The 42,801-nt window shown below is 63.4% G+C and carries 41 protein-coding genes; 31 read left to right on the top strand and 10 right to left on the bottom strand.

Going from position 1 to position 42,801, the window contains the following annotated elements; all coding sequences use genetic code 11:
• The 12 genes from P0D70_RS28530 to pyrF form a co-directional block, all read left to right on the top strand.
• On the top strand, positions 1-325 hold a 325-nt coding region (locus P0D70_RS28530; protein ID WP_408186916.1), incomplete at its 5' end, for a hypothetical protein.
• A gap of 31 nt (positions 326-356) precedes the next feature.
• Positions 357-1,337: an IclR family transcriptional regulator gene (locus P0D70_RS28525; RefSeq protein WP_408186915.1), complete on the top strand. Its 981-nt coding sequence runs from the start codon at positions 357-359 to the stop codon at positions 1,335-1,337.
• A complete protein-coding gene (locus P0D70_RS28520) occupies positions 1,334-2,422 on the top strand; it encodes a 2-dehydro-3-deoxygalactonokinase (RefSeq protein WP_408186914.1) in 1,089 nt (362 codons plus the stop codon). The genes P0D70_RS28525 and P0D70_RS28520 overlap by 4 nt, the downstream gene beginning before the upstream one ends.
• 36 nt (positions 2,423-2,458) lie before the next feature.
• A complete protein-coding gene (locus tag P0D70_RS28515) occupies positions 2,459-3,139 on the top strand; it encodes a 2-dehydro-3-deoxy-6-phosphogalactonate aldolase (protein WP_095418212.1) in 681 nt (226 codons plus the stop codon).
• Positions 3,136-3,912 (top strand): SDR family oxidoreductase, encoded by a 777-nt coding sequence (locus P0D70_RS28510; RefSeq protein WP_408186913.1) that lies wholly within the window; start codon positions 3,136-3,138, stop codon positions 3,910-3,912. The genes P0D70_RS28515 and P0D70_RS28510 overlap by 4 nt, the downstream gene beginning before the upstream one ends.
• Before the next feature lie 132 nt (positions 3,913-4,044).
• The gene (locus tag P0D70_RS28505) at positions 4,045-5,043 is read left to right on the top strand and encodes an arabinose ABC transporter substrate-binding protein (RefSeq protein ID WP_091799055.1); all 999 of its coding nucleotides are present in this window, start codon (positions 4,045-4,047) and stop codon (positions 5,041-5,043) included.
• A gap of 139 nt (positions 5,044-5,182) precedes the next feature.
• Positions 5,183-6,715 carry an L-arabinose ABC transporter ATP-binding protein AraG gene (araG, locus tag P0D70_RS28500; RefSeq protein WP_091799058.1) on the top strand — a complete coding sequence of 511 codons (1,533 nt, stop codon included), beginning with the start codon at positions 5,183-5,185 and terminating at the stop codon, positions 6,713-6,715.
• 54 nt (positions 6,716-6,769) lie between these two features.
• The gene (gene araH / locus P0D70_RS28495) at positions 6,770-7,786 is read left to right on the top strand and encodes an L-arabinose ABC transporter permease AraH (protein ID WP_408186912.1); all 1,017 of its coding nucleotides are present in this window, start codon (positions 6,770-6,772) and stop codon (positions 7,784-7,786) included.
• Positions 7,787-7,825: 39 nt separating this feature from the next.
• Positions 7,826-8,626 (top strand): SDR family NAD(P)-dependent oxidoreductase, encoded by an 801-nt coding sequence (locus tag P0D70_RS28490; protein ID WP_091799064.1) that lies wholly within the window; start codon positions 7,826-7,828, stop codon positions 8,624-8,626.
• Entirely contained in the window at positions 8,623-9,537 is a 915-nt protein-coding gene (locus P0D70_RS28485) for an SMP-30/gluconolactonase/LRE family protein (protein ID WP_091799068.1), read from the top strand. The genes P0D70_RS28490 and P0D70_RS28485 overlap by 4 nt, the downstream gene beginning before the upstream one ends.
• A 226-nt stretch (positions 9,538-9,763) precedes the next feature.
• Positions 9,764-10,825, top strand: a complete 1,062-nt coding sequence (locus P0D70_RS28480; protein WP_091799071.1) for an aldose 1-epimerase — start codon at positions 9,764-9,766, stop codon at positions 10,823-10,825.
• 242 nt (positions 10,826-11,067) lie between these two features.
• Positions 11,068-11,883, top strand: a complete 816-nt coding sequence (gene pyrF / locus P0D70_RS28475; protein ID WP_408186911.1) for an orotidine-5'-phosphate decarboxylase — start codon at positions 11,068-11,070, stop codon at positions 11,881-11,883.
• Between the two features lie 44 nt (positions 11,884-11,927).
• On the opposite strand, the gene P0D70_RS28470 is transcribed toward pyrF, so the two are convergent.
• The 4 genes from P0D70_RS28470 to thiL all read right to left on the bottom strand — a co-directional run bounded on the left by P0D70_RS28470 (position 11,928) and on the right by thiL (position 14,607).
• The gene (locus P0D70_RS28470; protein WP_408186910.1) at positions 11,928-12,446 is read right to left on the bottom strand and encodes a cupin domain-containing protein; all 519 of its coding nucleotides are present in this window, start codon (positions 12,444-12,446) and stop codon (positions 11,928-11,930) included.
• A gap of 23 nt (positions 12,447-12,469) precedes the next feature.
• A complete protein-coding gene (locus P0D70_RS28465) occupies positions 12,470-12,970 on the bottom strand; it encodes a CinA family protein (RefSeq protein WP_091799080.1) in 501 nt (166 codons plus the stop codon).
• A 67-nt stretch (positions 12,971-13,037) separates the two neighbouring features.
• The gene (locus P0D70_RS28460; protein ID WP_177205066.1) at positions 13,038-13,619 is read right to left on the bottom strand and encodes a phosphatidylglycerophosphatase A family protein; all 582 of its coding nucleotides are present in this window, start codon (positions 13,617-13,619) and stop codon (positions 13,038-13,040) included.
• A complete protein-coding gene (thiL, locus tag P0D70_RS28455; protein WP_408186909.1) occupies positions 13,609-14,607 on the bottom strand; it encodes a thiamine-phosphate kinase in 999 nt (332 codons plus the stop codon). The genes P0D70_RS28460 and thiL overlap by 11 nt, the downstream gene beginning before the upstream one ends.
• A 207-nt stretch (positions 14,608-14,814) precedes the next feature.
• On the opposite strand from thiL, the gene P0D70_RS28450 reads away from it, so the two are divergent.
• The 3 genes from P0D70_RS28450 (at position 14,815) to P0D70_RS28440 (ending at position 18,590) form a co-directional block, all read left to right on the top strand.
• Positions 14,815-17,154, top strand: a complete 2,340-nt coding sequence (locus P0D70_RS28450; protein WP_091799086.1) for an NADP-dependent malic enzyme — start codon at positions 14,815-14,817, stop codon at positions 17,152-17,154.
• A gap of 442 nt (positions 17,155-17,596) precedes the next feature.
• The gene (locus P0D70_RS28445; RefSeq protein ID WP_091799089.1) at positions 17,597-18,013 is read left to right on the top strand and encodes a ribonuclease; all 417 of its coding nucleotides are present in this window, start codon (positions 17,597-17,599) and stop codon (positions 18,011-18,013) included.
• 16 nt (positions 18,014-18,029) lie between these two features.
• The gene (locus P0D70_RS28440) at positions 18,030-18,590 is read left to right on the top strand and encodes a barstar family protein (protein ID WP_091801013.1); all 561 of its coding nucleotides are present in this window, start codon (positions 18,030-18,032) and stop codon (positions 18,588-18,590) included.
• A gap of 148 nt (positions 18,591-18,738) precedes the next feature.
• On the opposite strand, the gene P0D70_RS28435 is transcribed toward P0D70_RS28440, so the two are convergent.
• The 3 genes from P0D70_RS28435 to speE all read right to left on the bottom strand — a co-directional run bounded on the left by P0D70_RS28435 (position 18,739) and on the right by speE (position 20,899).
• The gene (locus P0D70_RS28435; RefSeq protein WP_408186917.1) at positions 18,739-19,479 is read right to left on the bottom strand and encodes a 16S rRNA (uracil(1498)-N(3))-methyltransferase; all 741 of its coding nucleotides are present in this window, start codon (positions 19,477-19,479) and stop codon (positions 18,739-18,741) included.
• A 19-nt stretch (positions 19,480-19,498) separates the two neighbouring features.
• Positions 19,499-19,912 carry a VOC family protein gene (locus tag P0D70_RS28430; protein WP_011489849.1) on the bottom strand — a complete coding sequence of 138 codons (414 nt, stop codon included), beginning with the start codon at positions 19,910-19,912 and terminating at the stop codon, positions 19,499-19,501.
• 114 nt (positions 19,913-20,026) lie between these two features.
• Positions 20,027-20,899 (bottom strand): polyamine aminopropyltransferase, encoded by an 873-nt coding sequence (gene speE / locus P0D70_RS28425; protein WP_408186908.1) that lies wholly within the window; start codon positions 20,897-20,899, stop codon positions 20,027-20,029.
• Positions 20,900-21,178: 279 nt separating this feature from the next.
• Here speE and tkt point away from each other — a divergent pair, with 279 nt between their 5' ends.
• Complete coding sequence (gene tkt, locus P0D70_RS28420; protein ID WP_091799099.1) at positions 21,179-23,200, top strand: transketolase; 2,022 nt, start codon at positions 21,179-21,181, stop codon at positions 23,198-23,200.
• Positions 23,201-23,295: 95 nt separating this feature from the next.
• Entirely contained in the window at positions 23,296-24,306 is a 1,011-nt protein-coding gene (gene gap, locus P0D70_RS28415) for a type I glyceraldehyde-3-phosphate dehydrogenase (RefSeq protein ID WP_408182856.1), read from the top strand.
• Between the two features lie 90 nt (positions 24,307-24,396).
• On the opposite strand, the gene P0D70_RS28410 is transcribed toward gap, so the two are convergent.
• Positions 24,397-25,092: a FadR/GntR family transcriptional regulator gene (locus P0D70_RS28410; RefSeq protein ID WP_091799105.1), complete on the bottom strand. Its 696-nt coding sequence runs from the start codon at positions 25,090-25,092 to the stop codon at positions 24,397-24,399.
• A gap of 229 nt (positions 25,093-25,321) precedes the next feature.
• Between P0D70_RS28410 and P0D70_RS28405 the strand changes: the two genes are divergently transcribed.
• The 3 genes from P0D70_RS28405 to P0D70_RS28395 all read left to right on the top strand — a co-directional run bounded on the left by P0D70_RS28405 (position 25,322) and on the right by P0D70_RS28395 (position 28,305).
• Complete coding sequence (locus tag P0D70_RS28405) at positions 25,322-26,644, top strand: C4-dicarboxylate transporter DctA (protein ID WP_408186907.1); 1,323 nt, start codon at positions 25,322-25,324, stop codon at positions 26,642-26,644.
• A gap of 121 nt (positions 26,645-26,765) precedes the next feature.
• Entirely contained in the window at positions 26,766-27,776 is a 1,011-nt protein-coding gene (alc, locus tag P0D70_RS28400; RefSeq protein ID WP_408186906.1) for an allantoicase, read from the top strand.
• Positions 27,777-27,792: 16 nt separating this feature from the next.
• The gene (locus P0D70_RS28395; protein ID WP_408186905.1) at positions 27,793-28,305 is read left to right on the top strand and encodes an ureidoglycolate lyase; all 513 of its coding nucleotides are present in this window, start codon (positions 27,793-27,795) and stop codon (positions 28,303-28,305) included.
• A 119-nt stretch (positions 28,306-28,424) separates the two neighbouring features.
• Here P0D70_RS28395 and fur read toward each other — a convergent pair whose 3' ends face one another.
• The gene (gene fur / locus P0D70_RS28390) at positions 28,425-28,853 is read right to left on the bottom strand and encodes a ferric iron uptake transcriptional regulator (protein WP_012434340.1); all 429 of its coding nucleotides are present in this window, start codon (positions 28,851-28,853) and stop codon (positions 28,425-28,427) included.
• A gap of 158 nt (positions 28,854-29,011) precedes the next feature.
• On the opposite strand from fur, the gene P0D70_RS28385 reads away from it, so the two are divergent.
• The 10 genes from P0D70_RS28385 (at position 29,012) to P0D70_RS28340 (ending at position 39,564) form a co-directional block, all read left to right on the top strand.
• Complete coding sequence (locus P0D70_RS28385; RefSeq protein ID WP_408186904.1) at positions 29,012-29,836, top strand: outer membrane protein assembly factor BamE; 825 nt, start codon at positions 29,012-29,014, stop codon at positions 29,834-29,836.
• Between the two features lie 188 nt (positions 29,837-30,024).
• The gene (dapB, locus tag P0D70_RS28380) at positions 30,025-30,822 is read left to right on the top strand and encodes a 4-hydroxy-tetrahydrodipicolinate reductase (RefSeq protein WP_091799121.1); all 798 of its coding nucleotides are present in this window, start codon (positions 30,025-30,027) and stop codon (positions 30,820-30,822) included.
• A gap of 100 nt (positions 30,823-30,922) precedes the next feature.
• Positions 30,923-31,633, top strand: coding sequence for a MotA/TolQ/ExbB proton channel family protein (locus P0D70_RS28375; protein ID WP_408186903.1), 711 nt, complete (start codon positions 30,923-30,925; stop codon positions 31,631-31,633).
• A gap of 28 nt (positions 31,634-31,661) precedes the next feature.
• A complete protein-coding gene (locus P0D70_RS28370; RefSeq protein WP_091799129.1) occupies positions 31,662-32,093 on the top strand; it encodes an ExbD/TolR family protein in 432 nt (143 codons plus the stop codon).
• Between the two features lie 128 nt (positions 32,094-32,221).
• Positions 32,222-34,813, top strand: a complete 2,592-nt coding sequence (gene leuS, locus P0D70_RS28365; protein WP_408186902.1) for a leucine--tRNA ligase — start codon at positions 32,222-32,224, stop codon at positions 34,811-34,813.
• 91 nt (positions 34,814-34,904) lie between these two features.
• Complete coding sequence (locus P0D70_RS28360) at positions 34,905-35,456, top strand: LPS-assembly lipoprotein LptE (RefSeq protein ID WP_091799135.1); 552 nt, start codon at positions 34,905-34,907, stop codon at positions 35,454-35,456.
• A 66-nt stretch (positions 35,457-35,522) separates the two neighbouring features.
• Entirely contained in the window at positions 35,523-36,641 is a 1,119-nt protein-coding gene (gene holA / locus P0D70_RS28355; protein WP_408186901.1) for a DNA polymerase III subunit delta, read from the top strand.
• 275 nt (positions 36,642-36,916) lie between these two features.
• On the top strand, positions 36,917-38,188 hold the full coding sequence (locus tag P0D70_RS28350) for a glutamate-5-semialdehyde dehydrogenase (protein ID WP_091799142.1): 1,272 nt from the start codon (positions 36,917-36,919) through the stop codon (positions 38,186-38,188).
• 85 nt (positions 38,189-38,273) lie between these two features.
• Positions 38,274-38,690: a CopD family protein gene (locus tag P0D70_RS28345; protein ID WP_007180398.1), complete on the top strand. Its 417-nt coding sequence runs from the start codon at positions 38,274-38,276 to the stop codon at positions 38,688-38,690.
• 436 nt (positions 38,691-39,126) lie between these two features.
• Positions 39,127-39,564, top strand: a complete 438-nt coding sequence (locus tag P0D70_RS28340) for a hypothetical protein (RefSeq protein ID WP_408186900.1) — start codon at positions 39,127-39,129, stop codon at positions 39,562-39,564.
• Between the two features lie 549 nt (positions 39,565-40,113).
• Here the strand turns inward: P0D70_RS28340 and P0D70_RS28335 are convergent.
• Entirely contained in the window at positions 40,114-40,539 is a 426-nt protein-coding gene (locus P0D70_RS28335) for a nuclear transport factor 2 family protein (protein ID WP_408186899.1), read from the bottom strand.
• A 531-nt stretch (positions 40,540-41,070) separates the two neighbouring features.
• On the opposite strand from P0D70_RS28335, the gene P0D70_RS28330 reads away from it, so the two are divergent.
• On the top strand, positions 41,071-42,801 hold a 1,731-nt coding region (locus tag P0D70_RS28330), incomplete at its 3' end, for an ESPR-type extended signal peptide-containing protein (protein WP_408186898.1).

The following is a 42,801-nucleotide window of genomic DNA, read 5'->3' as shown; positions in this document are numbered from 1 at the left end:
TAACAAAGCAAGGAAAGGCCAAAAAACCCAAAGCGGCCACAAAAAACCCAACGCGCCAACCTTCCCATTATATGGATCAACCACTCACATATTGGAGGTTTCCCAAAAACCGCCCTACAATCCGAACCAACACGCAAAGCGCAACAAAGCAACGGCAAAAAAAAGCCCACGCAGCGCCAAAGCGACAGCAAAAAAACCGGAGACAAAGCCAACCATGCCCAAGGCAAAAAGGCAGCATCACGACGCCCAAAGCATCGCCCAAAGCATCGCCAGAACGGCGCGCACGGCGAGCACCCAAGGCCCCCTCTCCGGCCCCGCGCTGTAAGCGCAAAAAAACCACCGAAAAGCGAATCGCCATGAACAAAGCGATGCCCACTCACGCCGCGTCCGCGCCCGAAGCCGATCTGGCGTCATCCGCCGATCAAGCGCCCCGCGCCGCGCCGCGCCCGACGCCGGCCACGAAAGCGCCCCGCGCCAGCGCCGCTGTCCAACCGGTCCCGGTCGACGGAATCGCCTTACCCAGCACGCTGCTCGACATCACACCGCAGCAAGCGGGCACGCAAACGCTCCTGCGCGGCCTGGCGATCCTGGAAGCAGCCGCAGCCGGCGTGCGCGACCTGCGCACCTTCGGCGCCGCGCTCGGCACGACCCGCAGCACGACGCATCGGCTGGTGAGCAGCCTCGTGCAGGCCCGCTATCTCCGCCAGGTGCAAGGCGGCTACCTGCTCGGCCCGAAGCTGATCGAACTCGGCACGATCGCCCTCGAACAGATGCCGCTCACCGCGGTCGCGCGTCAGCATCTCGAATCGCTCGCGGAACAGACGCTCGACACGATCCACCTCGGCGTGCGCGATGGCGACGACGTGCTGTACATCGACAAGATCCCCGGCACGCGTGGCCTCGAAATGCGCTCGCGCGTCGGGCACCGCATGCCGCTGGCGTCGACGGGAATCGGCAAGGCCATGATGCTCGATCTCACGCCGGACGTCTGGCAGTCGCTTTTCGATGCATCGCGTCGCGCGCTCGCCGGCGTCAGCTTCAAGCCGGATAACCGTCCCGACGCGCAGACCTTCATGCAGCGCATGACCAACTACGCCGCCGGCGGCTACACCTTCGACCTCGAAGAAAACGAGGCGTCGATCCGCTGCGTCGCGGCCCCGGTGCGCGATGCGTCGGGCGCGGTGGTGGCGGCGCTCTCGGTGGCGAGCACGATTCCGTATATGTCGCTCGAACGCATGGACGAACTGATTCCGGTCGTGCAGCGCGAAGCGCGCGCGATCTCGGAAGAACTCGGCTGGCGCGCCCCGCAACCGGCAACCCGCAGGATCAAGCGATGAAGCAAGCGGGTTCTCCCACCCCGGCAGTCAGCCACGCCGCAGCAGGCGCAGTCGACACCACGCACGCGCACGCCGCGCTGATCGCGCTCGATTGGGGCACGACCTCGCTGCGCGCGTATCTGTATGACGCGTCCGGCAATGTGCTGGCCACGCGCGCATCGACGGCGGGCATCATGAATCTGCCGCGCAGCGCGGAGCAGGGCGGCTTCGACGCGGCTTTCGAGGACGTCTGCGGCGCCTGGCTCGCAGACGCGCCCGGCGTGCCGGTGATCGCGGCAGGGATGGTCGGCAGCGCGCAAGGCTGGCTGGAAGCGCCTTATGTGGATACGCCGGCGAGCGCCGATGCGCTGGTGGCCGGCATCGTCCGCGTCGAGGCAGCCTGCGGTGTGACGCTGCATATCGTGCCGGGCGTCCTGCAGCGCGGCGAACTGCCCAACGTCATGCGCGGCGAAGAAACGCAGATTTTTGGCGCGCTCGGCGAAGAAGCGAACGTGACGAACGCCACGAACGCCACGAACGCCACCCATCCCGCCGACAGCAAGCGCGCACTGATCGGTCTGCCCGGCACTCACGCGAAATGGGCGGTGGTGCAGGCGGGCCGGATCGAACGTTTTCACACCTTCATGACCGGCGAAGTGTTCGCGGCATTGCGCGAGCACACGATCCTCGGCCGCACGATGCTCACGCCGGATCTGCCGGACACCGGCGCATTCCTGCACGGCGTGAACATCGCGCGGGAAAAGGGTCAGGCGGGTGTGCTCGCGACCATATTCAGTTCGCGCACGCTCGGCCTCACCGGACAACTGTCGCGCGAACAACAGCCCGACTATCTGTCGGGATTGCTGATCGGGCACGAACTGGCCGGCCTCGACGCGGTGCTCACGCAACAGCAAAGCACGCTCGCCGGGCAGAGCCTGCGCCTGATCGGCAACGAAGCGCTGTGCGAGCGCTACCGCCTCGCGCTGGCGCAGTTCGGCTGCACTCAGGCGGAATTGGTCAAGCACGCCACCGAGCGCGGCCTGTGGCGCGTCGCCTCACAGGCAGGGCTGGTCAATCCGGCCGCTCACGCGGCACGCGCCGGCTAACCGGCAACGCCGCCGCTTACGAAACAAGGAACCGACATGCAACCTCACATCAATCTGCCCGCTCCGTACATGCCGCACGCGGGTTTGATCGCGGCGTTCGAGGCCTGTCCGCTGATCGCGATCATGCGCGGCGTGACGCCCGCCGATGCCGCCGAGCACGGCCAGGCGCTTTACGAAGCCGGCTTCCGGATCGTCGAAGTGCCGCTGAATTCGCCGCAGCCGTTCGACAGCATCGCTGCGATCCGCAAGGTGTTGCCGGCGGATGCGATCGTCGGCGCGGGCACGGTGCTGCATCCGAGTTTCGTCAACGACGTGAAGTCGGCGGGCGGCGAACTGATCGTCATGCCGCATAGCGATCCGGAAGTGGTCAGCGCCGCGAAAGCGCAAGGCATGGCCTGCGCGCCGGGCGTCGCGACGCCGACGGAAGCGTTCATCGCGCTGAAGAACGGCGCCGACGTGCTGAAGATGTTCCCCGCCGAACAACTCGGCTGCCAGGTCGTGAAGGCATGGCGCGCGGTGATCGCGGCGGAAGTGCCGCTGGTGCCGGTCGGCGGCATCACGCCCGACAACATGGGGCCGTTTCTCAGCGCGGGCGCGAACGGCTTCGGCCTCGGCTCGGCGCTGTACAAGCCGGGTCAGAGCGCGGCCGTGACCGCATCGCACGCGAAGGCGTTCATCAACGGTTTGCGCATTGCCCGCGCGGGTGCGAAGAAATGAAGCGACTCGCCGGCAAAGTTGCTCTCGTCACCGGAGCCGGTCGCGGCATCGGCGCGGCGATCGCGCATGCGTTCGCGCGCGAGGGCGCGGCAGTCGTGCTGGCCGAACTGGACATCGAAACCGCGCAGCAGACGGCGGAGCATATCAAGTCGCAAACCGGCGCGCGCGTGCTCGCGGTGCCTACGGACGTGACGCAGGCGGCTTCGGTTCAGCACGCGGTGAGCGAAGCCGAACGCGCATTCGGCTCGGTCGACGTGCTGGTGAACAACGCCGGCATCAACGTGTTCTGCGATCCGTTGACCATGACCGACGACGACTGGCGCCGTTGCTTCGCCGTCGATCTCGACGGCGTGTGGAACGGTTGCCGCGCGGTGCTGCCGGGCATGGTCGAACGCGGCGCGGGGAGCATCGTGAATATCGCTTCGACGCACTCGTTCAAGATCATTCCGGGCTGCTTTCCGTATCCGGTGGCCAAGCACGGTGTGATTGGCCTGACCCGCGCGCTCGGCATCGAATACGCGCCGCGCAACGTGCGGGTCAACGCGATCGCGCCGGGTTACATCGAAACGCAATTGACGCACGACTGGTGGAACGAACAGGCCGATCCGGCCGCCGCGCAGCAGGCGACGCTGGATCTGCAACCGATGAAGCGCATCGGCCGCCCGGAAGAGGTGGCGATGACGGCGGTGTTTCTCGCCTCGGACGAAGCGCCGTTCATCAACGCCACCTGCATCACCGTGGATGGTGGGCGCTCGGCGCTGTATCACGACTGATTTTTGCAAGACCCGGATTGCGCAGGGGCGCAAGGAGTACACCGGACGACGCGCTGGCCGCGTGTGTCACAACCGGTACAAGAAGACGCGGCCGATACCTTCTCGTTACCAATTAGTCAGGAGACACGCATCATGAAACGTAGAATTTTCCTCACGCTTGCAGCAGCGGCGACGGGTGTGCTCTTCAACGCACCGGTCGCGCAAGCCGCTGATCCGGTGAAGATCGGCTTCCTCGTGAAGCAGCCGGAAGAGCCGTGGTTCCAGGACGAGTGGAAGTTCGCCGAAATCGCCGCCAAGGAGAAGGGCTTCACGCTGGTGAAGATCGGCGCGCCGTCGGGCGAGAAGGTGATGAGCGCAATCGACAATCTGTCGGCGCAGAAGGCGCAAGGCTTCGTGATCTGCACGCCGGACGTCAAGCTCGGACCGGGCATCGTCGCGAAGGCGAAGGCCGACGGCCTGAAGATGATGACGGTGGACGACCGTCTGGTCGACGGCGCGGGCAAGCCGATCGCGTCGGTGCCGCATATGGGCATCTCGGCATACAACATCGGCAAGCAGGTCGGCGACGGCCTGGCGGCGGAAATCAAGAAGCGCGGCTGGGACATGAAGGACGTGGGCGCGATCGACGTGACCTACGAACAGCTGCCGACCGCGCATGACCGCACGAGCGGCGCGACTGACGCCCTGATTGCCGCCGGCTTCCCGAAGGCGAACATCATCGCCGCGCCGCAAGCGAAGACCGACACGGAAAACGCGTTCAACGCCGCCAACATCGCGTTGACGAAAAATCCGAACTTCAAGCACTGGGTGGCCTACGCGCTGAACGACGAAGGTGTGCTCGGCGCGGTGCGCGCAGCGGAAGGCCGCGGCTTCAAGGCGGACAACATGATCGGTATCGGCATCGGCGGATCGGAATCGGCGCTGAACGAGTTCAAGAAGCCGTCGCCGACGGGCTTCTACGGCACGGTCATCATCAGCCCGAAGCGCCATGGCGAAGAAACCTCGACGCTGATGTACGACTGGATCACGCAAGGCAAGGCACCGCCGGCACTGACGCTGACCAGCGGCATGCTGGCCACGCGTGACAACGTTGCCGATGTGCGCCAGAAGATGGGCCTCGCGGCCAACTAAGCGGTTTGGTTGGGACGCGGTGACATGAAGTGAACTGCCGGTGCGTGTTTCCCTTTCGCGGAAGAGAGCGCGCGCCGGCAGCAGCCATAAAAGATCGGCAGTAGAGACAGACGGTTCACACGAAGCATTAGGAGGCGAAGTGTCAGCGACGCTACGTTTTGACAATATCGGCAAAGTCTTTCCAGGCGTGCGCGCGCTCGACGGTGTGTCCTTCGACGTCAACGTCGGCCAGGTGCACGGCCTGATGGGCGAAAACGGCGCAGGGAAATCGACCCTGCTGAAAATTCTCGGCGGTGAATATCAGCCCGACTCGGGCCGCGTGATGATCGACGGCAACGAGGTGCGCTTCTCGAGCGCGGCGTCGTCGATCGCGGCGGGGATCGCGGTGATTCACCAGGAACTGCAATACGTGCCCGATCTGACGGTCGCGGAAAACCTGCTGCTTGGCCAGTTGCCGAACTCGCTCGGCTGGGTCAACAAGCGCGAAGCCAAACGCTTCGTGCGCGAACGCCTCGAAGCGATGGGCGTGGCGCTCGATCCGAACGCGAAGCTGCGCAAGCTCTCGATCGCGCAACGCCAGATGGTGGAAATCTGCAAGGCGCTGCTGCGCAACGCGCGCGTGATCGCCCTGGACGAGCCGACCAGCTCGCTGTCGCACCGCGAGACCGAGGTGCTGTTCAAGCTCGTGCGCGACCTGCGCGCCGACAATCGCGCGATGATCTACATCTCGCACCGCATGGACGAGATCTACGAACTGTGCGACGCCTGCACGATCTTCCGCGACGGCCGCAAGATTGCGTCGCACCCGACGCTCGAAGGCGTGTCGCGCGACACCATCGTCAGCGAGATGGTGGGGCGGGAAATTTCGGACATCTATAACTATTCGGCGCGGCCGCTAGGCGAAGTGCGCTTCGCGGCGAAAGCAATCGAAGGCCACGCGCTTGCGCAACCGGCCAGCTTCGAAGTGCGGCGCGGCGAGATCGTCGGCTTTTTTGGTCTGGTGGGCGCGGGTCGCAGCGAGCTGATGCATCTGGTGTACGGCGCAGATCACAAGAAGGGCGGCGAGCTGGTGCTCGACGGCAAGCCGATCAAGGTGCGCAGCGCGGGCGAAGCGATCCGGCACGGCATCGTGCTATGTCCGGAAGACCGCAAGGAAGAAGGCATCGTCGCGATGGCGACCGTGTCGGAGAACATCAACATCAGTTGCCGCCGTCACTATCTGCGCGCGGGGATATTCCTCGATCGCAAGAAGGAAGCGGAAACCGCGGACCGTTTCATCAAGCTCTTGAAGATCAAGACGCCGAGCCGCCGCCAGAAGATTCGCTTCCTCTCGGGCGGTAATCAACAGAAGGCGATTCTGTCGCGCTGGCTGGCCGAGCCGGATCTGAAAGTGGTGATTCTCGACGAGCCGACCCGCGGTATCGACGTCGGCGCGAAGCACGAAATTTACAACGTGATCTATCAGCTTGCCGAACGCGGCTGCGCGATCGTGATGATTTCGTCGGAGTTGCCGGAAGTGCTCGGCGTGTCCGACCGGATCGTCGTGATGCGCCAGGGCCGGATTTCCGGCGAACTGGCGCGCAAGGATGCAACGGAACAATCGGTGTTGAGCCTCGCGCTGCCGCAAAGCTCGACCGCGCTGCCCGAAACCGCTGCCCAACAGGCGGCCTGAACATCATTCGGACGAAAGTCCGGCAACCCGTGGGGAACGGGAGGAGTCTTCAACATGCAAGCCAGAGAAAACCTCGCGCAACAGGCCGCCAAGAGCGCCGCTGATGCGCTGATTCCGCAGTCCAACGACAAGGCGAAATGGTGGCAGCAGATCACCGAGTACAGCCTGATCGTGATCTTCGTCGTGATGTTCATCACGATGTCGCTGACCGTCGATCACTTCTTCTCGATCGAGAACATGCTCGGCCTCGCGCTGTCGATTTCGCAGATCGGCATGGTCGCGTGCACGATGATGTTCTGTCTGGCCTCGCGCGACTTCGACCTCTCGGTCGGTTCGACGGTCGCGTTCGCCGGCGTGCTGTGCGCGATGGTGCTCAACGCCACCGGCAACACCTTCATTGCGATCATCGCCGCGGTGGCGGCGGGCGCCGTGATCGGCTTCGTCAACGGCGCGGTGATCGCGTATCTGCGCATCAACGCGCTGATCACCACGCTCGCCACGATGGAAATCGTCCGCGGTCTCGGCTTTATCGTCTCGCACGGTCAGGCGGTTGGCGTGTCGTCGGACACGTTCATCGCGCTGGGCGGCTTGAGCTTCTTCGGCGTGTCGCTGCCGATCTGGGTCACGCTGCTGTGCTTCATCGTGTTCGGCGTGATGCTCAACCAGACCGTGTACGGCCGTAATACGCTCGCCATCGGCGGCAATCCGGAAGCGTCGCGTCTGGCCGGTATCAACGTGGAACGCACGCGCGTCTACATCTTCCTGATTCAGGGCGCGGTGACCGCGCTGGCCGGTGTGATTCTGGCCTCGCGTATCACGTCGGGTCAGCCGAATGCCGCGGAAGGTTTCGAGCTGAACGTGATCTCGGCGTGCGTCCTGGGCGGCGTCTCGCTGCTCGGCGGCCGCGCGACGATTTCCGGCGTCGTGATCGGCGTGCTGATCATGGGTACGGTCGAGAACGTGATGAACCTGATGAACATCGACGCGTTCTATCAGTACCTCGTGCGCGGCGCGATCCTGCTCGCCGCCGTGATGCTCGACCAGTTGAAGAACCGCGGCTCGCGGGATTAAACGCGCGACCCACTCACTTGCTCTAAAAGGAATCGAACGATGTCGTCTCCGGCCAATGCAAACGCCCGTCTCGCGGACAGCACCTTCGCACGCTATCCGAGTCTTGTGGATCGCACGGTATTGATCACGGGCGGCGCGACCGGCATCGGCGCATCGTTCGTCGAGCATTTCGCGGCGCAAGGCGCACGCGTCGCGTTCTTCGATATCGATGCCAGCGCCGGTGAAGCGCTCGCCGACGAACTCGGCGATTCGAAGCACAAGCCGCTGTTTTTGCCGTGCGATCTCACCGATATCGACGCGCTGCAAAAAGCGATCGCCGACGTGAAGGCCACGCTTGGGCCCATTCAGGTGCTGGTGAACAACGCCGCGAATGACAAACGCCACACGATCGGCGAAGTCACGCGCGAGTCGTTCGACGCTGGCATTGCGGTGAATATCCGTCACCAGTTCTTCGCGGCGCAAGCGGTGATGGAAGACATGAAGGCGGCCAACGGCGGCTCGATCATCAACCTCGGTTCGATCAGCTGGATGTTGAAGAACGGCGGCTATCCGGTGTATGTCATGTCGAAGTCGGCGGTGCAGGGTTTGACGCGCGGTCTCGCGCGCGACCTCGGTCACTTCAATATCCGCGTCAATACGCTCGTGCCGGGCTGGGTGATGACCGAGAAGCAGAAGCGCCTGTGGCTCGACGACGCGGGCCGTCGCTCGATCAAGGAAGGGCAGTGTATCGACGCCGAGCTGGAACCGGCCGACCTCGCCCGCATGGCGCTCTTCCTCGCCGCCGACGACAGCAAGATGATCACCGCGCAGGACATCATCGTCGACGGAGGCTGGGCGTGAGTGCGAACGCTTCGTCAGGCGCGGCTGCACAGCGCGCGGCGCTGCTGCTCGACACGAAGTGCACGCTCGGCGAAGGCGCGACATGGTGCGCGCAAACCGGCCGCTTCTACTGGACGGATATCGAAGGCGCGCGCCTGTGGCGCTATGACCCGAGCGACGGCCGCAGCACGTTCTGGCGCATGCCCGAGCGGCTTGCCACGTTTGCGCTGTGCGCCGATCCGCATCACCTGTTGCTTGGTCTCGCCACGCATCTCGCGTTCTTCGATCTCGCTACCGGCGAGACACGGCGCATCGTCGACGTCGAACCCGGTTTGAACACGCGCGTGAACGACGGCCGCTGCGACCGTCAGGGCCGCTTCGTCTTCGGGACCAAAGATGAGAGCGCGCCGGTGCAGCCCGTCGGCGGGTTCTACCGTCTCAATCACGATTTGTCGCTGGAGCGTTTGCCGCTGCCCGCGCCGGCGATCTCGAACAGCATCGCGTTCAGTCCCGACGGCGCGACGATGTACTACTGCGATTCGCCCACGCGCGAAATCCGCGTCTGCGACTATCGCGCGGATGGCAGCGTCGCCAACGATCGCCTCTTCACGCGCCTGACCGACGCCACCGGCGAACCCGACGGCTCGACTGTCGATCGCGACGGCGGGCTGTGGAACGCGCAGTGGGGCGGCCGGCGGGTGGTGCGTTATGGCCCGGACGGCGTGGAAACGGAGCGCGTCGACGTGCCGACCGCGCAGCCCAGTTGCGTCGCGCTGGGCGGGGCGCAACTCGGCACGCTGTACATTACGAGCGCGCGTTGCGACCTCGATGCTGCCGCGCTCGCCGACGATACGCGGGCGGGCGGCGTGTTCATCGCGACGCCCGGACGGCGTGGTTTGCCGGAACCGGTGTTCCAAGGCGCGCCTGCTTAGCGCAGAATGACGCTGCCTCGGTCTCGAGGCAGCAACGAAGCAACGCAGCAACGAAGCGCAATGAGGCATTGAATCTGAAAGTGTGTCGCAAGTTGATGTTGCAATACCAGTGGCAGCAAATCGGCAGCATGCAGTTCGGACCCAGAGGCGACCCGGTCAAGAAAATCGCCCTACAGCATCCGTCAGCAATGACGGCAACGTCCCAAGCCTCTCGATGGAGCCAGATATGACTGTTGCGAATCTCGTTTCCTCCTCCCCACAGACCTCTCAGAGCCGACGCTCGCGACTCGCCGCGGCGGCCAATCCGGTGCTTCCGGGTCCCAGCACGTCGGCGGTGGCCGTCGGCGAAACCAGCGGCGGCGATGTCGCGTGCATTACGCTCGCCAATGCGCATTTGCGTCTCGATGTCGCGCCGACGCTCGGTGGCGGCGTCACCCGTTTCGACTGGCGCAACGACGGCGCGCTCACGCCGATCTTTCGGCGCTGCCGACATGTCGGGGTCGATACGCAGCCGAACGAACTCGCGTGCTATCCGCTGCTGCCGTATTCGAACCGGATCGGCGGCGGCCATTTCAACGTGGCGGGCCGTCGCGTCGAGGTGCCGCGCAATCGCGCCGACGAACCCCTGCCGATTCACGGCGACGGTTGGCAATCGGCCTGGCAGGTCGCCGAGTCGGACCGTGAAAACGTGCGGCTCACGCTCGATCGCCGCGATGGCAAGCCCTACGCATACAGTGCGACGCAAACCTATACGCTGGACGGCCCGACGCTCGTCGTGACGCTCGAAATCGAAAACGCCGGGCGTGAAGCGCTGCCTTTTGGGCTGGGCGTACATCCCTTCTTCGTGCGTGACGCGGACACCGAGTTGTCGGCGGCGGCCGGCGGCCTGTGGCTCTCCGGCGACGACTGGCTGCCCGTGCGGCACGTGCCGGCGCCGCCCGCCTGGCAATTCGGCGTGGCGTATCCGCTGCCGGAAACGATCGTCAATCACGCTTTCACCGGCTGGAGCGGCCAGGCGGCGGTGGTGTGGCCCAAGCGCCGCCTGTCGCTGAACATTGCCGCCGATACCGATTACTACGTGCTGTACACGCCGCCGGGCGAAGACTTCTTCTGCTTCGAACCCGTCGATCATCCGATCAACGCGATGAATCTGGCCGGCGGCGCGAGTGAAAACGGCATGACCTTGCTGGGACGCGGCGAGCGTCTCACGCGCACGTTCCGCTTCACCGTCGAGCGCACCGGTTTGCGCTCGATGCCGGGAGCGCGCGGCTCGAAGCGCAAGCAGTAGCGGGCGAGGGTGGCGCGACAGGGCGGACGTGTGCATGCCCTGATGCGCTGCGGGCAATCGGCTCGCACGCTTCGCGAGCGCCGGGCCGATGCCGTGCGCACCTAGGGCGCGTTGCGGACGCTAGCCTCGCCTGTCCGCATCTCGCTCCGGACCAACGCTGCGCACGCTCGCAGCGCGGACCGCCCCGCAGGACGGGTAAAATACGCGCCTCTTCCGTTTTCCTGCTCGCCGCGAGACCCACCATGTCCAATTTCATCCAGACACTCAACGACGCCTGGCAGCGCACCAACTCGCTGCTGTGCGTCGGCCTCGATCCCGAGCCCACTAAATTCCCGGGCGCGCTCGCGGGCCGGCCCGAAGCGATTTTCGACTTCTGCCGCACGATCGTCGACGCAACGGCGCCGTATGCGTCGTCGTTCAAACCGCAGATTGCCTACTTCGCGGCACATCGTGCGGAAGACCAGCTCGAGCAGTTGATCGCCCACATTCACGCGAACCATCCGGGCCTGCCGGTGATTCTGGATGCGAAGCGCGGCGACATCGGCAGCACCGCCGAGCAATATGCGCGCGAGGCGTTCGAGCGCTATCAGGCCGACGCGGTCACGGTGAATCCGTACATGGGTTTCGATTCGATCCAGCCGTATCTGGAGCACGAAGGCAAAGGCGTCATCGTGCTGTGCCGCACGTCGAACGCGGGTGGCTCCGATCTGCAATTCCTGGAAACGGGCGGCCGTCCGCTGTATCAGGTCGTCGCGCAACTGGCGGCTGACAAATGGAATGCAAGCGGCCAACTGGGTCTGGTGGTCGGCGCGACGTTCCCGAAGGAAATCGAAATGGTGCGGGGGATTGTCGGCGATATGCCGCTGCTGATTCCGGGCATCGGCGCGCAAGGCGGCGACGTGCAAGCCACGGTCAACGCCGGCCGTACCGCGAATGGCACGGGCATGCTGATCAACTCGTCGCGGGCGATTATCTACGCGGGCAAGGGTGACGATTTCGCCGAAGCCGCAGCGAAGGCCGCGATGGAAACGCGCGACCGGATCAACGCGTTCCGGTAATCGCAGGCTGTTTTTTCGAAGACAGCTTCATGAGCGGGTGGGGTTCAAACGGGCCCTAGCCGCTCGATCAACGCCGCATGCTGCGGATGCCGCGCTTTCAGCGCATCGACATCCGCCAGCTCGAATTCGCTGAATTCAAAACCCGGCGCGACGGTGCAGCCCACCAGCGCGAAGGTCGCCGGATCCGCGCACTCCGCCGCGAACCACAAACCTGCGGGCACCACGGCCTGAAACACAGCGTCGGCATGCGTCAGCGCGTTGCCGAGTCTGTGCGTCACCAGCGCGCCGGTCTCGTCGAGCACGTGAACGTGCAACGGCTCGCCCGCATAGAAATGCCAGACCTCGTCGGATTTGATCCGATGCCACGCCGAATGTGCGCCGTCACTGAGCAGGTAGTAGATCGCTGTCGACGCCGAGCGGGTTTCCGTGGAACCGCCGCCGTTTTTGTTGCGCATCACGCGCTCCGCCGACCGATATGTTTCGCTAAAAAATCCGCCTTCGGGATGCGGCTTGAGATCGAGGCGGCGGACCAGTTCGTCCTTGACTGCGTGCGAATCAGGCATGGGCTTTCCGCGTTGAAGAAGGGTTAATGCTCGCGCTCGTCGAGCAAGGCGAGTACCCCGCGCAAGGCATGTGCGGCGGCCTGCACGCGAATCTTTTCGCGGTCGCCCTTGAAAATCTTCGTTTCCACCGACGTATGCAGCCGGTTGCTCCAGCCGAACGACACCATGCCGACCGGCTTGGTCTCGGTGCCGCCACCCGGACCGGCGACGCCGGTAATCGACAGCGAAACCTGCGCGCGGCTATTGCGCAGCGCGCCTTCGGCCATGGCGCGCGCCACCTGCTCGCTCACCGCGCCGTGCTTCTCGATCAACTCGGCGGGCACGCCGATCATCTCGCTTTTCGCCTGATTCGAATACGTGACGAAGCCGCGCTCGAACCAGCCGCTGCTGCCGGAAATGTCGGTGATCGCGGTCGCCACCATGCCGCCCGTGCAGGACTCGGCGGTGACGAGCATCAGGCGCTCGTCGCGCAGACGGTTGCTCACGCGAATGGCGAGCTGATGAACGACGGAATCGGTAGGCATGGCGTCAATCCGGAGAGCAGGGGACCGGCGGTGGCTGCCCGGCGGCGCGCGGGCCGCCGGGCAACGGTTATACGGACATGCGCCAGAGCGCAATCACGAGCAGCGTGAAAAACGCGGCGACCAGGTCATCGAACATGATGCCAAAGCCACCTTTCAGGCGTCGATCGAAATAACCGATGGGCGGCGGTTTCACCATGTCGAAGAAGCGGAACACGATGAACGCCCACAGCTGGCCGGTCAGCGTGACCGGCGTGACCATCAGCAGCACCAGCCAGAATGCGATGATTTCGTCCCACACCACGGGCGACGGATCGTCGATGCCGAGCTTCTTCGCGGTAAACCCGCAAATCGCAATCCCGCCGAAGAAGCCGGCGACGATCAGCGCGCCCCATTCGACCACCGTCAGGTAGCGGCTCAGGACGGCGAACGAGGCCCACGCGAAGAGCGTGCCGATCGTGCCCGGCGCGACTGGCGACAAGCCGCTGCCAAACCCCAGCGACAGGATGTGCAGCGGATGCGACAGCATGAAGCGCGCGGTGGCACGGCGCGGCTGACGGCCCGGCGGACGCGGATCGGGCGCGCGCGGCGCGCGCGGCGGTTCGCCGCCGATGAGTTTGTCGGCAGCGCCGAGCGGGGGATCAGTCTGCATGAAAGTGGTCGAAGCCTTGCAACGTCAGTGTGAGCGGCGCGCCAGCGGTGTCGTGCCAGCTGATCGCCGGGCGCTCGGTCGCCGCCTGGAGAGCGCTTATTGTACCGATGCGGGTGACCGGCACACCCACCTCGCGACCTGCCGCTTCGACCGAGGCGCGCGCCGAGGCCGGCGCGGTGAAACACAGCTCGTAGTCGTCGCCGCCGGCGAGCGTGCAGCGGCGCTGGATCTCGGGCGAGAGGCGGCGCAGCGCGTCCGAGCGCGGCACGGCGTCGACGTCGACGGCGGCTCGAAGATTCGATCGTTCGAGGATGTGCAGCAGGTCGCCGGCGAGGCCGTCCGAGAGGTCGAGCGCCGCGTGGGCGATGCCTCGCAGTGCCAGCCCGAGGGCGACACGTGGCTCCGGGCGTTCGAGGGCGCGACGAAACGTCGCAGCGTCGCTGGCATCCGCGGACCACTCACCGCGTTGCACGCCGAGGCCGGCGCGCGCGTCGCCGAGCGTGCCGGAAATCCAGATATCGTCACCCGGCTGCGCGGCGTCGCGGCGCAGCGCCGCGCGCGGCGGCACGCTGCCGAACACGGTAATGCACAGATTCAGCGGGCCCCCCGTCGTATCGCCGCCGACCAATTCGCAGCCGTAGCGTTCGGCCAGCGCGAACAGTCCTTCGCTGAACGCGGCGAGCCACGCTTCATCCGCTTTCGGCAGGGCGAACGCCAGCGTGAACGCCAGCGGTTTGGCGCCCATGGCGGCGAGGTCCGACAGATTGACCGCCAGCGCTTTGTGACCCAGCGCCTCGGGATCGACGTCAGGAAAGAAGTGGCGGCCTTCGACGAGCATGTCCGTCGAAATCGCCAGCATTTCGCCTGCGGGCGGCGCGAGCAGCGCACAGTCGTCGCCGATGCCGAGCGTGCCGCCCGCGGCGTCGGAGGGCCGCGCCGCAGCGCGGCGGGCGAAGAAGCGATCGATCAGCGAAAACTCGGAGAGCATGGTGGCGATGGATGAATGGATAAGTGCCGCGAAGTTCGGCTAACGGCGCGCATTGTACGAAGTGGGCAAAGGGTCGAGACTCGATCCGCCGGCAACTCCGAGACGGGTGACGTTCGGGCGCCAGTAGGTTACGCCAGCCTTTCGCTCTGTTTCAGTCGCGGCAGTTGTACCCGTATTGAAGGAATTGGGCCGGCAATTGGGGCTACAATGCCGTCGAACGTCTATTCTAATCTGCCCTTCGAAGCCCGCCTTATGTCGACTCCCGTCAATAGCAAACTCCGCGAAGCCGCCCTCGATTACCACGAGTTCCCCACCCCCGGGAAGATCGCGATCGCCCCGACCAAGCAGATGATCAACCAACGCGACCTCGCGCTGGCGTACTCGCCGGGCGTGGCATTCGCGTGTGAGGAAATCGTCGAGAACCCGCTGAACGCCGCGCGCTTCACCGCGCGCAGCAACCTGGTCGGCGTGGTCACGAACGGCACCGCGGTGCTCGGTCTGGGCAACATCGGGCCGCTCGCCTCAAAGCCGGTTATGGAAGGCAAGGCCGTCCTGTTCAAGAAATTCGCCGGCATCGACGTGTTCGATATCGAGCTGAACGAGTCCGACCCGCACAAGCTGGTCGACGTGATCGCGGCGCTGGAGCCGACCTTCGGCGGCATCAACCTCGAAGACATCAAGGCGCCGGACTGCTTCATCGTCGAACGCGAATGCCGCAAGCGCATGAAGATTCCGGTTTTCCACGACGACCAGCACGGCACGGCGATCGTCGTCGCGGCGGCCATCACCAACGGCTTGAAGGTGGTCGGCAAGGACATCAAGGAAGTCAAGCTGGTGTCCTCGGGCGCGGGCGCGGCGGCGCTGGCCTGTCTGGACCTGCTGGTCGATATCGGCTTGCCGCTCGAAAACATCACCGTCACCGATCTGGCCGGCGTGGTCTACAAGGGCCGCGTCGAACTGATGGACCCGGACAAGGAGCGCTTTGCGCGTGAAACCGACGCCCGCACGCTTGCCGAAGCGATCGGCGGCGCGGACGTTTTCCTCGGCCTCTCGGCCGGCGGCGTGCTCAAGCAGGACATGGTCAAGCAGATGGCGGACAAGCCGCTGATTCTGGCGCTGGCCAACCCCACGCCGGAAATCCTGCCGGAACTCGCACTGGAAGTGCGTCCGGACGCCGTGCTGTGCACGGGCCGCACGGACTACCCGAACCAGGTGAACAACGTGCTGGTGTTCCCGTTCCTGTTCCGCGGCGCGCTGGATGCGGGCGCGACCACGGTGACGCGGGAAATGGAAATCGCGGCGGTCAATGCGATCGCCGAACTGGCGCGCCAGGAGCAGAGCGATATCGTCGCGACGGCGTATGGCATTCAGGACCTGTCGTTCGGCCCTGAGTATCTGATTCCGAAGCCGTTCGATCCGCGCCTGATCGTCAAGGTCGCGCCGGCCGTGGCAAAGGCCGCGATGGATTCGGGCGTCGCCGAGCGTCCGATCGAGGACATGGACGCTTACGAACAGCATCTGCAGCAGTTCGTGTATCACAGCGGCACGACCATGAAGCCGATTTTCCAGCTGGCGCGCGGCGTCGAGCCGGAGAAGAAGCGCATTGTGTTCGCGGAAGGCGAAGAAGAGCGCGTGCTGCGCGCCATGCAGATCATCGTCGACGAAAAGCTGGCCAAGCCGATTCTGATCGGCCGCCCGGCTGTGATCGAGCAGCGTATTGCGCGCTACGGTCTGCGTCTGGTCGCGGGTCAGGACTACACGGTCGTGAACACCGACCACGACGAGCGTTACCGCGACTTCTGGCAGGAATATCACAAGATGATGTCGCGCAAGGGTATCAGCGCGCAGATGGCCAAGCTCGAAATGCGCCGCCGCACCACGCTGATCGGCGCGATGCTGGTGGAAAAGGGCGAAGCCGACGGCATGATCTGCGGCACCGTGTCGACCACGCATCGGCACCTGCACTTCATCGATCAGGTGATCGGCAAGAAGGAAGGCGCGAAGGTCTACGCGGCGATGAACGCGCTGGTCCTGCCGAATCGTCAGATCTTCCTCGTGGATACGCACGTGAACGTCGATCCGACGCCGGAGCAACTCGCCGAAATCACGATCATGGCGGCGGAAGAAGTGCGCCGTTTCGGTATCGAGCCGAAGATCGCGCTGCTGTCGCATTCGAACTTCGGCACCAGCAACGCGCCGACCGCGCAGAAGATGCGCGACACGCTGGCCATCCTGCGCGAACGCGCGCCGGACCTGCAGGTGGACGGCGAAATGCACGGCGACATCGCACTCGACGCAAATCTGCGCCGCGAAGTGATGCCCGACTCAACGCTCGAAGGCGACGCGAACCTGCTGGTGCTGCCGAACATCGACGCGGCCAACATCTCGTACAACCTGCTGAAGACCGCCGCGGGCAACAACATCGCGATTGGTCCGATGCTGCTGGGCGCGGCCAAGCCGGTGCACGTGCTGACGGCTTCGGCGACGGTGCGCCGGATCGTCAACATGACGGCGCTGCTGGTGGCGGATGTGATCGCGGCGCGTTAATTCGCGATCCAGACAAAGCATGGCGCGGGAACGTCCGCGCTGTGAAAAAAAAAGGCGTGCCCGCAACGGGCACGCCTCAGGGTGAACAGGGGATACCTCACCCTAAAAACGGCAAGTCAGACAAAATTCCGCCTTCAAAGAGCGCTCAACGGCTATAAGCCATTGCAACGGCGCATTCAGATGCTTGCAGACGCAGACGCAGCGGCCTGCCGACCACCCCTCACACGCCCGCCTTCACTCCATTTGCGCCGTTAGAATAAATTTTAGCTTGACTAAGCTATTTATTCTGTCAAAAGTCGTCAAAGTCCCTCCGGTGGGCCATTCCCGCCTGATTGCAAGTTTGGGGTCGGCTGGCGAGCGTTGATTCCGGGGGCCATTAGCGATACCCTTACGTCTTTCATGGTCGTCAAACTCGTGATCTAACAGCGGGGAACCTTGATACATGGCACGCAAGTGGCAACGCATGAAAGGCGTGCTGATCGGTGCTGTTACGCTGTGCGCTCTATCTGGCCCCGTGCCTGGCGCGTATGCACGCGACTCCACGGCGCCCGCCGACTCGAACGCGCAGTTTCAGGGCACGATCGCGCTGGCGCAGTTGCCACGCGAAGCGGTCAATACATTGAACTTGATTGCCGCAGGCGGGCCTTACCCGTATGAGAAGGACGGCATCGTATTCGGCAATCGCGAACGGTTGCTGCCGGCCCATCGGCGCGGCTATTACCACGAATACACCGTTTCCACGCCTCGCTCACGTAATCGCGGGGCGCGTCGCATCGTCTGCGGAGGTCCGCTGAAGCGAACCGACAATTGTTACTACTCGGACGACCACTACACCAGTTTTAATCGTATTGTTGAATGACATCGGGATGAACGGCATGAGCGACAACGTCTACGCGCACGACTCCGGAGTCGCGACGGATCTTTTCGCGGCCGGCGACGGCAATCTGTTCCAGCGCGTCATGCAGATGCGAGCCGCCGATCAGGGCCGCGAGAACCAGAGCGAAGCAGGCACTGTGGTTTCATCGAACGAGGAGCCCATGAGTCTTTTCAAGACCGTACGACCGAACATCGTACAGTCGATCCGCGCGTTCCGCGTGCAGGATCTGGCCGACGAGGCCAACCAGCTCGGCCAGCATTTTCTGTATGCGTATTGCGCCAATGCGCAGTCCAAACAGGAAGTGCTGGAGACTATCGCGACGTCGTTCCTGTTTCCGAAACACTTCGGCAAGAATTACGACGCGCTTTACGACTGTTTGACCGATCTGGTTCATAAGGCGGGTGCGCAGCCGGGCTTCGTGATCGTCCTCGAGCAGTTGCCGGTGGCGCAGAAGTTCGACAAGGAAGGGCGCGAAACGCTGCTGGACGTGTTCCGCGAAGCCTCCGAATTCTGGGCCGAGCGCAAGGTGGCATTCCGCGTGTTTTACTCGTTCGCCTGAGATTTTCGTTTGTATTTTTGCCCGAGCGTTTCCTGCTTGGGCTAAGTGACAAGGCCCGCCAATGGCGGGCCTTTGTTTTTGCTGCTGTAGATGCCGACGTGACCTGCGCCGCCGCCGGTCCAGACGGCAAACCCTGCACGCAGACGGCTTACCAGCCGCCCCAGCCGGCCGCCAGCGCCGAGAGCACGGCGATGCCGGCAGTTTCAGTGCGCATCACGCGCGGGCCGAGGCCGACGGCGGTGAATCCGTGGTCGGTCGCGGCTGCTTCCTCTGCGGCGGAAAAGCCGCCTTCCGGGCCGACCAGCACTGTCACGCGGCCTTTTGGCGGCTCGGCGGGCAACGCGGAAAAGCTGATACTGGCCCGCGGCGACAGCAGAATGCGCAAGTCGCCTTCGTCAGGCGTGCGAGGCATGGCGCCCAGCCAGGTGGCGATCTCGCGCACCGGCATGACTTCCGGCAGGCGATTGCGCCCGCACTGCTCGCACGACGCCCGCACGATCCCTTGCCAATGCGCATGGCGCCGCTGCGCGCGCTCGCCCGACAGACGCACGACGCTGCGGGTGGTGGTCAGCGGCACAAAGGCTGCCGCGCCGAGTTCGACGGCCTTTTCGATCAGCCAGTCCATCTTGTCGCCGCCGGCGATACCTTGCGCGAGCGTGAGGCGATACGGCGCCTCGACTTCGATATTGCGGAATTCGCGGATTCTTACCTTGGCCGAGCGGCGCTCGACCTCGACGAGTTCGGCGCTATATTCGCCGCCTTCGCCATTGAACAGCACGATCGAATCGCCGGGCTGCAAACGCAGCACGAGCACATGCCGAACGACGTCATCGGGAAGCTGCATGATGTCGTCGGGTTGGAGGGGCGTTCCGACGAAGAAGCGTGGCATCAGAAAAATACTCATTGGTTCACGAAAGGTGGCGAGCGAGCGCCCAGCGGTAGCCGTCCAGATCTTCGACCTGGGCGAAGCGGTCGCCCCAGAACTGATCCTGTGGCTCGCTCAGCGATTTTGCGCCGGCGGCCAGCGCCCGCGCGTAAATCGCGTCGACATCGTCGACATAGACATAGAACGATTGCGGTGCGATCGCGCCCGCGCTTTTCGGTGTTTTCGCAGCCGAGCCGAACGCGCCTTCCGGTGCGAACATCACGATCAACTGGCCCTGGTAGGTCATCTCGACATGCATGACGACACCGTCGTCCTGGACACTGTCGCGCACTTCGAAGCCGAACGCCGCTGTGAAGAACGCGGACGCGGCACGTGCATCGCGCACCGTCAGATAGGGGGTCAACCAAGGCACACCGGCGGGGCGGGAGGCGGTCATGGAGTTCTCCGGATCCAAAGGGTTGGCGGGGCATAGGCGGCAAGTCCAGGCGGACGGTCGCGCATCGAGATGCCGATAGCGCAGTCCGACGGAACCGAGCATTTTGCCCACGCGTTAGCTTGCTGGCTTTAAGAATTGACTTAGTTTATCGCGCACGGCGCGGGATGCCGAGAAGAGTCCCGCGTGCATCGCTGCGTCGTAGTGCTTCAGGCCGTCGATTTGGCGCGCGGCGAGGCGCTCGGCGAGCGTCGCGGCGGTGAGGGCGGCGGGGTCGAGTGTGTCGCTGGCGGTGGCCATCATCCAGAGCGAGCCGTAAAGCGGAACAAAGGTGCTCATGGTGCGGACGATGCCAAACGCCGCGCGCAGGTCGCCGAGCAGGCGCGCGATGCGCTCGGCGTGAAAATACGGCGAGCCGAGGTGTACGGAGACGGCGGCCGTCGGGCTCATGATCCGCTTGAGTTGCTGATAGAAGGCCCGCGTGTAAAGGCCGGCAGCGGGCGAGTCGGGCGGCGTCAGGTCGAACACGACCAGATCGAATTGCGCCGGCGCTGCTGCTTCGACGTAATGCGCCGCGTCGCCGATCACCAGTTCGACGCGAGGGTTGTCGAAGGCGCCACCGTGCACTTCCGGCAGATGCTCGCGCGTCAGACGGACCACTTCGGCGTCCAACTCCGCCACCACGATCCGTTCGATGCCCGCATGCCTCAGCAATTGCCGCGCGGCGCCGCCGTCGCCGCCGCCCAGCACGAGCGCCGCTTGCGGCGATGGATGCGCCAGCGCGGCCGGATGCACCATGCATTCGTGATAGATGAACTCGTCGCCGGTGGACGCCATCGGACGGCCGTCGAGCGTGAAGAGCCGGCCGAGCTGCGGCGTGTCCCAGACTTCGATCCGCTGAAAAGGCGAATCGACGTGCGCCACCCGCTTCGCATGCGGAAATCCGTAGACGGCGTCGGGACTCGGTCGGAACAGCAGCGGAGCGCTCACGGCTGGCGGGCTCCGTGCGGAGCGCGGTGGGTTGAGGTTGTGCAATTGTAAAGGGCGAAGCACGGCGCGGCCTCGGCGCGCGCACCGAGCCGCACGACCCGTCGGCTTTCGGGGCGGGGGGCGGGCAACGTTCTGTTAGAATGTCACGCTTTCAGCCTTGTCCGTTTGCTCTGCCCGTTTCGCGTCTCCTGGCGCCGCACCGTGCGCCCGAGTGAGCTGGCATTCGAGCATCCGGGCCTCAAGCGCGTACCGCCTTCTGACTCTGTCTCCGGACTCGACATGACGACCCCGTCTCCCGCACCCACTTCCTTGATGGCCAACGCAATCCGCGCGTTGTCCATGGACGCCGTTCAAAAAGCGAACTCCGGCCACCCCGGCATGCCGATGGGCATGGCCGAAATCGGCGTGGCTTTGTGGTCGCGCCATCTGCGCCACAACCCGAAGAACCCGCAATGGGCCGATCGCGACCGTTTCGTGCTGTCGAACGGCCACGGCTCGATGCTGCTGTATTCGCTGCTGCACCTCACCGGCTACGATCTACCGATCGAAGAGCTGAAGAACTTCCGCCAGATGCATTCGAAGACGCCGGGCCACCCGGAATACGGCATCACGCCGGGCGTCGAAACGACCACGGGCCCGCTCGGCCAGGGTCTGGCGAACGCGGTCGGCATGGCGCTCGCCGAGTCGCTGCTCGCGACCGAGTTCAACAAGCCTGACGCAACCATCGTCGACCACCACACGTACGTGTTCGTCGGCGACGGCTGCCTGATGGAAGGCATCTCGCACGAAGCGTGCTCGCTCGCGGGCGTGCTGAAGCTGAACAAGCTGATCGCGTTCTACGACGACAACGGCATCTCGATCGACGGCGAAGTGGTGCACTGGTTCCACGACGACACGCCGAAGCGCTTCGAGGCGTATGGCTGGAACGTGATCCCCAACGTGGTCGGCCACGACGTCGAGGCAGTCGACGCAGCCATCAAGCAGGCCAAGCAATCCGACAAGCCCACGCTGATCTGCTGCAAGACGGTGATCGGCGAAGGCTCGCCGAACAAGGCGGGCAGCCACGATTCGCACGGCTCGGCGCTCGGCGACAAGGAAGTCGCGGCCACGCGCGAGAAGATCGGCTGGAAGTGGGAACCGTTCGTGATCCCGCAAGAGGTCTACTCCGCATGGGACGCAAAGGAAGCCGGCGCACGCAACGAAGCCGAGTGGGACAAGGCGTTCGCCGCGTACGCAGCCAAATATCCGCAGGAAGCCGCTGAATTCAAGCGCCGCGACGCGAAGCAGTTGCCGGCCGACTGGAAGGAAAAGGCCAAGGCGATCATTGCCGGCGCGAACGAGCGCGCGGAAACCGTCGCAACGCGCAAGGCATCGCAACAGGCTATCGAAGCGTTGTCGGCCGTGCTGCCGGAACTGCTCGGCGGCTCCGCCGACCTGACCGGTTCGAACCTGACCAACTGGAAGGCCGCCAAGCCGGTGCGCGTGAACGCCGAAGGCAAGGCTGCCGGCAACTACGTCAATTACGGCGTGCGCGAATTCGGCATGAGCGCCGCGATCAACGGCGTCGCGCTGCATGGCGGCTTCAAGGCCTTCGGCGGCACGTTCCTGACGTTCTCGGACTACAGCCGCAACGCGCTGCGCGTCGCCGCGCTGATGAAAGCGCCGTCGATCTTCGTGTTCACGCACGACTCGATCGGTCTGGGCGAAGACGGCCCGACCCACCAGTCGATCGAACATGTTGCGAGCCTGCGTCTGATTCCGCACCTGCAAGTGTGGCGTCCGGCTGATACCGTGGAGACGGCGGTGGCCTGGACCCACGCGGTCGAACATCACGGCCCGTCGGCCCTGATCTTCAGCCGTCAGAACCTGCCGTTCTCGGAACGCACGGACGCGCAGATCGCCAACATCGAGAAGGGCGGTTACGTGCTGCGCGACTGGAACGACGAAATCGTCGCGCGCAAGATCATCCTGATCGCCACCGGTTCGGAAGTCGAACTGGCGCTGAACGCGGTCGAGCCGCTGGCGCGCGAAGGCATCGCGGCGCGCGTCGTGTCCATGCCGTCGACCACTGTGTTCGACAAGCAGGACGCCGAATACCGCGAGCGCGTGCTGCCGCAAGGCGTGCGCCGCGTCGCGATCGAAGCGGGCGTTTCGGATTTCTGGCGCAAGTACGTGGGTCTGGAAGGCGGCGTGGTCGGTATCGACACGTTCGGCGAATCGGCCCCGGCTGGCGTGCTGTTCAAGCATTTCGGCTTCACCGTCGAACACGTGGTGGAGACGGCAAAAGCCGCACTCGGCTGATCCTGGACAAGCGTTGCCGTTTGCGTGCGAACGCGCGGCAACGCTGTCAGTCAGACGGACCTGGAAGAATTTTTTTAGCCATCAGGAGATAGACCATGACGATTCGCGTCGCAATCAACGGCTACGGCCGGATCGGCCGCAACACGCTGCGCGCCTTCTATGAAAACGGCAAGAAGCACGATATCGAAATCGTCGCCATCAACGATCTCGGCGATGCCAAGACCAACGCTCACCTGACGCAGTACGACACGGCGCACGGCAAGTTCCCGGGCGAAGTGTCGGTGGACGGCGACTACCTGGTCGTCAACGGCGACAAGATCCGCGTGCTGGCCAACCGCAACCCGGCTGAACTGCCGTGGGGCGAGCTGAACGTCGACGTCGTGCTGGAATGCACGGGCTTTTTCACGACCAAGGAAAAGGCGAGCGCGCACATCAAGGGCGGCGCGAAGAAGGTGATCATTTCGGCGCCGGGCGGTAAAGACGTCGACGCCACGATCGTCTACGGCGTGAACCACAACGTGCTGAAGGCATCGGACACGGTCATTTCGAACGCCTCGTGCACGACGAACTGCCTCGCACCGCTCGTCAAGCCGCTGAACGACAAGATCGGCCTGGTGAACGGTCTGATGACCACGATCCACGCATACACGAACGACCAGGTTCTGACGGACGTGTACCACGAAGACCTGCGCCGTGCGCGCTCGGCCACGCATAGCCAGATCCCGACCAAGACCGGCGCTGCTTCGGCGGTCGGCCTCGTGCTGCCGGAACTGAACGGCAAGCTGGACGGCTACGCGATTCGCGTCCCGACGATCAACGTGTCGGTCGTCGACCTGTCGTTCATCGCCGCGCGCGACACGACGGTCGAAGAAGTCAACGCGATCATGAAGGAAGCGTCGGAAGGCTCGCTGAAGGGCATCCTCGGCTACAACGATGCACCGCTGGTGTCGATCGACTTCAACCACAACCCGGCTTCGTCGACGTTCGACGCGACGCTGACCAAGGTGTCGGGCCGTCTGGTGAAGGTGTCGAGCTGGTACGACAACGAGTGGGGCTTCTCGAACCGCATGCTGGACACGGCTGTGGCGCTGGCTAACGCGAAGTAAATCACGGCGCTTCGTGCGCTGTGCCTGCCAAAGCCGGTTTGAGTCGGCGGAGGCAGAAAAAAACCGCTCTTCGGAGCGGTTTTTTTACGCCTACTGCGGTTGCGGAGTCGGGAAATAGACGCCGGCGCGCTGCGCGGCGTTCGAGATATGCGTTTCGATGGCCTTGCCGGCCGCGGCGGAATCGCGCGCCTTCAGCGCATCCAGAATCACGCGATGCTCGTTGTACGTGGATAGCACCAGTTCACGCCGGTAATACGGCATGCGCTGGCTTTCCTTCATGATCTCCGCGCTGCTGCTCAGGATCGACTCGATGGCAGCATTGCCGGCAATGCTGACGATCCGCATGTGGAAGTCGTAGTCGAGCCGGGCGGCTTCATCGAGTTCGTCGCAGGCGAGCGCCGTTTGCATGGCCGTGATGTTCTCTTCGAACCACGCGAGGTCGGAATCACTGACCGCGAGCGCCGCCATACGCGCGATAAAGCCTTCCAGCGCGAAACGCATCTGATACGTATCAGGCAGCGACGACTGCTCCGCGAAGCGCCACGGTTGCGCGGCCGACGCCTGCGCGCTTTCCACGTACACACCCTTGCCGGGCCTGATTACCAGCAAACCGAGCGCTTCGAGCGTGGAGAGCGCTTCGCGCAACGAAGCACGGCTGATCGCGAGTTCTTCGGAGAGCTGACGCTGAGCCGGCAGCAAGCTGCCTACGGGATAGACGCCCGCTTCGATCCGTTCGCGGATGGTCGCGATCGCGGCATCGGTAACGGTATGCGGGACGTTTTTCATCGTTGTCTCACTTTGGAATCGCGGTCTGACCAGCATTGTAATACGCGGTCCGAACGCTCGTGCAGCTTACCGTCTGCTGACGCCGATCCGGCCAAAAACCGCTGCAAAAACAGCGGGTAAACACTGTTTTATGAAACCTTGACGTCAGTATATCGGCTTCCTACTATTCGACATAACAGCACTGGTCGGACCAGTCGGAACAGATGTGAATCGTAACCAGGAGGAAGCCGTGTTGAAATTTTTCAATTCGCTGTTTGGCCGGGTCGTCATAGCGCTGGTGGCCGGTATCGTGATCGGCGCCGTATTCCCGCATTTCGCCCAATCGCTGCGTCCACTCGGCGACGGCTTTCTCAAGCTGATCAAGATGGTGATCGGCCCGATCGTCTTCTGCGTCGTGGTCAGCGGCATGGCGCATGCCGGCGACTTGCGCAAAGTGGGCCGCGTCGGCCTGAAGGCCGTGGTCTACTTCGAGGTGATGACGACGATCGCGCTCGTGATCGGCGCAGTCCTGGCGTACGTTACGCGTCCTGGCGTCGGCATGAATATCGATCTGCGCTCGCTGGATCCCGCGTCGCTCTCCACGTACACCGAGCACGCCAAGAGCCTGAAGGACACGGCCGGCTTCCTGCTGAAAATCATCCCCGACACGGCGATCAACGCTTTCGCCACCGGCGACATCCTGCAAATTCTGGTGTTTTCGGTGCTGTTCGGCTCGGCGCTGTCGCTGCTCGGCAATAAGGCTCAGCGCGTGAGCAGCCTGATCGACGAACTGTCGCAGGTTTTTTTCCGCGTGATGGGTTTCATCATCAAGCTCGCGCCGCTCGGCGTGCTAGGGGCGATCGCCTTCACCACCGGCACCTATGGCGTCGAGTCGCTCAAGCAACTCGGCTTGCTGGTGCTCGTGTTCTACGCGAGCTGCTTCGTGTTCGTAGTCGTGGTGCTGGGCGTCGTCATGCGGCTCGCCGGCTTCAGCATTTTCAAGCTGATTCGCTACCTGCGCGAAGAGTTGTCGATCGTGCTCGGCACCGCTTCGTCCGACGCCGTGCTGCCGCAGATCATGCGCAAGCTCGAATGGATGGGCGTCAAGGATTCGACCGTCGGCCTCGTCATTCCGACCGGCTACTCGTTCAATCTGGACGGCTTTTCCATCTACCTCACGCTCGCCGTGATTTTCATCGCGCAGGCCACCAACACGCCGCTGTCGATGCACGACCTGATCGTGGTGGTGCTGGTTTCGCTGGTGACCTCGAAGGGCGCGCACGGCATTCCCGGCTCGGCCATCGTGATTCTGGCCGCCACGCTTTCTGCGATTCCGGCGATTCCCGTGCTCGGCCTCGTGCTGATCCTGCCGGTCGACTGGTTCGTCGGCATTGCGCGCGCGTTGACCAACCTGATCGGCAACTGCGTGGCGACAGTGGTGGTCGCCGTGTGGGAGAACGATATCGACCGGGCGCGCGCTCATCGCGTGCTGAATCGCGACGCGGCGTTGCGCTACGTGCCGGCCGGCGACGACGCCGCGCCCGCCGCTGGCGAACACGCTCCTGCCGTCTAAACCGCTTGAAATCTGCTTCCGAATCCGCGCGCGCCCACGCAGCAGCGCGCCTTCAGCGCCGGCAGAGGCTGCACATGCCGGCTCTCCTTCACTTTTTCGCGCCTGACCGAGACTAGAGACAATGGCTAATCCGATCCTCGACCCCAACGCTCCTGCTTTCACCCGTCGCTATATGAACCTCGCCGACCCGCGCCTGGGCGCGAAGGCGCTCTTCGCCAGCGACGAATTCTTCGCGCCGAAAGAACGCATGCTCGAACCGCAACCGGCGGTGTTCATTCCCGGTAAGTACGACGACCACGGCAAGTGGATGGACGGCTGGGAAACCCGCCGCAAGCGCACCACCGGTCACGATTATTGTGTGATTCGCCTCGCGCACCCGGGCGTCGTGTACGGCGTGGATCTGGATACGAGCCACTTCACCGGCAATTTTCCGCCGGCCGCATCGATCGACGCCTGCTACGTGGAGGGTGACGTTCCGCCCGACAACGCCGACTGGCAAACGCTCGTGCCGGCTACCACGTTGCAGGGCAACCAGCACCACTACGTCGACGTGAGCGACGCACGCGCCTTCACTCATCTGCGTGTGAATCTGTACCCGGACGGCGGCCTCGCCCGCCTGCGCGTGTACGGCCAGCCTAAGCGCGATTGGGAGCGCGTTGAGCGCGGCACGCTGCTGGACTTGGCCGCCATCGAAAACGGCGCGTATCTGGTCGCCGCGAACAACCAGCATTTCGGGCCGGCCTCGCAGATGCTGATGCCGGGCCGTGGCGTCAACATGGGCGACGGCTGGGAAACCCGGCGCCGTCGCGAGCCGGGCAACGACTGGGCGATCGTCGCTTTGGCGCGGCCGGGCGTGATCCGCAAGATCGAAGTGGATACGGCGCACTTCAAGGGCAATTTCCCGGACCGCTGCTCGCTGCAAGCCGCGCCGGTGACGGGCGGCACGGACGATTCGCTCGTCACGCAGGCGATGTTCTGGCCGGTGCTGCTCGGCGAACAAAAACTGCAGATGGACCACGTCCACACCTTCGCGGACAACCTCGCGTCGCTGGGCCCGGTCACGCATGTGCGTTTCAATATCTTTCCGGACGGCGGCGTGTCGCGTCTGCGCCTGTGGGGCGAAATCGCATAACAGAGGAGCGGCGTCGATGAAGACATTGCAGATGGAACGGCTCACGCGCGCGGCTTTCGCGCCGTTCGGCGACGTTATCGAACTGGACGGCGCACGTCATTTCGCCATCAATGGCGGCACGACCGAGCGTTATCACGACCTCGCCTGCGTCGACGTGACGGAGCAAGGCGGGCGGCCGCTGATCAACCTGTTTCGCGCGCAGCCGCGCGCGCTGCCGGTCGAGATCACGATGATGGAGCGGCATCCGCTCGGCAGCCAGGCTTTCATTCCCTTAACGGCGGGCCGCTATCTGGTGGTGGTCGCGCCGGCCGGCGAATTCGATCCGTCGCAAATGCGCGCCTTCTGGACCGATGCGTGGCAGGGCGTGAACTATGCGAAAGGCGTCTGGCATCACCCGTTGCTCGCGCTCGATCGGGTGAGCGATTTCGTGGTGGTCGATCGGGGCGGCGAGCAGCCCAATTGCGACGAATTGTCATTGGTAGAGCCGTGGCGGCTGACCTTCGAAGCGAGCGCCGAACTGGTGGGCTAGGGGCGTCAACGGCTCGCGTACAGAACCGCGTCGCAGATGCAAAAAGACCCGGCCGATTTGCATCGGCCGGGTCTTTTTTTGCCCGCCGGACCGCGCACCCCAGCGCGGCCGGCCTCGCGTCAATGCTTGCGATGCGGGCAGTTCTCCTTGGTGCAGGCACCGTACAGAGCCAACGCGTGCTCCTGCAGCTTGAAGCCGCGTTCCTTCGCGATGGACTGCTGACGGCTCTCGATTTCGGAGTCGAAAAACTCTTCGACGAGCCCGCAATCGAGACACACGAGGTGGTCGTGGTGCGACCCCTCATTCAGTTCGAACACCGCTTTACCCGACTCGAAATTGCTGCGCGAGAGCAGGCCGGCCTGCTCGAATTGCGTCAGCACGCGATACACGGTTGCAAGCCCGATATCGAGTTCTTCGTGCAGCAGGTTGCGGTACACATCTTCGGCGGTCAGGTGACGCACCGGGCTGTGCTGGAAAATCTCAAGGATTTTGAGGCGCGGAAGGGTCGCCTTGAGCCCGATATTCTTGAGATCGGTTGGATTGGTCATGACAAGGGATCCCTAGAGTACAATGCTGGGCTCTCATAGTAATGTGTTTTTGGCGTTCTGGTCATCTTCGATGGAATGAAACTCGCGCGGCTCGTCAGCGGGCCCGCACGGTGAGTGAAATGATTTCAAAATCTCAATTGATCTACCGGGGGAGCCGCATGCGGGGTACCTTGATCGCTGTTGCGACTGTCGCGGTTCTTGCCGGATGTTCCACTTACGACAGCCTGACACAGCGTATTGCCCAAAGCATCACGCCGTACCGTATCACGGTGGTGCAAGGCAATTTCGTCTCGAAAGAAGCGGCTGCACAGATGCAGGTCGGCTTGACCCGCGCGCAGGTCAAGCAATTGCTCGGCACGCCGCTCCTGACCGACATGTTCCACGCGGACCGCTGGGACTACGTGTTCTATTTCAAGCGTGGCTCGACGAGTGTCGTCCAGCAGCGCGACTTCGTGGTCATGTTCGCGGGCGACCGCGTCGCCAGCTGGTCGGGTGGTGACGATCTGCCGTCCAACCTCGAATTGCTGGCCGAAATCGACGGCGACAAGCTGGGCAAGAAGAAGGCCGCCACTGCCGTGGCGAGCGGCGCGAGTGGCGCGAGCGATGCAGCCGCGGCGGCGCCGGTCACGCTGGACACCGTGCGTTCGCCGTCCGTCGCTGGCGCTGCCGGCGCGGCGACGCCGTCAACGGACGCCAACGCGGAAGCCGCGCAAGCCGCCAATCGTGCGACCAATGCGGTGCAACTGACGCCCGCGCGTCCGAGCGTGCCGAGCGCGCCGACGGCGAACGGCGGCGGCATCCCGCAGCAAAGCCCCACGGGCAATGGGCAGCCGCAGTTCCAGTTCCATCGTCCGCCGCCGCCGCAGAACCCGGGTACGGACAACAGCAATCCGGTCGGCCCGACGGGACCGCAGAGCAGCAACGGTGGCCCGACGCACAACGCGCCGCTGACCTCGTCCTCGTCTACGGGAACGGGCGGCTAATTGCGCTGTCCCTGTCTTAAGACTCATCCTTAAGACTCACGCTTGAGACGAACGCCGCGCACGGGCAGCCGCAGTGCGCGGCGTCCGTGCGGTTCTCTGCTTTTTCAGTCATGCGCGGCGCACGGGTGCTGCCCGCCGCCGCTTTCGCCCGCCTTTGCCGGGTTTTGCCTTTTCGAACCCTCGTAGCCATGAAAATTGCCATTGCTGGCGCATCGGGCCGTATGGGCCGCATGCTCATCGAAACAGTCCTCAACGATACCGACGCCACGCTGTCCGGCGCACTCGATCGCGCGGGCTCCCCGCAACTCGGCCAGGACGCCGGCGCGTTTCTCGGCAAACAGACGGGCGTCATGCTAACCGACGATGTCGAGCGCGTATTCGCCGAATCCGACTACCTGATCGACTTCACGCGCCCCGAAGGCACGCTGATGCATCTCGAAGCGGCGCAGCGTCACAACGTGAAAATGGTGATCGGCACCACCGGCTTCGACAACGAACAGAAGGCGCAACTGCGCGCCGCGGCGGACAAGATCGCCATCATGTTTGCGTCGAACATGAGCGTCGGCGTGAACGTCACGCTGAAGCTGCTCGAATATGCCGCGAAGCACTTCGCGACGGGCTACGACATCGAGATCATCGAGGCGCATCACCGTCACAAGGTCGACGCGCCGTCCGGCACGGCGTTGACCATGGGCGAAGTGATCGCCAACGCGCTCGGCCGCAATCTCGACGACTGCGCGGTCTACAGCCGCGAAGGCGTGACTGGCGAACGCGACCCGTCCACGATCGGTTTTTCGGCGATTCGCGGCGGCGACATTGTCGGCGACCATACGGTGCTGTTTGCGGGCATCGGCGAGCGAATCGAGATCACGCACAAATCGGCGAGCCGTCTGTCGTATGCGCAAGGCGCGCTTCGTGCTGTCCGTTTCCTCGAAGGCCACTCCACCGGCTTTTTCGACATGCAAGACGTACTCGGCCTGCGTTGAACGCTGAATTCAACGCTGTGTCCGACGTATTCTGAGCGAAGGCCGGGGGCAGGGCGTCTCCCGGCGAGCTCGTGAAATCACTACTCCACGGCGAGGTCAGATGGCAGGCAGCAGCGGCATCATCCATTACCTGCAAACCAGCGACGCGATCACGCATGGCGTCGCTTACGTGCTGCTGGCCATGTCGATTGCGAGCTGGTGTTTTCTGATCGTCAAAAGCTGGATCCTCACGCGCGCCAAGCGTCAGGCCACGCGTGCGATCGCGCAGTTCTGGCAGGCGCCCACGTTGTCCGAAGGTGTCGCGGCGCTCAGGCGCGCGGACCGCGAACGGGTCTTCACGCCGCTCGCGGAAGCGGCGCTTCATGCGGCTGAGGTGGATATTCCGGGCGCGCTGCTCGCCCGCGTCGAGCGTGGCGAGCGGGTGCTGCGGGCGTTGCGCCAGGCGCTGAATGCTTCACAGCGGCGGCTCGAATTCGGCCAGGTGTTGCTGGCCTCGGTGGGCAGCACGGCGCCGTTCGTCGGCTTGCTCGGCACCGTGTGGGGCATCTATCACGCGCTCGGCAGCATTGCGGCGAGCGGTCAGGCGCAGATCGAAAACGTCGCCGGGCCGGTCGGCGAGGCGCTCATCATGACCGCTTTCGGCCTCGTGGTCGCGATTCCGGCCGTGCTCGCGTACAACGTGCTCGGCCGGCTCGTGCGGCAGTTGTCGGAGGAACTCGACGGCTTCGCGCACGATCTGCACGCTTACGTGTGCGCGCCGGCGGAACAGGCGCAGGCGCCCGCGCGCGCCCACCAGGCCTCGACCCACTAGGCGCGCCGCTCAGGCAGAAGGAGGCGACATGGCATTCGGCGGACTCGAGAAAAAGCAGACGGCCGCGCCCATGGCCGAGATCAACATGACGCCGCTGATCGACGTGATGCTGGTGCTGCTGGTGATTTTTATCATTACCGCGCCTTTGTTCACGCACGCGATCCGGCTCGATTTGCCGAAAGTCGCGGCCGCGCCCGCGCGCGAGACGTCGCAAACCATTTCCCTTTCCATCGACGCCGCCGGCAAACTCTACTGGAACGGCACCGTCATCACGCTCGAGCAGATGCGCGCGCGCTTCGCGCAAGCGGGCAAGCAGAGCGACCAACCCGAGATCCATCTGAGCGCCGAGCGCTCCACGCGCTACGAGGTGATCGCGCAGGTCATGGGCGCGGCGCAGCAGGCCGGCCTCGAGCGGATCGGTTTCGTGACCGACCCGCCGCCGCCGGCTGCCAAGCCGTAGGCGCGGCGTACCCGTCCGCGGACGGTATAATCAGCCCTTTCCCCCGCAGAAGGGGAATCAACGCCATTTCATCCAGCAGAGCACCAGGCCCGGTGCGAAAGCACCGAACCCAGCGATCCCATCACACCATGCACGAAAAATACGTTCCCTCCGACGTCGAATCCGCCGCGCAAGGGCAATGGCGCGCCATCGACGCGTACAAGACGACGGAAGTCACCGACAAGCCCAAGTTCTATTGCGTCTCGATGCTGCCGTACCCGTCGGGCAAGCTGCACATGGGTCACGTGCGCAACTACACGATCAACGACGTGATGTACCGCTATCTGCGGATGAACGGCTACAACGTGCTGATGCCAATGGGTTGGGACGCGTTCGGCATGCCGGCGGAAAACGCCGCGATGGCCAACAACGTGCCGCCCGCGCAGTGGACCTACGACAACATCGCTTACATGAAGAAGCAGATGCAGTCCATGGGCCTCGCGATCGACTGGTCGCGCGAAGTCGCGACCTGCAGCCCGGATTACTACAAGTGGAACCAGTGGCTGTTCCTGAAAATGCTGGAAAAGGGCATCGCGTACAAGAAAACCGGCACCGTCAACTGGGATCCGGTCGATCAGACCGTGCTCGCCAACGAGCAGGTGATCGACGGCCGCGGCTGGCGTTCGGGCGCGCTCGTCGAAAAGCGCGAAATCCCGATGTACTACATGCGCATCACGCAGTACGCGGACGAGCTGCTGAACGACCTCGACGGCCTCGGCTGGCCCGAGCGCGTTAAGATCATGCAGCAGAACTGGATCGGCAAGAGCTTCGGCGTGAATTTCGGCTTCCCGTACGAGATCGACGGTGAACAGAAGCTGCTGCGCGTTTTCACCACGCGCGCCGACACGATCATGGGCGTCACCTTCTGCGCGGTCGCCGCCGAGCATCCGCTCGCCACGCGCCTTGCGCAAGACAAGCCAGAACTGCAGGCCTTCATCGAGGAATGCAAGCGCGGCGGCGTGGCTGAAGCCGACGTCGCGACCATGGAAAAGAAGGGCATGGCCACCGGCTTCACCGTCACGCATCCGCTGACGCAGGAGCAGGTCGAAGTGTGGATCGGCAACTACGTGCTGATGAGCTACGGCGAAGGCGCGGTGATGGGCGTGCCGGCGCACGACGAGCGCGACTTTGCGTTCGTGAAGAAATACGGTCTGCCGATCAAGCAGGTAGTCGCGGTTGAAGGCAAGGAATACTCGACCGATGCCTGGCAGGAATGGTACGGCGAGAAGACCGGCACGCTGATCAACAGCGGCAAGTACGACGGCCTTAACTACGAACAGGCAGTCGACCGCATCGCCGCCGACCTGAAGGAACTCGGCCTCGGCGACAAGCAGATCACGTGGCGTCTGCGTGACTGGGGCGTGTCGCGCCAGCGCTACTGGGGCACGCCGATTCCGATCATTCACTGCCCCACGTGCGGCGACGTGCCGGTGCCTGAAAAAGATCTGCCGGTAGTGCTGCCCGAAGACCTCGTGCCGGACGGCACGGGCAACCCGCTCGCCAAGTCCGAAGCGTTCGTGAACTGCACCTGCCCGACCTGCGGCGGCGCGGCCAAACGCGAAACCGACACGATGGACACCTTCGTCGATTCGTCGTGGTACTTCTACCGCTATGCGTCGCCGGGTGCGAAGACCATGGTCGACGAGCGCACCGATTATTGGGCGCCGATGGATCAGTACATCGGCGGCATCGAGCACGCGATTCTTCACCTGTTGTACTCGCGCTTCTGGGCGAAGGTGATGCGCGACCTCGGTCTGATCAAGTTCGGCGAGCCGGCCAAGAATCTGTTGACGCAGGGCATGGTGCTCAACGAAACCTACTATCGTGAAAACGAAGCGGGCAAGAAAACCTGGTACAACCCGGCCGACGTGACCGTCTCGTTCGACGACAAGGGCCGCCCGGTCGGCGCGATCCTCAACGCGGACGGCCAGCCGGTGGTGCTCGGCGGCGTCGAGAAAATGTCGAAGTCGAAGAACAACGGCGTCGATCCGCAATTGCTGATCGATCAGCACGGCGCGGACACCGCGCGTCTGTTCGTCATGTTCGCCGCACCGCCCGAGCAGTCGCTCGAATGGTCCGGTTCGGGCGTGGAAGGCGCGAGCCGCTTCCTGCGCCGTGTGTGGAGTTTCAGTCAGACGAACGAAGCCGCGTTGCGCCAGGGCGGCACGTTCGACGCCGCGCAACTGAGCGACGTCGAAAAAACCTTGCGCCGCGAGATTTACAGCGTGCTGAAGCAGGCCGACTTCGACTATCAGCGTCTGCAATACAACACGGTGGTGTCGGCCGCGATGAAGATGCTCAACGCGCTCGACAGCGCGAAGGGCGCCCGGCCGGCCGTGCTGCGCGAAACCTGCAGCGTGATGCTGCGCGTGCTGTATCCGGTCGTGCCGCACCTCACGTTCCAGTTGTGGCAGGAACTCGGTTACGCCGACGAACTCGGCTCGCTGCTCGACGCGCCGTGGCCGAAGGTCGACGAGAAGGCGCTGGAGCAGTCCGAGATCGAACTCGTGCTGCAGGTGAACGGCAAGGTGCGCGGCGCGATCACGGTGGCCAAAGCCGCCTCGCGTGAAGCGATCGAACAGCTCGCGGCCGCTCACGAGATGGTCGCCAAGTTCAGCGAAGGCAAGGCGCCCAAGAAGATCATCGTGGTGCCGGGTCGTCTCGTGAACGTGGTCGTGTGAGGATCAACGAAGACATGACAGCAGGCAGGACGCCGCCGCGCGCGGCGGCGCTTGTCCGCGCTGCGGAATCTACTGCGAACCAGGAGCCAATGTGACTCGCAGATCGTTTTTGACGCTGGCTTGCAGCGTGCTGATGTTGTCCGCCTGCGGCTTCCAGCTGCGCGGCCAGCAGGACTACGCATTCAAACGCCTCTTTATCGCCGGCGGTTCTCCATCGGCGGCCGCGCGCTTGACGCGTATCGTGCAAGGCGGCAGCGACACGGTCGTGGTCACGTCGGTCGCGAATGCCGACGCCACCTTGCAGATCACCGAAGGCCGTGGCACCAGCACGCTGACGCTGAACTCGCTGGGCGCGGTCGAAGAGTACGCACTGAATCTTTCGATGACCTATTCGCTAACGGCCAAGGACGGCACGCTGCTGATTCCGCCGAGCGTGATCGCGCTGAACCGCGCGATGACCTATAGCGATCAATATTCGCAAGCGAAAGCCGCCGAAAGCGAAATTCTCTTCGCCGATATGGAAAACGACGCGATCGACCAGCTCACGCGACGTCTGTCTGTCGTTCGCACGATGCACCCGGCGCCGGGCCAAGAAGTGCCGTCGATTGCGCCGCGCGCGCCGTTGCCGCCGCCGCCGCTGTGAGCGTCGTGCCGCGTTGTTTGTTTCGTTCAATGTGCCGCACCTGTTCAACCTCGCCGATCGGTAGCCATGCAACTGCGACTTGACGCGCTCGAAGCGCATCTCGCCAAGGGACTCGCCGGACTGTACGTCGTGTACGGCGACGAGCACCTGCTCGCGCAGGAAGCGTGCGACCGGATTCGCGCCACCGCACGCGCGGCCGGCTTCACCGATCGCTCGGTGTTCACCGTGGAGCGCGGGTTCGACTGGAGTTCGCTGCTGGGCGCGAGCCAGTCGATGTCGCTGTTCGGCGACCGTCAACTGGTCGAGTTGCGCATTCCGTCTGGCAAGCCAGGCAAGGAAGGCGCGGACGCGCTGAAAGCGCTGGCCGCCGCCGTGAACGACGACGTGCTCACCATGATCACGCTGCCGCGGCTCGATGCGGCCACGCAGAAGTCCGCATGGTTCACGGCGTTGTCCGACGCGGGCGTCGCGCTGAAAATCGATCCGGTCGAGCGTGCGCAATTGCCGAATTGGGTCGGCCAGCGGCTCGCGGCTCAGGGCCAACGCGTGGCTGCCGGTGAAGAAGGGCGGCGCGCGCTGGCCTTTATCGCCGAGCGTGTGGAGGGCAATCTGCTTGCCGCGCATCAGGAAATCCAGAAACTCGGGCTGCTGTATCCGTCCGGGTCGCTGAGCTTCGAGCAGGTTCAGGACGCCGTGCTCAACGTCGCCCGTTATGACGTTTTCAAGTTAAACGAAGCGATGCTGGCCGGCGACGTCGGCCGCCTGTCGCGCATGCTCGACGGTTTGCGCGGCGAAGGCGAGGCCGCGGTGCTGGTGCTGTGGGCCGTGGTGGAAGAAATCCGCACGCTGCTGCGCATCAAACGCGGCGTCGCGGCCGGCAAGCCGCTTGCGATGCTGGTGCGCGAGAACCGCGTATGGGGTCCGCGCGAACGGTTGATTGGGCCGGCCTTGTCGCGGGTCAGCGAAGGCACGCTGGAAAAGGCGCTTGCGCTGGCGGCGCGGCTGGATCGGCAGGTCAAAGGTTTGTCGGGCGGCACGCCGGGCAATCATCGCAACGATCCGCCGCCTGATCCGTGGGATGGCCTGTTCGAATTGGCCATGACGGTGGCTTCGCCGAAAACGTCGCCCGTGCCACCGCCACGACCTCGGCCCGGATCTGCTGCACCGGTACGAAGGCCGGCCTGAACGGCAACGCCAGGCCAGCCGGCAAGCTGTGAGGGCGCTTTTGAGTCGCTTATGGGGCGCTCTTGGGTCGCTCTCGAATCGCCCTTGAATGCATCGTGATGCGTTCCTGAAGTGCGAGTGAACCGGCAAGCCTGCTGCGTTCCTCGTGCGCCGGGGTGAAGAACAACCCGCCCGGCGGCAAGCAAAGCGCCTTCGCTCGACTTACAATCGTTGAATCATTCGCTCATTCTGTCCGTCCGCCGCACCTCGATGTGCGCGGCACCACGAGAATTTCCATGGATATCGACCAGTACATGACCGACCTCGGCCGTCGCGCCCGCCAAGCATCGCGGGCGATGGCGCGGGCGTCGACGGCGGCGAAGAACGCCGCGCTCGCAGCCGTCGCCGAGGCGATCGAGCGTGATGCCGCCTCGCTGAAAGAAGCGAATGCGCGCGACGTGGCCAAGGCTCGCGAGAAAGGCCACGACGCCGCGTTCATCGACCGTTTGACGCTGTCGGACAAAGCGCTGAAGACGATGGTGGAAGGTCTGCGGCAAGTCGCCGCGCTGGCCGATCCGATCGGCGAGATCAGCAATCTGAAGTACCGGCCGAGCGGCATTCAGGTCGGTCAGATGCGCGTGCCGCTCGGCGTGATCGGCATCATCTACGAATCGCGTCCGAACGTGACGATCGACGCCGCGGCGCTCTGCCTCAAGTCGGGCAACGCCACGATTCTGCGCGGCGGTTCGGAAGCGCTCGAATGCAATACGGCGCTGGCAAAGCTGATCGGCGAAGGTCTCGAAGCCGCCGGATTGCCGCAGGACGCCGTGCAAGTGGTCGCCACGTCGGACCGCGCGGCGGTCGGCAAGCTGATCACCATGACGGAGTACGTCGACGTGATCGTGCCGCGCGGCGGCAAGAGCCTGATCGAGCGCCTGATGAACGAAGCGCGCGTGCCGATGATCAAGCATCTCGACGGCATCTGCCACGTGTACGTGGACGATCGCGCGGATCTGACCAAGGCGCTGACCGTTTGCGACAACGCCAAGACGCACCGCTACGGCACCTGCAATACGATGGAAACGCTGCTGGTCGCGCGTGGTATCGCGGCTCAAGTGCTGCCGCCTTTGGGCAAGCTGTATCGCGACAAGGAAGTCGAACTGCGGGTGGACGCCGCGGCGCGCGCCGTGCTGGCGGATGCGGGCGTGGGCCCGCTTGTCGATGCGACCGAAGAAGACTGGCGCACCGAATATCTCGCGCCGGTGCTGGCGATCAAGGTGGTGGACGATCTCGATGCGGCAATCGAGCACATCAACGAGTACAGCTCGCAGCACACCGACGCGATCGTCACCGAAGACCACGATCGCGCGATGCGCTTCCTGCGCGAAGTGGACTCGGCGAGCGTGATGGTCAACGCGTCGACGCGTTTTGCCGATGGCTTCGAATTCGGCCTGGGCGCGGAGATCGGCATCTCGAACGACAAGCTGCATGCGCGCGGTCCGGTTGGACTCGAAGGGCTGACGTCGATGAAGTACGTCGTGCTCGGGCACGGCGAAGGCCGTCAATAAGGGCGGCTTCGCCGGTTCGTCTTTCGTAGAATCGCGCTGATGTGCGCGCTTCTCTTCACGCCACTACGCTGCACAAGGATCGTCGATGCTTTGGGTCAAAACGTTTCATATCGTCCTGGTTGCTTCGTGGTTCGCCGGCCTGTTCTATCTGCCGCGCATCTTCGTCAATCTGGCAATGGAAACGGAACCCGCGGCCACGGCGCGTCTGTTGACGATGGCGCGCAAGCTGTTTCGCTTCATGACGTTTATCGCGGTGCCGGCGCTCGCGTGCGGACTGTGGCTGTGGCTCGTGATTGGTATCGGCAGCGGGCAGGGTTGGATTCACGCGAAGGTCGGTGTGGTGGTGCTGCTGATCGGTTATCACGCGTATTGCGGTGTGTTGCTGAGGACGTTCGAGCGAGGTGAGAATCGTCGGTCGGATAAGTGGTATCGGATGTTCAACGAGTTGCCGGTGCTAGGGATGCTGGCGGCGGTGGCGTTGGTGGTGATCAAGCCGTTTTAACGCGTGGGCGAGCGTTCGCTGCGTTGCTCAGGTTGCAGGCGCGGAATTGTGGAAGGGCGGTTTGCTGGGTTCGGCAAACCGCCTTTTTTTATTGTTGGTTTCGATGTGCGACGCATTGTCTTAGGCTGAACGGATAGCGCAGTTGTGAGGCTATATTGGGACGACCAATGCGCGTGTGGGCTGATTTATAATTTCCGCACCATTGGCACCAACCGATGGTCGAGTTTGACAGCTCGCGCTTGAAACCGCACACCCGTCCAGGCGGGTCGTGCGTCTATCTCTGCACGTCTATATTTTCTATGGGCGGGCTGTGGTGGAGGAGCCGCAAGGCTCGCCGGATTGTTTCAAGCCCGGTCTGTCAACTTCGCTACGTGCCCGCTCACCCTCCTTGCAAGCGAGTGTCGGGCGATCCAGTTAAGTTTCAGGAGATCGCACCATGAGCAAGTCCATCAAAAATCAACCCGCCTCACGCCCACCAGTCGATGCCCTGCAATACGAAAAGCTCGCGTTGTCGGCATTCGGTTCCTGCGACCGGCAGTTGACTCAACTTAACCGCTTGGCCACGCTTGCGACCTCGATATATAGGAATCCTGCATTGACCCACCACGAACGACGCAGCCGGCAAGTGCTGCTCGAACTGCTGGTTGAAACGTGCGAGGAATACGAGCGGGAAGTGGAAGGCGACCGCGAGTTGTATCAAGTGATTGCGCTCGATGCGAAGGGTGTCGCGCATCGGCGGATTACGGCGGGTGCAGCGGCGAAGTTGCTGGCGGAGGCGGGGCAGAAACCGAAAAAAGACAAGCCGATCGTTGGACGGGGCGTGGCAGCGACGCGCAGATCGGCGGAGAGTAAAACCGATGTGACGGCGCACTGAGATTGACTGTCGATTAGCTCTATAAATGAAAAGAGGCGCGACCGGTCGCGCCTGTTAGGTCCTTGGCTCAGCGCTATTGAACGCCTATGCGCTATCTCAGCGCGTCGTAGTTGACGACGCCACACGCCATGCATCTCCGCGTCGCACATACAGATTGGTGAAAGCATTAGCGGTTGTTTTCATGCCGGCGCTCGGTGTGTAGTGGCTGACTCCGGAAACCATCGCGACATTTCCAAAGACTCGCACCTTCAGTTCGCCGAGCGTTTTGCGCGGACCTAGGCAGAAACATCGGCGCGAGCAGGACGTCGGCCTTCGTACGACGCGCACCGTTAGCCATCGTCTCGACGAACGAATCGTCGAGCAGTTGGTCGAGCGTCGCGCGGTCGCCGCGAATGATAGGCTGAGGACAGCCAGGAAGGTCGGTGTTTCATGATCTATATCCGCTGAATGGGCGACTCTAGGTCTCTTAGGTTGGTTTGCCAGATCACCTTGGATCGCCACCTACAAGCGCATCGGCTTTGCGGCGGCGCTCAGGCCGCCGCGTTTGACTCATCGACGAGTCATTTGCGATGACACGACACGCCAGCCATCGACTCTGCGCACGAAGACATCGGTAAACGAATAGTCCACCGGCTGAACGCTAGGGCCCGGCTTGAAATGATTGGTGCCGATGACGATGGCCATGTCGCCGTTCACATGCACGTCCACATCCATCAAGACTTGCGATGACCCCTGCGGCGGTGGCGGCGCGAGCAGCACATCGGATTTGCTGCGGCGCTGGCCGTTAGGAGAAGTTTCCACAAATGAATCGTCAAGAAGCTTGTCCATCGTGGCGCGGTTGGTGGTTAGGATTGCTTGGATCCAGGTTTGCTCCATTGCCTTCAAGGTCGCTTCGTCGTTATCGGCAGCGAATGCGCGGGGTGCGGTAAAGCATAGTGTTAGGAGAGTTAGCGCGAGATAGGAGCGGGATTTCATAATAGATAACATTATCAATATTAATTGGCGTTGGAACGATAAATGCGCTTTTGCGAAGATATCCGCTGATTAAGCAAATTGCTTTCGCGGTCTTTAGAAAATAAAGGCGCGGAGTGCGCGACGGACCAAGCGATTGTAAAAATTCTAGTATTTTTGTTGAGGTTTGATTGTAGGAGAAATCCTAATTTCTTCGTTCACGATGAAGTCCATCTAGCTAGTCTGCGGCTATTGATAAATATGCAAGATCGCGAGCGCGAAAGTCTTGTGTGGTGGGAATTCCCGCTGCTGAAGGTGATCCGCTGCTAAGAGCGCCTAGAGAAGATTCGGAAAGTCTTAAAAATTCGCTGTTGTTTAGGAGGTGTCCTATTCAACGCCTATTCGGCGGTGCCTATATTTGCGACCTTGCTTCAAGGTTTATTGAGGTGGTCGGATGAAATTTAGACCGTTTCCGCTGTTGGTCGATGTCCGAGCAACCCTCAGAGGCGACAACGCAATGCTGAGTATGTCACCGCAAATTAAATAGGCGAAATTGTGAATAAATCATACAAAACAGTCTGGAATGAGACCACCGGTACCTACGTCGCGGCACCTGAAGTAGCAAAGAGCCGTGGGAAGAAGAGTCCTTCTTCCAGAACACTTATGGTGGCACTCATGGCGGCTGGAGCCGGCAGCGTGGCATCGATGGATGCGCACGCGGGCGCGCTCGACGGCGGTACGGTAAGCCAGAGCCAAGACCTTGCGTATGGCACCGGTGCAGTATCGTCGAGCGCCGATAGCTATAACGCAAGTATCGCAATCGGCAACAACGCTACGGCGACAAATCAACTGTCGATTGCGATTGGTACAGGGGCAACGTCAACGGGACTGCATGCCGTCGTCATTGGGGGCGGGGCTGCGGCAGCCGGCAATGACAGCACGATAATCGGCTCCGGTGCGAGCGGCACGAATACATGGGCAACGGCTGTCGGCTCTTCTGCGAAAGCCGGCTATTTTGATGTCGCAGTCGGAGCTGTTGCTACAGCTGCGGGCGGAGATTCTGTCGCGTTCGGTTCGGCTGCAAAAGCGATTGGCGCATGGTCTTCAGCGCTCGGCGATAGCTCACAGGCGACGACTGCGAACTCGGTGGCACTGGGCTCGAACTCGGTGGCGAATTCGACGACACTGACGACGGCAGGCTTCACGCCGGTCGGCGGCACGGCGATCTCGGCGGCCACGGCGCTCGGCGGTGAAGTGTCGGTTGGCGCGGCGGGCAAGGAGCGCCGCATCACGAATGTGGCAGCAGGTCTGAACGCGACGGATGCGGTGAACGTAAGCCAGTTGCAGTCGGAAGACGCGAAGGTGAACACGGTTAGTAACAACGTGAACAACCTGAGCAACACCATCACCAACATCAACAACGGTGGTGGCATCAAGTACTTCCATACGAACTCGACTGGAACCGACTCGTCGGCAACGGGTGGAAATGCGATTGCGATCGGCTCCGCCGCAACTTCCAGTGGCAGCGGTACGATTGCCATGGGAACGGGTGCCCAGGCAAGCGACAACTACACAACGGCGATCGGCAACCTTGCTTACGCCGCCAATCCGGGAGGAATCGATGCTTCAGGTTCTTCAACGGCGGTCGGCGCATCTTCAACGGCATCTGGCATGTACTCGACGGCCGTCGGTACGTTGTCGAGAGCAAGTGGCGGAGCATCGAGTGCTTTGGGCGTGAACGCGACCGCGAGCGGCGACCGCTCGATCGCGTTGGGTGCAAGTTCACAAGGTTCGGGAAGCTATGCAGCGGCGCTTGGCACGCTCAGCACTGCGTCGGGCGCAAATTCTTCGGCAATCGGCACACAATCGAAGGCGACTGGCGGAAATTCCGTGGCGGTCGGCAATAACGCGCAAGCGCAAAACACTTCGGCCATTGCTATAGGCCAGGCGGCTATCGGCTCAGGTAGCGGATCGACCGCGATTGGCCAGGCATCGACGGCCAGCGGAAACAATTCGGTTACCGTAGGTAGCTCCGCCATGGGCGCGGGGACAAGTGCAATTGCCGTTGGCTCGTCGGCGAAGGCTGTGGCTGATTACACATTCGCGGCAGGCAACGCGGCATCGGCTGTGATCCTTGGCGACATCGCGTTGGGCGCCTCGTCAACGGCCAGCGGTGCCGGCGGCACTTCCTACGCCACCGCACTGGGGACCAATGCCCAGGCGATTGGAGCCAGTACGGTCGCAGTCGGCGGCGGCGCGAAAGCGACGGCGGCAAATTCGGTGGCA

The organism is Paraburkholderia sp. RL17-381-BIF-C, from assembly GCF_046026435.1.
Lineage (GTDB): Bacteria > Pseudomonadota > Gammaproteobacteria > Burkholderiales > Burkholderiaceae > Paraburkholderia.
This window is presented reverse-complemented; position numbering and strand designations above follow the sequence as displayed.

What these genes read in the sequence shown, in the direction of transcription:
- P0D70_RS28510 (WP_408186913.1), top strand. Translation starts at nt 3,136, where the DNA reads ATGAAGCGACTCGCCGGCAAAGTTGCTCTCGTCACCGGAGCCGGTCGC.
- P0D70_RS28340 (WP_408186900.1), top strand. Translation starts at nt 39,127, where the DNA reads ATGAGCAAGTCCATCAAAAATCAACCCGCCTCACGCCCACCAGTCGAT.
- P0D70_RS28525 (WP_408186915.1), top strand. Translation starts at nt 357, where the DNA reads ATGAACAAAGCGATGCCCACTCACGCCGCGTCCGCGCCCGAAGCCGAT.
- tkt (WP_091799099.1), top strand. Translation starts at nt 21,179, where the DNA reads ATGACGACCCCGTCTCCCGCACCCACTTCCTTGATGGCCAACGCAATC.
- P0D70_RS28490 (WP_091799064.1), top strand. Translation starts at nt 7,826, where the DNA reads ATGTCGTCTCCGGCCAATGCAAACGCCCGTCTCGCGGACAGCACCTTC.
- P0D70_RS28440 (WP_091801013.1), top strand. Translation starts at nt 18,030, where the DNA reads ATGAGCGACAACGTCTACGCGCACGACTCCGGAGTCGCGACGGATCTT.
- P0D70_RS28385 (WP_408186904.1), top strand. Translation starts at nt 29,012, where the DNA reads ATGCGGGGTACCTTGATCGCTGTTGCGACTGTCGCGGTTCTTGCCGGA.
- P0D70_RS28520 (WP_408186914.1), top strand. Translation starts at nt 1,334, where the DNA reads ATGAAGCAAGCGGGTTCTCCCACCCCGGCAGTCAGCCACGCCGCAGCA.
- thiL (WP_408186909.1), bottom strand. Translation starts at nt 14,607, where the DNA reads ATGCTCTCCGAGTTTTCGCTGATCGATCGCTTCTTCGCCCGCCGCGCT.
- P0D70_RS28345 (WP_007180398.1), top strand. Translation starts at nt 38,274, where the DNA reads ATGCTTTGGGTCAAAACGTTTCATATCGTCCTGGTTGCTTCGTGGTTC.
- P0D70_RS28465 (WP_091799080.1), bottom strand. Translation starts at nt 12,970, where the DNA reads ATGCCTACCGATTCCGTCGTTCATCAGCTCGCCATTCGCGTGAGCAAC.
- P0D70_RS28515 (WP_095418212.1), top strand. Translation starts at nt 2,459, where the DNA reads ATGCAACCTCACATCAATCTGCCCGCTCCGTACATGCCGCACGCGGGT.
- P0D70_RS28350 (WP_091799142.1), top strand. Translation starts at nt 36,917, where the DNA reads ATGGATATCGACCAGTACATGACCGACCTCGGCCGTCGCGCCCGCCAA.
- holA (WP_408186901.1), top strand. Translation starts at nt 35,523, where the DNA reads ATGCAACTGCGACTTGACGCGCTCGAAGCGCATCTCGCCAAGGGACTC.
- pyrF (WP_408186911.1), top strand. Translation starts at nt 11,068, where the DNA reads ATGTCCAATTTCATCCAGACACTCAACGACGCCTGGCAGCGCACCAAC.
- P0D70_RS28505 (WP_091799055.1), top strand. Translation starts at nt 4,045, where the DNA reads ATGAAACGTAGAATTTTCCTCACGCTTGCAGCAGCGGCGACGGGTGTG.
- P0D70_RS28370 (WP_091799129.1), top strand. Translation starts at nt 31,662, where the DNA reads ATGGCATTCGGCGGACTCGAGAAAAAGCAGACGGCCGCGCCCATGGCC.
- P0D70_RS28335 (WP_408186899.1), bottom strand. Translation starts at nt 40,539, where the DNA reads ATGAAATCCCGCTCCTATCTCGCGCTAACTCTCCTAACACTATGCTTT.
- P0D70_RS28435 (WP_408186917.1), bottom strand. Translation starts at nt 19,479, where the DNA reads ATGCCACGCTTCTTCGTCGGAACGCCCCTCCAACCCGACGACATCATG.
- fur (WP_012434340.1), bottom strand. Translation starts at nt 28,853, where the DNA reads ATGACCAATCCAACCGATCTCAAGAATATCGGGCTCAAGGCGACCCTT.
- dapB (WP_091799121.1), top strand. Translation starts at nt 30,025, where the DNA reads ATGAAAATTGCCATTGCTGGCGCATCGGGCCGTATGGGCCGCATGCTC.
- gap (WP_408182856.1), top strand. Translation starts at nt 23,296, where the DNA reads ATGACGATTCGCGTCGCAATCAACGGCTACGGCCGGATCGGCCGCAAC.
- leuS (WP_408186902.1), top strand. Translation starts at nt 32,222, where the DNA reads ATGCACGAAAAATACGTTCCCTCCGACGTCGAATCCGCCGCGCAAGGG.
- P0D70_RS28460 (WP_177205066.1), bottom strand. Translation starts at nt 13,619, where the DNA reads ATGCAGACTGATCCCCCGCTCGGCGCTGCCGACAAACTCATCGGCGGC.
- P0D70_RS28470 (WP_408186910.1), bottom strand. Translation starts at nt 12,446, where the DNA reads ATGCCTGATTCGCACGCAGTCAAGGACGAACTGGTCCGCCGCCTCGAT.
- P0D70_RS28430 (WP_011489849.1), bottom strand. Translation starts at nt 19,912, where the DNA reads ATGACCGCCTCCCGCCCCGCCGGTGTGCCTTGGTTGACCCCCTATCTG.
- P0D70_RS28410 (WP_091799105.1), bottom strand. Translation starts at nt 25,092, where the DNA reads ATGAAAAACGTCCCGCATACCGTTACCGATGCCGCGATCGCGACCATC.
- araH (WP_408186912.1), top strand. Translation starts at nt 6,770, where the DNA reads ATGCAAGCCAGAGAAAACCTCGCGCAACAGGCCGCCAAGAGCGCCGCT.
- P0D70_RS28445 (WP_091799089.1), top strand. Translation starts at nt 17,597, where the DNA reads ATGGCACGCAAGTGGCAACGCATGAAAGGCGTGCTGATCGGTGCTGTT.
- P0D70_RS28395 (WP_408186905.1), top strand. Translation starts at nt 27,793, where the DNA reads ATGAAGACATTGCAGATGGAACGGCTCACGCGCGCGGCTTTCGCGCCG.
- P0D70_RS28480 (WP_091799071.1), top strand. Translation starts at nt 9,764, where the DNA reads ATGACTGTTGCGAATCTCGTTTCCTCCTCCCCACAGACCTCTCAGAGC.
- P0D70_RS28375 (WP_408186903.1), top strand. Translation starts at nt 30,923, where the DNA reads ATGGCAGGCAGCAGCGGCATCATCCATTACCTGCAAACCAGCGACGCG.
- alc (WP_408186906.1), top strand. Translation starts at nt 26,766, where the DNA reads ATGGCTAATCCGATCCTCGACCCCAACGCTCCTGCTTTCACCCGTCGC.
- P0D70_RS28450 (WP_091799086.1), top strand. Translation starts at nt 14,815, where the DNA reads ATGCCGTCGAACGTCTATTCTAATCTGCCCTTCGAAGCCCGCCTTATG.